Source organism: Pseudomonas sp. ABa2 (genome assembly GCF_056676075.1).
This window is the reverse complement of record NZ_CM155239.1, coordinates 278509-334687: the sequence shown is the minus strand read 5'-3', so window position 1 is coordinate 334687 and position 56179 is coordinate 278509. Positions and strand designations below refer to the sequence as shown.

Here is a 56179-nt window from a genome sequence, read left to right as displayed (position 1 = left end):
CAGCACCAGGCCCTGCTGCTCGATCTGCGCCAGCGGCAACTGCGCATAGAGCCGGTAGATGCTGGCGAGGAAGGCGCTGGAAGGCGCCTCGCCGCTCTCCAGCTCCTGCAGGGTGGTCCACAGCGGCACGCCGAAGCGGCTCTCGACATGGCCGCCGTCGTGGATGCGCTGATCCAGCAGGTAGCAGATGTACAGCACCAGCAGTCCCACCATCAGGCCGGCCGGCAACGCCAGGGCGATCATCAGCAGGCTCTTGGGGAACACCCGCGACGGGTTGAGCGTGGCTTCCTCGATGATCGCGATGTTGCTGATGCTGCTGTCATCCAGCTCGCGGTCGATACGCGCCTTTTCCAGGCTCTCGGCGTACAGCACATAGTTGCGCTCCTCGGCGGCCAGGGCGCGCTGCAGCTGGGCCAGCTGCGGCTCGGTGGCCATGGCCTTGCTGCGCTCCTGCTCGAGGGCGGCCAGCTGGTTTTCCTGGCGCTTGAGCTGGGCCTTGAGGCGGGCGACATCCGCCTGCTGGTCGAGGTAGTTGCTCTGCAGGCGCTCGGCCACCGGATTCGGCGCGCGGTTCTCCGAGCTCTGCACGGTCGGCGGTTCGCTGGCGGCCAGTTGCTCCAGGTAGGCGATGCTCTGATCGATGGTTTTCACCGGCGGCGCCTGCTCGGTGAAGGTGCGCAGCAGATCCTGGCGCTCGGCGCGCTTGTTGTTGAGCAGCTGCAGGACGTGCTGATGCGCCGGGTTGAGCGACATCTCGCGCACCGTGCGGATCTCCGCCGGCAGCGCCTTGATCTGCCGATCCAGGGTGGCCAGGCTGTCCTCGGTGGCGGCGATCAGGCGCTGCGAGTTGAAACGGTCGGTGCGCAGTTGGTCGATCCGCTCGGACAGGTTGCCCAGGCGGTCGGCGATGTTGATCGCATCGATGCTCTCCAGCTTGTCGATGATCTGCTGCTTGAGGCGGTTGATGCTGCTCTCGCTGGTCTTCAGCTGCAGGTCGTAGAACTCGTACAGGCTCTTGCGTCCCAGGGCGCGGGTGCGCTCCTGCAGGTAGATGTCCACCCAGCTCTTGACCACCGCCTGGGCGACCGCGGGATCGTCCCAGACGAAGCTGATCTCCATCACCGCCGAGCCGCCGGCATGGCTGACGCTGAAGCTCTTCTCCAGTTTCTTGGCCAGACGCTCGACCGGGGTCTGCTCCTCGGTCAGGCCGAGCAGTTGCAGGATGCTGCGCAGAAAGTCGATGCAACCGGCCCAGCCCAGGCGCAGCCAGTGCTTGATGGTGGCGAAGAAGCCCTGCGGCGGCGGCGCGTTGGCGATCACCTCGAGGTAATGCTCGGCGACCTGGCGGATGATCGGCCGGCCGGTGAGCAGGCGCTCCTCGTCGACTATGGGGTCGCGTTGGGTCGCCGGCAGCACCAGCGCCTGGCGGTCGGCCACCTCGATCGGCAGGGTATTGCTGTCGCGCCCGGGCTTGACCAGCAGGCGCGCGTTGGACTCGTAGGAGGCCGGCAGGAAGAAGGCGCCGAGCACGATCATCAGCAGGGTGACGCCGACGGCGACCTGGAACTCGCGCTTGAAGATGAAGAACAGGCGCAGCAGGTCGCGGAAGGTGCGAATTTCGATCATGGGACTGTCCCTGTCTGCTCAGTCGTTGTTGTTCAGGTCGTAGTTGAAACCGACGCCCAGCGTTTTCACGAACGGGATCAGCTGGTTCATGTACAGCTCGACGCCCTCCACCCGGTTGCCGATGCCGGACTTGGGCACGAAGACCACGTCGCCGCGCTGCAGCGCCACCGCCATGCGCCCCTCGATGCCGCCGTGCATCAGCTTGGCGTAGTCGATGAAGTAGGTCTTGTACTGCCCCTCCTCGTCCATGCGCAGCAGCGCCACGTTGCTGCTGTCGGCATCGATCATGATGCCGCCGGCACCGATGATCGCCTGCTCCAGGGTCGGCGCCGCGGGGAACGGCAGCGGCTGCGGATTGCGCACCGAACCGCCGACGAACACCGTATTGCCCGGCGACTGGTTGATGTTCACCGTCACCCGCGGCTCCTGGTAGTAGGCGGCCTGGCGCTCGCGGATTTCCTCGGCCAGTTGCGCCGGCGTCTTGCCCACGGCCTTGACGGTGCCGATGAAGGGGTACTGGAAGGTACCGTCGTTCATCACCGTGTACAGCGTCAGCTCGTAGATCGAGTTGGCGGTGAAGGCCGAGATGCTCGGCATCTCGCCGCTGGTGCGGACGATACGCAGGGTGTCGCCGGCGCGAATGCGCTCCTCCGCCGGCGGCAGCTTGGCCAACTGCTCGGCGGCGGACTTGCCGGCGTCGACCCGGTCGTCGTCCGGCAGCGGAATCACCGCGGGCGTGTTGCAGCCGGAGAGCCAAACTAGGCACAAGGCGAGGGTCAGGCGCTTCATGAGTGGCGCTTCCTTTTCACAGACATGAGGGTTACTTCCAGTAAGCGGGGAACATGCTCAGGCGACGCTTGAGCGCGGTCGACAACCAGGATTCGTAGCCACCGAGGCGGTAGCCGGCGTATTTGCACAGGGTACGCAGCAGCACTTCCGGTAACCGGTGCAGGGCACCGGCCTCGCGCAGCGCGGCGATCTCGGCCAGCACGTAACGCCTGCCCTCGCCTCCGGCACTGCCAAATGCGTGCCGAATCCAGCGCTCGCGCCCGTAGAACACGCCGATATCGAAATAGCGGCGAAACTCCTCCAGCAGGCGGTAATCGTGGGAATGCTGCACCTCGGCGTCGGCGGCGTAGCGTACCGCGTAGCCGGCCAGCAGCAGCTTGGCGGCGACGTAGGCGTCCTCGCTGCCGATCACGTCCTCGGGAAAACCGCCGACCGCCTCGAGGGCGTCGCGCCGGTAGGCCGAGCAGGAGTCGGAGCTGAAGCAGGTCTTGATGCCCAATTCGGCGGCATCGCGCAGGCGTTTGCTGCGGCTGTGCGGCGGGTAGTTGAAGCGGCGCGCCTGGGCGGCGAGCAGGCCGGCGTCCGGGTGCGGCAGCTGGCGGCCGTAAGCCACGCCGATATCCGCCTCGCTGTGCAGGTTGGCGACGAGGCGGGCGAAGGTCTCGGGTTCGGCCGGGATGGCGTCCTGGGTCAGGTAGATCAGCACGTCGGCGGCGACCTGCTGGCTGGCCCAGCGCCGCGTGCCGCCGTGGTTGAACTGCGCCGGGTCGATCGCCTCGATGCGTGCACCGGCCTGGCGCAGCCGCGCCACCGTGTCGTCGTGCGAGGCGCTGTCGACCACCAGGAACTCGTCCGGCTGCAGGCTCTGCGCAGCCAGCGCCGGCAGCAGCCGATCCAGGTGGGCGGCGGCGTTGCGCGTGGGAATGATCAGGGCGACGGCCATCAGCTGAGCGGCTCGGCGACCGGCACCCGGCCGTAGATGTCGGTGAAGCGCACGATGTCGTCCTCGCCCAGGTACTCGCCGCTCTGCACCTCGATCATCACCAGGTCGATGACCCCGGGGTTGACCAGGCGGTGGCTGTGGCCGGCGGGAATGAAGGTGGACTGGTTGGTGTCGAGGAGGAAATCGCGTTCGCCGTTGACCACCCGCGCCATGCCGCTGACCACTATCCAGTGCTCGCTGCGGTGGTGATGCATCTGCAGCGACAGCGACTCGCCGGGGCGCACCACGATGCGCTTGATCTTGAAGCGGCGCCCCTCCTCCAGCACCGTGTAGGTGCCCCAGGGCCGGCTGACGGTGCGGTGCAGACGATAGGCCTCGTGGCCGCGCTGCTTGAGTTCCTGAGCGATGAACTTGACGTCCTGGGTGCTGCCGGCGTCGGCGATCAGCAGCGCGTCGGGGGTGTCGACCACCACCAGATCGCGCACGCCGACCGCACCGACCAGGCGGTGCGGCGAGTCGATGTAGCAGTTGCTGACCCGGTGCAGCACCGCCTCGCCGTTGACCTGGTTGCCCGCGGCATCGGCCGGGACCAGCTCGCGCAGCGCCTGCCAGGAACCGATATCGCTCCAGCCGAGGTCGCAGGGCACCACCGCCACCTTGGCCGAGCGCTCCATCAGCGCGTAGTCGATGGAGATGTCCTGCACCTGGGCGAAGCTCTGCCCGTCCAGCTCGCACTGCCAGCCCTGCGCCCCCTGCGCCGGATGGCTGCGCGCCAGGCAGCGCTCGACCGCCTCCAGCAGCTCCGGCGCATGGGCGCGCAGCTCGGCCAGCACGGCATCGGCGCGGAAACAGAACATGCCGGCGTTCCACAGGTGGCGGCCGCCGTCGAGGTAGGCCTGGGCGGTGGCCGCATCGGGCTTCTCGACGAAGCTGGCGACGCGGCTGCCGCCGTCGCTCAGCGCCTCGCCCTGCTGGATGTAGCCGTAGCCGGTCTCGGCATGGCTGGGGCGAATGCCGAAGGTCACCAGCCAGCCCTCGCTGGCCAGCACGCGCGCCTGTTCGATGGCGGCGACGAAGGCGGCCTGGTCGCGGATCAGGTGATCGGCCGGCAGCACCAGCAGCTGCGCCTGCTCGCCGTACTGGCGGGCCACGTGCAGGGCGGCGGCGGCGATGGCCGGTGCGGTGTTGCGCCCCTGCGGCTCGAGCAGGAAATCCAGGGCCAGGCCGCCCGCGTTCAGCGGGCGGTAGTCGTCCAGGGTGCGAAACAGCAGGTCGCGGTTGATCACCGTGAGCAGCTGGCCGACGCCGTCCAGCCCGGCGACCCGCGCGAAGGTCTTCTGCAGCAGGCTGCGCCCATCGGCCAGACGCATGAAGGGTTTCGGCATGGCCTCGCGCGACACCGGCCACAGGCGGGTGCCGGCGCCGCCGGCGACGATGCAGGGGATCAGCGCATTCATCAGTAGGCCTCACGAGTGAAGATGACCGCCGGCAGGGTGCGGAACAGGATGTACAGGTCGAACCATACCGACCAGTTCTCGATGTACTGCAGGTCGTACTCGACGCGTTTCTCGATCTTCTCCAGGGTGTCGGTCTCGCCGCGGTAGCCGTTGATCTGCGCCCAGCCGGTGATGCCGGGCTTGACCCGATGGCGCGCGGTGTATTCCTTGACCGCGTCCTCGAACAGGATGCCGGCCGCCTTGGTCGCCGTGGCGTGCGGGCGCGGACCGACCATCGACATGCTGCCGAGCAGCACGTTGAACAGCTGCGGCAGCTCGTCGAGGCTGGTCTTGCGGATGAAGCGCCCGACCCGGGTGATGCGATCGTCGTCGCGGGTGGTCTGCCGCTCGGCGTTGGCGTCGGCGCGGTCGCAGTACATCGAGCGGAACTTGAACACCTCGATCAGGCGGTTGTTGTAGCCGTAGCGCTTCTGCCGGAACAGCACCGGGCCGGACGAGTCGAGCTTGATCGCCAGGGCTACCAGGACCATCAGCGGCAGCGCCGGGATCAGCGCCAGGCTCGCCAGCAGCAGGTCCTCCAGACGCTTGATCAGCGGCGACCAGCCATCCAGCGGGCGCTCGGATACGTTGAACATGGGCAACCCGCCCACCTCGGTGATGCGGTTGCGCGCATGGCGGAAGGCGAGCATGTCCGGCACCAGCAGCACGTTGACCGGCAGCTTGCGCAGCTCGTGGACGATCTGACCGATGCGGTTTTCCGCCGACCAGGGCAGCGCCACCAGCACCTGGGTCACCCGCTCGCGGCGAATCAGGCGCTCCAGGTCGCGGCTGTTGCCCAGCAGCGGCAGTCCGGCCAGGGTCTCGGGCATGCGGCCGATGCGGTCGTCGATAAAGCCGATCAGGCCGGAACGAATGTCGCAGTGGCGCGCCATGAACTCGGCCAGGCGCACGCCGTTCTCGGTGCCGCCGAGAATCACCGCGCTCTGCAGGAACTGGCCGCTGGCGATCCAGCGACGGAATAATGCCAATAGCAGCAGGCGCTCGACACCGAACGCCAACAAACTGACGGCAAACCAGAGAATCAGGAAGTGCCACTCCATGAAGCTGAACATGGCCAGTGCCTGGTGCATGAACAGCAGCAGGCAGAACGCCGCCGACCAGGCGAAGAACATCATGCGAAAGCGCAGCAGGTTGCTGAAGATCTCTTCCGAGTAGACCCCCAGTGCCTGGAACATCACCACCGTCAGCCCGCCGAAGAACAGCAGCACCGTGGCATAGCTCTGCGTCAGCCCGGACTCGCTCGACAACCAGAACAGCAGCAACAGACCCGGCAGCGCCGCGGTGAAGCCGTGCACCAGGCGCATCACGGCCAGGAAGTATTCGACAAACCCGGGGCGCGCCAGTAGCGAGTTACCGACCGTGAGCTGCCGCATGGATGATTACCCCCGCCACATTTTCCGTTGATGCCCCGCCCACAGGCGTCAGAAAAAAGGCAGTAGAAAATATTCGCACTCGATGGAACGACGGAATGCCGTCGCCCCTAGTTATGGCGCGACTAAACCATTTTTGTGATGGCATTTCAACATCCAGGCGACGCCTCGTCCCAGTTAAATATTGACGCCATAAAAACAGCAGAAACGAGCGTGCCAATTGAGCGCGTATATCCAGGCTCCACGCGGCCTGCGAGCCGATCCGCCACTCGCAAATGCAGTAGCGACTGGTGTACAAATTGCGCCAACGTAACGGCCGAGCCCCAGTTCCCCGAGAGTGGACACGAGAAGAGCGAAAGGTCGTCGCGCAGCCCCCGCCCCGACGCGGTTGCCTTATCATCTGCCCCCCAACAGGCCTGTCCCACCATTCATTCGCCAAGGGCACTTTCCATGCGCATCCTGATCACCGGCGGCGCCGGCTTTATCGGCTCGGCTCTGATCCGTCATCTGCTGCAGCACACCGAGCACCAGGTGCTCAATCTCGACAAGCTGACCTATGCCGGCAACCTGGAGTCGCTCGCCGAAGTGGCCGCCAGCCCGCGCTACCGCTTCGTCCAGGCCGATATCGCCGACAGCGCGCAGGTGGCGCAGACCCTGGCCGAATTCCAGCCGGATGCGATCATGCACCTGGCCGCCGAATCCCACGTCGATCGCTCCATCGACGGCCCCGCCGCCTTTATCCAGACCAATATCGTCGGCACCTACGCCCTGCTGGAAAGCACCCGCGCCTACTGGCTCGGCCTGAGCGAAGAGCGCAAGGCGACCTTCCGTTTCCACCATATCTCCACCGACGAGGTCTACGGCGACCTGCACGGCGTCGACGAGCTGTTCGTCGAAACCACCCCCTACGCGCCCAGCTCGCCCTATTCGGCGAGCAAGGCGGCCTCCGATCACCTGGTGCGCGCCTGGCAGCGCACCTACGGCCTGCCGGTGCTGATCACCAACTGCTCGAACAACTACGGCCCCTACCATTTCCCCGAGAAGCTGATCCCGCTGATGATCCTCAATGCCCTGGCGGGCAAGCCGCTGCCGGTGTACGGCAACGGCCAGCAGGTGCGCGACTGGCTCTATGTCGAAGATCACGCCCGCGCCCTGCTCAAGGTGGTGAGCGAGGGCCAGGTCGGCGAGACCTACAACATCGGCGGCCACAACGAACAGAAGAACCTCGACGTGGTGCAGGCCATCTGCGCCCTGCTGGAAGAGCTGGCCCCCAGCAAGCCGGCCGGCGTGGCACGCTACGCCGACCTGATCACCTATGTGCAGGACCGTCCTGGGCACGATCTGCGCTACGCCATCGACGCCGGCAAGATCCAGCGCGAACTGGGCTGGGTACCGCAGGAAACCTTCGCAAGCGGTCTGCGCAAGACCGTGCAGTGGTACCTGGCCAACCTCGACTGGTGCCGCCGCGTGCAGGATGGCAGCTATCAGGGTCAGCGACTCGGCGCACTCTAAGGAGCTTCAATGAAAGGCATCATCCTCGCCGGCGGTTCCGGCACCCGGCTGCACCCCATCACCCTCGGCGTGTCCAAGCAGCTGCTGCCGATCTACGACAAGCCGATGATCTACTACCCGCTGTCGGTGCTGATGCTCGCCGGCATCCGCGAGATCCTGATCATCTCCACCCCGGAAGACCTGCCCAACTTCCAGAAGATGCTCGGCGACGGCAGCCCGTTCGGCGTCCGCCTGCAGTATGCCGAGCAGCCCTCGCCGGACGGCCTGGCCCAGGCCTTCCTGATCGGCGAATCCTTTATCGGCGACGATTCGGTGTGCCTGATCCTCGGCGACAATATCTTCCACGGCCAGCACTTCACCGAGATGCTGCTGCGCGCCGCCAGCCATGACAGCGGCGCCACGGTGTTCGGCTACTGGGTCAGCGACCCCGAGCGCTTCGGCGTGGTGGAGTTCGACGCCGCCGGCAACGCCCTGTCGATCGAGGAGAAGCCGAGCCAGCCGAAGTCCAGCTACGCGGTCACCGGTCTGTACTTCTACGACAACGACGTGGTGCGCATCGCCAAGGCGGTCAAGCCCTCGCCGCGCGGCGAACTGGAGATCACCGACGTCAACAATGCCTACCTGGCGCGCGGCGACCTGCGCGTGGAGCGCTTCGGCCGCGGCTTCGCCTGGCTCGACACCGGCACCCACGACAGCCTGCTGGACGCCTCGCAGTACGTGCAGACCATCGAGCACCGCCAGGGCCTGAAGGTCGCCTGCCTGGAGGAGATCGCCTACCAGCACCGCTGGATCGACCGCGAGCAGCTGCTGCGGCGCGCCAAGGCCTTCGGCAAGACCGGTTACGGCCAGTACCTGTACAAGCTGGCGGAGGAATGAGCATGCAGGTGATCCAGACCCGTCTGCCCGAGGTGCTGATCCTCGAGCCCCAGGTGTTCGGCGACGAGCGCGGCTTCTTCTACGAGAGTTTCAATGCCCGCCGTTTCGCCGAGGCCACCGGGGTGAGCCGCGACTTCGTCCAGGACAACCATTCGCGCTCGGCCCGCGGCGTGCTGCGCGGCCTGCACTACCAGCTGCAGCAGGCCCAGGGCAAGCTGGTGCGGGTCAGCGCCGGCGAGGTCTACGACGTGGCAGTGGACCTGCGCCGCAGCTCGCCGACCTTCGGCCAGTGGGTCGGTGCTCACCTGTCGGCCGAGAACAAGCGCCAGCTGTGGGTGCCGGAAGGTTTCGCCCACGGTTTCCTGGTGCTCAGCGAGTATGCCGAGTTCCTTTACAAGACCACCGACTACTACGCCCCAGCCCATGAGCGCTGCATCCGCTGGGACGATGCCAGCCTGGCCATCGACTGGCCGCTGGATGGCCTCACCCCGCAACTGTCGGCCAAGGACCAGCAGGGCCTGAGCCTGCAGGACGCCGAGACCTTCCCATGAAGATCCTGATCAGCGGCCACACCGGCCAGGTCGCCCGCGAACTGCAACTGACCCTGCAGGGGCATGAACTGATCAGCCTGGGTCGCCAGGCCTTCGACCTGGCCCGCCCGGCCAGCCTGCGCGAGATCATCCTACGCGAGCGCCCGCAGCTGCTGATCAACGCCGCCGCCCATACCGCGGTGGATCAGGCCGAGCAGGAGCGCGAGCTGGCCTTCGCCATCAACGCCGAGGCCCCCGGCGTCATGGCGCAGGCTTGCGCCGAGCTGGGTATTCCGCTGCTGCACTACTCCACCGACTACGTGTTCGACGGCAGCAAAGACGCGCCCTACGTCGAGAGCGACGCGCCCAATCCGCTGGGCGTGTACGGCGCCAGCAAGCTGGCCGGCGAACGGGCGGTGGCGGCCAGCGGCTGCGACCACCTGATCCTGCGCACCAGCTGGGTCTACTCGCGGCACGGCAAGAACTTCCTGCTGACCATGCAGCGCCTGCTGCAGGAGCGCGACCAGCTCAAGGTGGTGGCCGACCAGATCGGCGCGCCGACCTGGGCCGGCAGCATCGCCGCCGCCACCGCCGAGCTGATCGCGGCCTGGCAGGCGGGCAACCGCCACTGGGGCACCTACCACCTGAGCTGCCAGGGCGAGACCAGCTGGTTCGGCTTCGCCCAGGCCATCGGCGAACGCCTGCGCGCCGCCGGCAGGCCCTGCGCCGAGCTGCTGGCGATCCCTTCCAGCGACTACCCGACGCCGGCGCGTCGGCCGCTCAACTCGCGCCTGGACGGCAGCAAGCTGGCGCGTGACTGGCAGGTGCGCCTGCCCGCCTGGCAGGCGGCGCTGGACGCCTGCCTGCAACGCGCGGACTGAAGGCGCCCGGCGGAATGTGCATAATGCGCCGATCATCCCGGCGCAGTTTTCCATGAGCACGACCCCCGCCTCCCCGCGACGCCCCCGCTGGCGCAGCCTGCTGCTGCTGGCGCTGCTGCTCGCGCCGCTGCTGTGGCCGGTGCACTACCTGGCCGAGCGTTACTACCGCGAGGTGCTGATCGAGCAGAACCGGCAGACCCTCGACCTCTACGTCGCCAACCTGCTCGGCACCCTGCGGCGCTACGAGGTGCTGCCGCAGATCCTCGGCGACCTGCCGGGGCTGCGCGCCGCCCTGCATGCCCCCGACGACCCCGCCGTGCTGGACAGCGCCAATCGCCTGCTGACGCGGGTGCGCGAGCAGACCGGCGCCGACGTGATCTACCTGATGACCCCGCGCGGCGTCACCCTGGCCGCCTCCAACTGGGACAAACCGGACAGCTTCGTCGCCGGCAACTTCGCCTTCCGCCCCTACTTCCGCGAGGCGCTGGCCGGGCGCCTGGGGCGCTTCTTCGGCCTCGGCACCACCTCCGGCAAGCGCGGCTACTACTTCGCCTACGCGGTGCGCGAGAACGAGCAGAACATCGGCGCGCTGGTGGTCAAGGTCGACCTCGACCACACCGAAACCCTGTGGGGCAACACCCCGGAACAGCTGCTGGTGACCGACACCAACGGCGTGGTGATCCTCACCTCGCGCCCGGACTGGCGCTTCCACGCCAGCCGCCCGCTGGATCGCGTCGAGCAGGCCGCCATCGCCGCCAACCAGCCCTACCCGACCCAGGCGCCGCCGGCGCTGAACCTCGACCCCGGCGCCTGGCTGACACAGAGCCGCGCACTGGAGGAAACCGGCTGGACGGTGAGCATCCTCGCCCCGCGCATCCTCCTCGATCGCCCGGTGCGCAGCGCCGTGGCGGTCGGCGCCGCCGCCCTGCTGGCGCTGCTGCTGCTGCTCGGTCTGCTGATGCAGCGTCGTCGCCACTACCTCGAACGCATCGCCCTCGACAGCCGCGCCAAGGCCGAACTGGAGCAGCGCGTGGCCGAACGCACGCATGACCTGGAGCTGCTCAACAGCCGCCTCAAGCAGGAGGTGCTGGAACGCGAACAGGCGCAGCAGGAACTGGTGCGCGCCCAGGACGAGCTGGTTCAGGCCGGCAAGCTGTCGGCCCTCGGCACCATGAGTGCGAGCATCAGCCACGAGCTCAATCAGCCGCTGGCGGCGATCCGCAGCTACGCCGAGAACGCCGCCACCCTGCTCGACCACCAGCGCGGCGAGGACGCCCGCGCCAACCTCAAGCTGATCAGCGAACTGACCGAGCGCATGGCCTCGATCATCGCCCATCTGCGCGCCTTCGCCCGCCGCGACCGCCACGCCCCGGAACGGGTGGCCCTGCAGCCGGCGCTGGACGACGCCCTGGCGCTGCTGGCCAAGCGTCGCCGGGCGATGGACGTGGAGCTGATCCGCGACCTGCCGGATGCCACCCTGTGGGTCCAGGCCGGCGAGACGCGCCTGCGCCAGGTGCTCGGCAACCTGCTCGGCAACGCCCTCGACGCCCTGGTCGCCAAGGCGCCGCCGCGACGCATCTGGATCAGTGCCCGGCAGCAGGACGACCAGCTCGAACTGCTGCTGCGCGACAATGGCCCGGGCTTCTCGACCGAATCCCTGGCCCGCGCCCGCGAACCCTTCTTCACCACCAAGACCAGCGCCCAGGGCCTGGGGCTTGGCCTGGCCATCTGCGACAGCCTGATGCGCGCCCTGGGCGGCGAGCTGCTGCTGGCCAACCACCCGGACGGCGGCGCCCTGATCACCCTGCGCCTGCGCCTCGCCAGCCCCGGCGTCAACCTGCAACCCCCGGAGGACCCCTCGCCATGACCAGCGACAGCGCCATCGACAGCCGCACCCAGGTTCTGCTGATCGACGACGACGCCCACCTGCGCCAGGCACTCAGCCAGACCCTCGACCTGGCCGGACTCAAGGTGCTCAGCCTGGGCGACGCCCAGGGCCTGGCCGCGCGTATTCCGGCCGGCTGGCCGGGGGTGGTGGTCAGCGACATCCGCATGCCCGGCATCGACGGCCTGCAGCTGCTCGCCCAGCTGCGCGAGCGCGACGCCGAACTGCCGGTGCTGCTGATCACCGGCCACGGCGACGTGCCGCTGGCGGTGCAGGCGATGCGCGCCGGCGCCTACGATTTCCTGGAAAAGCCCTTCGCCAACGACGACCTGCTCGACAGCGTGCGCCGCGCCCTCGATCTGCGCCGCCTGGTGCTGGACAACCGCAGCCTGCGCCTGGCGCTGACCGATCGCCAACAGCTGGCCGGGCGCCTGGTCGGCCAGTCGCCGGCGATGCAGCGCCTGCGCGAGCAGATCGGCGCGCTGGCCGGAATCGCCACCGACGTGTTGATCCTCGGCGAGACCGGTGCCGGCAAAGAGGTGGTGGCGCGCGCCCTGCACGACCTGTCCAGCCGCCGCGACGGCCCCTTCGTCGCCATCAACGCCGGCGCCCTGGCCGAGTCGGTGGTGGAAAGCGAGCTGTTCGGCCACGAGGCCGGCGCCTTCACCGGCGCGCAGAAACGCCGCATCGGCAAGTTCGAGTTCGCCAACGGCGGCACCCTGTTCCTCGACGAGATCGAGAGCATGAGCCTGGACGTGCAGGTCAAGCTGCTGCGCCTGCTGCAGGAACGGGTGGTCGAACGCCTCGGCGGCAACCAGCTGATCCCGCTGGACATTCGCGTCATCGCCGCGACCAAGGAAGACCTGCGCCAGGCCGCCGATGCCGGACGCTTCCGCGCCGACCTCTACTACCGGCTGAACGTCGCGCCGCTGTCCATCCCGCCGCTGCGCGAGCGCGGCGAGGACGCCCTGCTGCTGTTCCAGCACTTCGCCGAGGGCGCCACCGCGCGCCACGGCCTGCCGCCCCGCGAACTGCAGCCGGGACAGCGCGCACTGCTGCTGCGCCACCCCTGGCCGGGCAACGTGCGCGAGCTGCAGAACGCCGCCGAGCGCTTCGCCCTCGGCCTGGAGCTGGCGCTGGACAGCAACGCGCCGAACCTGCCGCCGGTCAGCGGCGGCCTCGGTGAACAGGTCGAAGCCTTCGAGCGGGCGCTGATCGCCGCCGAACTCAGCCGCCCGCACGGCTCGCTGCGCAGCCTGGCCGAGGCCCTCGGCCTGCCGCGCAAGACCCTGCACGACAAATTGCGCAAGCACGGCCTGCATTTCTCCGGCGCTGGCGGAAGCTCGCCAGAGGACTTCGACTGACTGGCGAGAAACCGCCAACGCCAGCCTCGCCCACCGCCATTTGCAGCCGCCGGCCGCCGGCGCCGGCCGCTCACGCAACGCCAGACAGGCCCCTGACCACGGGCCCTGGCGCCTTCCCCCCGACTTACCGCGCGATCGCCTAGGGCAGCCTGGCACAAGGGTTGCTCTAGGCAATGCCCAAGCGAACCCACAAGTACAAGTCCAGGCCTCGCTGCCCTCAGCCGGCGTTTTCGCCCAAGCCGCCTAGACTTGCTCTTGTCCGTTCGTCAGCAGCGCCCCTGGCGCCAATGCGATAAACACAACAAGAGGAAGCATCCGCATGTTCAAACTGACTGCCAAGGCGCTGGCTTGCGCCCTGTCCCTGTCCATCGCCGGCATGGCCCAGGCCGCCGACCCCATTGTCATCAAGTTCTCCCACGTGGTTGCCGAGCACACCCCGAAAGGTCAGGGTGCGCTGCTGTTCAAGCAACTGGCCGAAGAGCGCCTGGGCGACAAGGTGCGCGTGGAGGTCTACCCGAACTCCTCGCTGTTCGGCGACGGCAAGGAAATGGAAGCGCTGCTGCTCGGCGACGTGCAGATCATCGCCCCGTCGCTGGCCAAGTTCGAGCACTACACCAAGCAGATCCAGATCTTCGACCTGCCGTTCCTGTTCGACGACATGGCCGCGGTCGACCGCTTCCAGAAGGGCCCGGAAGGCCAGAAGCTGCTGACCTCCATGACCGACAAGGGCATCACCGGCCTGGGCTACTGGCACAACGGCCTCAAGCAGCTGTCGGCCAACAAGGCGCTGCTCGAGCCCAAGGATGCCCGCGGCCTGAAGTTCCGCGTACAGGCTTCCGCGGTGCTGGAAGAGCAGTTCAAGGCGGTGCGCGCCAACCCGCGCAAGATGAGCTTCGCCGAGGTCTACCAGGGCCTGCAGACCGGCGTGGTCAACGGTGCCGAGAACCCCTACTCGAACATCTACAGCCAGAAGATGCACGAGGTGCAGAAGTTCATCACCGAGTCCAACCACGGCCTGCTCGACTACATGGTGATCACCAACACCAAGTTCTGGGACGGTCTGCCGGCGGACGTGCGTGACGAGCTGAGCAAGATCATGGCCGAGGTCACCGTCGAGGTGAACAAGCAGGCCGACGCCCTCAACGAAGGCGACAAGCAGCGCATCCTCGAGGCCGGCACCACCGAAATCCTCACCCTGACCCCGGAGCAGCGTGCCCTGTGGCGCGACGCCATGCAGCCGGTGTGGAAGAAGTTCGAAGGCGAGATCGGTGCCGACCTGATCAAAGCCGCTCAGGCCGCCAACCAGCAGTAAGGCCGGAGAGCCGTAGGGTGGGCGACGCCGCGACTAGCGCCAGCCCACCGCGATGCCCACTGGGCATCGCCACGCTGCAACCGGTGGGTCGGCCGCACATGGCCGCCCCGCCCTACGCCCTTTCCATTCGGGAGAACCGACCATGAACGCCTTGCGGCGCGTCTGGGAGCACTTCGAGGAAGGCTTTATCGCCTTTCTCCTGGCGGCCATGACGCTGATCACCTTCGTCTACGTGATCCTCAACAACCTCTACACCGTTTTCTACTGGCTGGGCGACAGCTTCGGCGGCAACGAGTTTCTGCTCGGCATCGGCGACGCCATCCTCGACATGGCCCAGGCGATGACCTGGAGCAACGCACTGACCAAGGCCCTGTTCGGCTGGCTGATCTTCTTTGGCCTGGCCTACGGCGTGCGCACCGCCGGCCATATCGGCGTCGACGCCCTGGTCAAACTGGCCAGCCGGCCGGTGCAACGCGCCATCGGCATCGTCGCCTGCCTGTGCTGCCTGGGCTACGCCGGGCTGATCGCGGTCGGCAGCTTCGACTGGGTACGCACCCTGTTCATCGCCGGCATCGGTGCCGAAGACCTCGGCCACTACGGCATCCAGCAATGGCATATCGCGATGATCGTGCCCTTCGGCTACGCCATGGTGTTCGTCCGCTTCCTGGAAATCTTCGTGCGCATCCTGCGCAACGAGCAGACCGGCCTGGGCCTGGCCGACGAAGCCGCCGACGCCCTGAAGATCAATGAGCACGAGGAGCCCAAGCAATGACCGTTCTGTTCCTCTTCCTCCTGCTGTTCCTGCTGATGTTCATCGGCGTGCCGATCGCCGCCTCGCTCGGCCTGGCCGGCTCGGTCACCATCATGCTGTTCAGCCCCGACTCGGTGCGTTCGCTGGCGATCAAGCTGTTCGAGACCAGCGAGCACTACACCCTGTTGGCGATTCCGTTCTTCCTCCTGTCCGGCGCCTTCATGACCACCGGCGGCGTGGCCAAGCGCCTGATCGACTTCGCCAACGCCTGTGTCGGCCATATCCGTGGCGGCCTGGCCATCGGCGCGGTGCTGGCGTGCATGCTGTTCGCCGCACTGTCGGGCTCCTCGCCGGCCACCGTGGCCGCGGTCGGCTCGATTGCCATCGCCGGCATGGTGCGCTCGGGCTACCCGCAGGCGTTCGGCGCCGGCATCGTGTGCAACGCCGGTACCCTGGGCATCCTGATTCCGCCGTCGATCGTGATGGTGGTGTACGCCGCTGCTACCGAGCAGTCGGTGGGCAAGCTGTTCATGGCCGGGGTGATCCCCGGGATCATGCTCGGCGTGGCACTGATGGTGGCGATCTACATAGTCGCAAGGGTCAAGAAGCTGCCGGCCCTGCCGCGCGCCAGCCTGCGCGAATGGCTGCGTTCGGCGCGTGAGGCGATCTGGGGCCTGTCGCTGATGGTGATCATCCTCGGCGGTATCTACAGCGGCATGTTCACCCCCACCGAGGCCGCGGCCGTGGCCGCGGTGTACGCCGGCTTCGTCGCCCTGTTCATCTACAAGGACCTGACCTGGCGCGAATGCCCGAAGGTACTGCTGGAGTCCGGCAAGCTGACCATCATGCTGATGTTCATCATCGCCAACGCCATGCTCTTCGCCCACGTGCTGACCACCGAGCAGATCCCGCAGACCATCACCGCCTGGGTGGTCGACCTCGGCCTGCAGCCCTGGCAGTTCCTGCTGGTGGTGAACATCGTGCTGCTGATCGCCGGCGCCTTCATGGAACCCTCGGCGATCATCCTGATCCTCGCGCCGATCCTGTTCCCCATCGCCATGCAGTTGGGCATCGACCCGATCCACCTGGGCATCATCATGGTGGTGAACATGGAGATCGGTTTGATCACCCCACCGGTGGGGCTCAACCTGTTCGTCACCTCGGCGGTGACCGGCATGCCGCTGACCCACGTGATCCGCGCCGCCCTGCCGTGGCTGATGATGCTGATCGGCTTCCTCATGGTGATCACCTACATCCCGGCCGTGTCCCTGGCCCTGCCGAACTGGCTGGGCATGAGCTAGGCCGCATCCACGCTGCTACTTTGGTACTTTGTGTACCCACTCCGCCCGGCCTTAGCGCCGGGCTTTTTTTGTCTTGGCGCAAGGCTGCCCGCGGCCTGGGCGGCCCCGCGACATCCGCCAGCGGGTGCGCTACGCCGCGGTACAGCCCCGTAGGGTGGGCTTCAGCCCACCGACGGTGGTCAGCGTGGGCTAGGGCGGATCGCCGCCCGGCACAGCCTACAAGACCCCCGAGCCTGCCCTGGAGCGCCTGGCCACAGCTAACTCAGACACAGCCATAAAAAACGGGCCCATCGGGCCCGTTTTTTATCGCGCTAGCGGTCGTTTAGCTGCGGCTAGCGGCCGGCTGCCAGACGGTCTCGTCCATGGCCTGCTGCAGGGCCTTCTTGCGCCGCTCCTCGGCGCGCTGGGCGAAGAACCAGGCGAGGAAGGTGGCGAAGGACACCGCCAGCAGGATCAGGCTGGCCACCGCGTTGATCTCAGGCTTCACCCCCAGGCGCACGGCGGAGAAGATCTCCATCGGCAGGGTGGTGGAGCCGGGACCGGAGACGAAGCTGGCCAGCACCAGGTCGTCCAGCGACAGGGCGAAGGACATCATCGCCCCGGCCGCCAGCGACGGCGCGATCATCGGCACGGTGATCAGGAAGAACACCTTCCACGGCTTGGCGCCCAGGTCCATGGCCGCCTCCTCGATGGACAGATCCAGCTCGCGCAGGCGCGCCGACACCACCACCGCCACGTAGGCCGAGCAGAAGGTGGTGTGGGCGATCCAGATGGTGGTCATGCCGCGCTGCGCCGGCCAGCCGATCAGCTGCGCCATCAGCACGAACAGCAGCAGCAGCGACAGACCGGTGATCACCTCGGGCATCACCAGCGGCGCGGTGACCAGGCCGCCGAACAGGGTGCGGCCCTTGAAGTGGGTGACCCGGGTCAGCACGAAGGCCGCCAGGGTGCCCAGCGCCACCGCGGCGATGGCGGTGTAGCAGGCAATCTCCAGCGAGCGCATCACCGAGTTCATCAGCTGGGTGTTGTCGAGCAGGCCGACGTACCACTTCACCGACCAGCCGCCCCACACCGTCACCAGCCGCGAAGCGTTGAACGAGTAGATCACCAGGATGACCATGGGCAGGTAGATGAACAGCAGGCCGGCCCAGAGCATGATGTTGGAGAAACTGAAACGCTTCATGGCCGTCCCTCCAGCTCTTTGGCCCCGACTCTGGTTGGAAAGCCGGTTGAACAGAATGCTGGGCTCAATGTGATTGAACGAATCATGGCCGGCCCTCCAGCTCTTTCGCCTGGTTACGGTTGAACAGAATGATGGGCACGATCAGGATCGCCAGCATCACCACCGCCAGGGCCGAGGCCACCGGCCAGTCGCGGTTGTTGAAGAACTCCTGCCACAGCACCTTGCCGATCATCAGGGTCTCCGGGCCGCCGAGCAGTTCGGGGATGACGAACTCGCCGACCACCGGAATGAACACCAGCATGGAGCCGGCGATGATGCCGTTCTTCGACAGCGGCACGGTGATCTTCCAGAAGTTGTTGAAGTTGCTCGAACCCAGGTCGGAGGCGGCCTCCAGCAGGCTGAGGTCGTGCTTCACCAGGTTGGCGTAGAGCGGCAGGATCATGAACGGCAGGTAGGAGTAGACCACGCCGATATAGACCGCCACGTTGGTGTTGAGGATCTGCAGCGGCGTGTCGATCAGGCCGATGCCCATCAGCAGGCTGTTGAGCAGGCCGTTGTTGCCGAGAATGCCCATCCAGGCATAGACGCGGATCAGGATCGCGGTCCAGGTCGGCATCATGATCAGCAGCAGCAGCACCGTCTGGTGTTCCTTCGGCGCGCGGGCGATGGCGTAGGCCATCGGATAGCCGATCAGCAGGCACAGCAGGGTGCTGAAGAAGGCGACCTGCAGCGAGCCGAGGTAGGCCGACAGGTACAGCGCGTCCTCGGTGAGGAAGATGTAGTTGCCCAGGTTCAGCACGATCTGCAACTGGTTGTTGGCCCAGCTGTAGATCTCGGTGTAGGGCGGAATCGCCACGTCGGCTTCGGCGAAGCTGATCTTCAGCACGATGACGAAGGGCAACAGGAAGAACAGGAACAACCAGAGGAAGGGGATGCCGATCACGGCATGCCGCCCGCTGGGCAGGTAGCGCGAGAGTTTGGCCAGTTTCATGATTGCAGTACCACGCCGCTGTCGTCTTCCCAGTACACCACCACCGGATCGTCCCAGGTCGGGCGCTTGCCGCGGCGCTCGGCGTTGGCGATGAAGCACTGCACGATCTGCCCGGAGGTGAGTTTGACGTGGTACACCGAGTGGCCGCCGAGGTAGGCGATGTCGTGCACGTGGCCGCGGCTCCAGTTGTACTCGGGGTGCTCGTGATCGGCCGGCAGCTCGCTGGCCATCAGCAGTTTTTCCGGGCGCAGGGCGTAGCTGACCTTCTTGTCCTCGGCGCGGGTGGTGACGCCGTGGCCGATGTAGATCGGCTTGTCCAGCTGCGGGCAGTCGATGATCGCGTGGTCGGCCTCGTCGCTGCTGATCTGCCCGTCGAACAGGTTGACGCTGCCGATGAACTCGCACACCAGGCGGCTGGCCGGGGTCTCGTAGATGTCCACCGGGCTGCCGGTCTGGGCGATCCAGCCCAGGTGCATGATGGCGATGCGCTGGGCCATGGTCATGGCCTCTTCCTGGTCGTGGGTGACCATCACGCAGGTCACGCCGACCCGCTCGATGATCTCCACCAGCTCCAGCTGCATCTGCGAACGCAGCTTCTTGTCCAGCGCGCCCATCGGCTCGTCGAGCAGCAGCAGCTTGGGCCGCTTGGCCAGCGAACGGGCCAGGGCCACGCGCTGACGCTGGCCGCCGGACAGCTGGTGCGGCTTGCGCTTGGCGTACTGGCTCATGTGCACCAGCTTGAGCATCTCGGCCACCCGCGCCTCGATCTCGGCCTTGGGCAGGCCGTCCTGCTTGAGGCCGAAGGCGATGTTGTCGGCCACGCTCATGTGCGGGAACAGCGCGTAGGACTGGAACATCATGTTGATCGGCCGCTGGTACGGCGGCATGTCGGTGATGTCGACGCCATCGAGGATGATGCGCCCGGAGGTGGGCCGCTCGAAGCCGGCGAGCATGCGCAGCAGGGTCGACTTGCCCGAGCCGGAACCACCGAGCAGGGCGAAGATTTCGCCCTTGTTGATGGTCAGCGAGACGTCGTCGACCGCCACGGTCTCGTCGAATTTCTTGGTCACCCGATCGATCTTGACCAGCACCTCTTTCGGTGTCTGGTCCCCCTCGAGGGCTTTTTTGTAGGCGCTGGAGGCAACAGCCATTTAGGAAAACTCCCGGAAGTAACGCCCGACCCCTGCGGCCGGGCGGGAAGGGTTACTGACCCGACTTGATCTTGGTCCAGCTACGGGTCATCAGACGCTGCACCTTGACCGGCAATTCGGCCGAGATGAACAGCTTGTCCAGTACCGCCTGCGGCGGGTACACGGACGGGTCGTTGCGCACCTCCTGGTCCATCAGCGCGCCCGCCAGGGTATTGGGGTTGGCGTAGCCGACGTAGTCGCTGACTTCGGCTATCACCTGCGGCTGGAGGAGGAAATCGATAAAGGCATGGGCCTGCTCGACGTTCGCCGCGTCGGCCGGAATGGCCAGCATGTCGAACCACAGGTTGCCGCCTTCCTTGGGAATGCTGTAGGCGATCTCGATGCCCTTGCCGGCTTCCTTGGCGCGATCGGCGGCCTGCAGGATGTCGCCGGAGAAGCCGGCGGCGACGCAGATCTCGCCGTTGGCCAGGTCGCCGATGTACTTGGAGCTGTGGAAGTAGGTGACATGGGGACGCACCGCCAGCAGCTTGGCCTCGGCCTTGGCATAGTCATCCGGATTGGTGCTGTTGGGGTCGAGGCCCAGGTAGTTGAGCACCGAGGGGATCATCTCGTCGGCCGAATCGAGGAAGGCCACGCCGCACTGGCTGAGCTTGGCCATGTTCTCCGGCTCGAAGAGCACCGCCCAGGAGTCGATGCTGTCGACGCCGAGCACCGCCTTGACCTTCTCGACGTTGTAGCCGATGCCGTTGGTGCCCCACAGGTAGGGCACGGCGTACTGGTTGCCGGGGTCGTTGGTTTCCAGCTGCTTGAGCAGCGCCGGGTCGAGGTTGCTCCAGTTCGGCAGCTTGGCCTTGTCCAGCTTCTGGAAGGCGCCGGCCTTGATCTGCTTGCCGAGGAAATGGTTGGAAGGCACCACGATGTCGTAGCCGGAGCGGCCGGCGAGCAGCTTGCCTTCGAGGGTCTCGTTGGAGTCGAACACGTCGTACAGCGGCTTGATGGCGGTGGCCGCCTCGAACTGGGCCAGGGTGTCCTCGCCGATGTAGTCGCTCCAGTTGTAGATGTGTACCGTCCCCGCCGCCTGGGCCAGGGTATTCAGGCCCAGCGCCAGGGCACCGGTGATCAGGGTCTTGCCGCAGGAAATTCGCACACGCAGATCCTCTTTCTATCGGGCCGCCCGCAAAAGGGCCGGCACTTTAGCGGAAATATCCGTCCTGTTCAGCGTTTCGCGCAGGGCGCTATCCCGCGCGGGAAACGACTGCCGGGTCGCAGAGGGACATTCCGATCGGCTCGGCCAGACGGCCCGCCGCAAGGGTCGAACAACGCATACAAGCTTCCTTTTATTGTTAGGGTCTGCGGCGGGCATGCCCACCGCAGACAGGTTGCTGCTGCCGTTAGCGGCCGGACTTGACCTTGGTCCAGCTGCGGGTGATGGCGCGCTGCACCGAGGGGCTCAGCTCGGAGAAGGTGTAGAGCTTCTTCGAGGCTTCCTCGGTCGGGTAGATGCCCGGGTTGTTGCGGATTTCCTCGGCGACCAGCGGGGTGGCCTTGGCGTTGCCGTTGGGGTAGGCGACGTAGTCGGAGATCGGCGCGATCACTTCCGGGGTCAGGATGTAGTTGAGGAAGGTGTGCGCGGCGTCGACGTTCTTGGCATCGGCGGGGATGGCCATCATGTCGAAGAAGGAGGCGGCGCCTTCCTTGGGAATGGCATAGGCCACCGGCACGCCGTTCTTCGCTTCCTCGGCGCGGGCCTGCGCCTGGAACACGTCGCCGGACCAGCCCAGGGCCACGCAGATCTCGCCGTTGGCCAGGTCGGAGATGTACTTGGAGCTGTGGAAGTAGGTGACGTAGGGGCGCACCTTCATCAGCAGCTCTTCGGCCTTGGCCACGTCGTCGGTGCTGGTCGGGTTGGGGTTCAGGCCCTGGTAGTGCAGCGCCGCGGCATAGACTTCGTCCGGGGCGTCGAGCATGGCCACGCCGCAGGACTTCAGCTTCTCCATGTTCTCCGGCTTGAACAGCACGTCCCAGGAGTCGATGGTGTCGACGCCGAGGGCGGCCTTGACCTTCTCCGGGTTGTAGCCGATGCCGGTGGTGCCCCACAGGTAGGGGAAGGCGTACTGGTTGCCCGGGTCGGCGTTTTCCAGCGCCTTCATCAGGTCGGGGTTGAGATTCTGCCAGTTGGGCAGCTTGGACTTGTCCAGCTTCTGGAATACGCCGGCCTTGATCTGCTTGGCGAGGAACTGGTTGGACGGCACCACCACGTCGTAGCCCGAGCCGCCGGAGAGCAGCTTGGCTTCCAGCACTTCGTTGCTGTCGAAGACGTCGTAGACCACCTTGATGCCGGTTTCCTTCTGGAAGTTGTCCAGGGTGTCCTCGGCGATGTAGTCGGACCAGTTGTAGACGTGCAGCACCTTGTCCTCGGCCTGAGCGGTGCCAGCCACGGCGGCGGCCAGGGACAACGCTAGAAGGGTTTTGCCGAATGTTTTCATGCGTACAGCTCCTGTTGTTGTGTCGGTATTCCGGAAGGTGCGCAGGCCCTTCCGGTGAGGCTGGCCAACGCACTGGCGCAGTCTGGCAAGGTCATGGCACCGCTGACAACTTTACGTGGTCGCCGGCCGTTCAGGCCGACAGGTCAAGCAGGGTCAGGTCCAGGCACTTGCGTGCTTTTTCCACCAGTTCGTCGATCTCCGCACGGCTGATCACCAGCGGCGGCGCAATGATCATGGTGTCGCCCACGGCGCGCATGATCAGACCATTAGTAAAGCAGTGTCCGCGGCAGACCATGCCCGCCGCCACCGCATCCGGGTAGCGCGTGCGCGTCGCCTTGTCCCGCACCAACTCGATGGCGCCGAGCATGCCGACGCCGCGCACCTCGCCCACCAGCGGATGCTCGGCCAGCTCGCGCAGACGTTGCTGCAAATAGGGTGCCGTTTCCGTCCTGACCCGCTCGACTATGCCTTCTTCCTTGAGCAGGCGCAGGTTGGCCAGGCCCACCGCCGCCGCCACCGGGTGGCCGGAGTAGGTGAAGCCGTGGTTGAAGTCGCCGTGCGCCTCGATCGCCGCGAACACCTTGTCGCTGACGATCAGCCCGCCCATGGGCACGTAGCCCGAGGTCAGGCCCTTGGCGATGGTCATCAGATCGGGCTTGAGGCCGTAGTAGTCGCTGCCGAACCACTGGCCGGTACGGCCGAAGCCGCAGATCACCTCGTCGGCGACGAACAAAATGTCGTACTTGGCCAGGATTTCCTTGATCCGCGGCCAGTAGCTTTCGGGCGGGATGATCACGCCGCCGGCGCCCTGGATCGGCTCGGCGATAAAGGCCGTGACATTCTCCACGCCCAGCTCGAGAATCTTCGCCTCCAGCTGGTCGGCGGCCCACAGGCCGAACTCGTCCGGGCTCTTGTCGCCCCCTCGCCGAACCAGTAGGGCTGCGGGATATGGGCGATGCCGGGGATCGGCAGGTCGCCCTGCTCGTGCATGCCCTTCATCCCGCCGAGGCTGGCGCCGGCCACGGTGGAGCCGTGGTAGCCGTTCTCGCGGGCGATGATGATCTTCTTGGCAGGCTTGCCCTTGCACGCCCAGTAGTGGCGCACCAGGCGCAGCATGGTGTCGTTGCCTTCCGAGCCGGAACCGGTGAAGAACACGTGGTTCATGCCTTCGGGGGCCAGTTCGGCGATGGCCTGGGCCAGCTCCAGCACCGGCGGGTGGGCGGTCTGGAAGAAGGTGTTGTAGAACGGCAGCTGGCGCATTTGCGTCGCCGCGGCCTCGACCAGTTCCTCGCGACCGTAGCCGACGGCCACGCACCAGAGCCCGGCCATGCCGTCGAGGATCTTGTGACCCTCGCTGTCCCACAGGTAGACGCCCTTGGCCTCGGTGATGATGCGCGGGCCCTTCTCGGCCAGCTGTTTGTAGTCGCTGAACGGCGCCAGGTGATGGGCGCGGCTCATGGCCTGCCACTGGGCGGTTTTCGGGTTGGTCATGACAACACCTTTTATTACGCGGGTCGCCGGCGGCGGCCCGATGAAATCGATGGCAACGGGCGCGGCCAGCCGCGCCCGCCCCGGTCACACCGACAGCAGCAGGAACTCGCGTTCCCAGGAACTGATCACGCGCTTGAAGTTCTCGTGCTCGGCGCGTTTCACCGCGACATAGCCGCGCATGAACTTCTCGCCCAGGTACTTCTCGGCGGCCTTGCACGCCTCCATGCGCTCCAGCGCCGCCTCGATGGTCAGCGGTAGACGCAGGTTGCGCCGCTCGTAGCCGCGGCCCTTGACCGGCGCGCTGGGCTTGATGCCCTCGACCATGCCGATGTAGCCGCACAGCAGGGAGGCGGCCAGCACCAGGTAGGGGTTGGCGTCGGCACCGGCCAGGCGGTTCTCCACCCGGCGGTTCTGCGGCCCGGCTTCCGGCACGCGCAGGCCCACGGTGCGGTTCTCCTCGCCCCACTCGACGTTCACCGGCGCCGAGGTGTCGGGCAGGAAGCGGCGGAACGAGTTGACGTTCGGCGCGAACAGCGGCAGCACCTCGGGGATGTACTTCTGCAGGCCGCCGATGTGGTGCATGAACAGCTCGCTCATGGTGCCGTCGTCGTTGGAGAAGATGTTCTTGCCGGTCTTGATGTCCACCACGCTCTGGTGGATGTGCATGGCGCTACCCGGCTGGTCGGTGATCGGCTTGGCCATGAAGGTCGCCGCCACGTCGTGCTTGAGCGCGGCCTCGCGCATGGTGCGCTTGAACACGGTGATCTGGTCGGCCAGGTGCAGGGCCTCGCCGTGACGGAAGTTGATTTCCATCTGCGCCGGGCCGTCTTCGTGGATCAGCGTATCGAGGTCCAGATCCTGCAGCTCGCACCAGTCGTAGACGTCCTCGAACAGCGGATCGAATTCGTTGGCGGCGTCGATGGAGAACGACTGCCGGCCCACTTCCGGGCGCCCGGAGCGGCCCATCGGCGCCACCAGCGGGAAGTCCGGGTCGCTGTTGCGCTTGGTCAGGTAGAACTCCATCTCCGGCGCGACGATCGGCCGCCAGCCCTTGTCGGCGTAGAGCTTGAGCACGTTCTTGAGGATGTTGCGCGGCGACAGCTCGATCGGGTTGCCCTGCTTGTCGAAGGTGTCGTGGATCACCATCGCGGTCGGCTCGATGGCCCAGGGCACGAGGAACACAGCGTTCTCGTCGGGGCGACAGAACATGTCGATGTCCGCCTCGTCGAGCAGCTCGTAATAGATGTCGTCCTCGACGTAGTCGCCGGTCACGGTCTGCAGCAGCACGCTCTCTGGGAGGCGCATGCCCTTCTCGTCGAGGAACTTGTTGGTCGGCGAGATCTTGCCGCGGGCAATGCCGGTCAGGTCGCTGACCAGGCATTCGACTTCGGTGATTTTGCGTTCTTTCAGCCAGCTCGTGAGCTGGTCTAGCTTGGTACTCATAGAGACCTCAGGGTTGGAGAATCCGACTAGGTATAGTCGGTTCAGCGTTGCCCCGCCCTCTCCCTGCAAGCCTCACCAAAGGCCTGGAAGATGGCGAGATAATTCGGATTGGATGCTACCTGCCACTCGGGGTGCCATTGCACCCCCAGCGCGAAGCTTTTTGCACCTTCGACGGAAAAAGCTTCGACCAACCCGTCGGGCGCCAGAGCTTCTACGCGAAGGCCCGGCGCCAGACGTGCAACGCCCTGGCCATGAATGGAATTGATCTGGAACTCGCGCGGCAAGCCGATGCCGTCGAGCAGCCCGCCGGGCTGCACCTGCAGTGCATGGCGCGGGCCGTACTGCACCTCGACCGGCTGCTCCTTCGGCTCGCGGTGATCCAGCAGCCCTGGGATCTCGTGCACGCGCTGGTGCAAGGTGCCGCCGAAGGCCACGTTGATTTCCTGGAAGCCGCGGCAGATGCCCAGCAGCGGCACGCCGGCGTCGAGCGCCGCGCGGATCAGCGGCAGCGTGGTGGCATCGCGTGCGCTATCGTGCAAGGTACCGGGTGCGCTGGCGGCGCCAGCGTAATGATGAGGTTCGACGTTGGACGGCGAGCCGGTGAACAGCAGGCCGTCGAGCTGTTCGAGTAGCTGCGGCAGCGCCAGCAGCTCGCCGAGTGCCGGCACGATCAGCGGCATGCCACCGGCGCCGACCACCACCGCGCGCAAATACTTGTCGCCGGCAGTGTGATAGAGGTTGTGACCGATCTGCTTGGTGCAGGCACTGACGCCGACTATCGGCAGGCGAGACATGAGACACCCGTTTTATTGCTGTTATGGGTTTGAGCCGAGCTTAGCCTTGTTCATTTTTTTACACAATAGCCCTGTAAAAAATTGAACACACCCGACTGAGCACCCCGGCCGGCCAGGCGTTTCAGCCAAGCGCAATGCCCTGAAACGCCCCAAAACTGGCCGTGCAGCCCTCTTTTAGGGCATCATAGGGCTCTCTTGACAGCCATGGGTGTTTCCGATTGACTCACACCTATGCAGTTGCATGATTGATATTTTTAACAATAAAGGTGTTGCATCATGTCGGTACCCCCGCGTGCCGTTCAGCTTAACGAAGCGAACGCGTTCCTTAAGGAACATCCTGAGGTCCTGTTCGTCGACCTTCTTATTGCAGATATGAACGGCGTGGTGCGCGGCAAGCGCATCGACCGTAACGCCCTGCACAAGGTGTACGAGAAAGGCATCAACCTGCCGGCGTCGCTGTTCGCCCTCGACATCAATGGCGCCACCGTGGAAAGCACCGGCCTGGGCCTGGACATCGGCGATGCCGACCGCATCTGCTTCCCCATTCCCAATACCCTGTGCAACGAACCCTGGCAGAAGCGCCCCACCGCGCAGCTGCTGATGACCATGCACGAACTGGATGGCACCCCCTTCTTCGCCGACCCGCGCGAAGTGCTGCGCCAGGTGGTGCAGAAGTTCGACGACATGGGCCTGAAGATCTGCGCCGCCTTCGAGCTGGAGTTCTACCTGATCGACCAGGAGAACGTGAACGGCCGGCCGCAGCCGCCGCGCTCGCCGATCTCCGGCAAGCGCCCGCATTCGACCCAGGTGTACCTGATCGACGACCTCGACGAATACGTCGACTGCCTGCAGGACATGCTCGAAGCCGCCAAGGAGCAGGGCATCCCGGCCGACGCCATCGTCAAGGAAAGCGCCCCGGCGCAGTTCGAGGTCAACCTGCACCACGTCGAGGACGCCATCAAGGCCTGCGACTACGCGCTGCTGCTCAAGCGCCTGATCAAGAACATCGCCTACGACCACGAGATGGACAGCACCTTTATGGCCAAGCCCTACCCGGGCCAGGCCGGCAACGGCCTGCACGTGCACATCTCGCTGCTGGACAAGAAGACCGGCAAGAACATCTTCGCCTCCGACGACCCGCTGCAGAACCAGCCGCTGCGCCACGCCATCGGCGGCATTCTCGACACCATGGCCGCGAGCATGGCCTTCCTCTGCCCCAACGTGAACTCCTACCGCCGCTTCGGCGCGCAGTTCTACGTGCCCAACGCGCCGAGCTGGGCGCTGGACAACCGCACCGTGGCCGTGCGCGTGCCCACCGGCAGCGCCGACGCCGTGCGCATCGAACACCGGGTGGCCGGCGCCGACGCCAACCCCTACCTGATGCTGGCCTCGATCCTCGCCGGCATCCACCACGGCCTGACCAACCAGATCGACCCAGGCGAGCCGATCGAAGGCAACTCCTACGAGCAGCTCGAGCAGAGCCTGCCGAACAACCTGCGCGACGCGCTGCGCGAGCTGGACGACAGCGAGGTGCTGAACAAGTACATCAGCCCGGACTACATCGACATCTTCGTCGCCTGCAAGGAAGCCGAGCTGCAGGAGTTCGAGACCACCATCTCCGACCTCGAGTACAACTGGTACCTGCATACCGTCTGATGCAATGCCCGACGCCGGCCCTAGTGCCGGCGTTGTTTTGTCTGCCACCCACGCCCTGCCGAACCGCCCGCGCCATGCGCAGCGGCGAAGCCATGCCTCGAGGAGGTCGTCATGTTTCGCGTTCTCGCTCCGCTACTGCTGGCCCTGGCTCCCGGACTGACGGCCGCCGCCGACAGCATCCGTGTCTACAACTGGAACGACTACATCGCCCCGCAGGTGCTGGAGAGTTTCACCCGTGACACCGGCATCGCCGTGGAGTACCGCACCTTCAGCAGCGCCGAGGAACTGGCCAACGCCCTGGCCAGCGGCGAGTCCATCGACGTCGCGGTGCCCTCGCACAACGACCTGCCGGCGCTGATTGCCGCCGGCGGCATCCAGCCGCTGGACCTGCGCCTGCTGCCCAACCGCAAGCACCTGGACAAGCAACTGCTGAGCAAGCTGGCCGCGGTCGACCCGCAGAACCGCCACGCCGTGCCCTACCTGTGGGGCGCGGTGGGCCTGGCGATCAACGTGCCGCAGGCCGAGGCCGCCTACGGCGGGCCGCTGCCGGACAGCTGGAGCCTGCTGTTCGACCCCGCGCAGAGCGCGCGCCTGGCCAGCTGCGGCGTCAGCGTGCTGGACGCCCCGGACGAGACCCTGGCGCTGCTGCTCAACTACCAGGGCCGCAGTCTGGCGCGCAGCGCGCCGAGCCGCATCGAGCGCGCCGGCTACCTGCTCGACGGCCTGCGCCCGCATCTGCGCTACGTCGACAGCGAACGCTATATCGACGACCTCAGCCACGGCCGCCTGTGCCTGGCCATGGCCTGGGTCGGCGACGCCCTGGCCGCCGCCGACGCCGGCCAGCCGGTGCGCTTCCTGGTGCCCGAGGAAGGCTCGGTGCTATTTATCGACAACCTGGTGATCCCTGCCAGCGCGCGGCGCGCCGACCTGGCCCATCGTTTCATCGACTACCTGATGCAGCCGCAGGTGGCCGCGCTGATCACCGCCGAGACCCTCTACCCCAACGGCAACGCCGATTCCGCGCAGTTCCTCGACGCCGCCCTGCTCAACCAGCCCGGGCTCTATCCGGACCAGGACACCAAGCGCCGCCTGCACGCCCTGGAGGTGCTGCCGGAGAAACACGCCGAAGTGCGCGACCGGGTCTGGCAGCGCTTTCGCGCCGGCGGCTGAAGGGCTGACGCTGAAGCCAGGCGCGGCCAAGGCGCATTGCGGCGGCGAACGACTTGCCTCGGCAGCGCCGCCTGGCATCCAATAGCGCCTCCTTGCCCCAGGAGTTCGCCATGTCGCGCCCCGCCAGCCCCCGCAAACCGCGCGCCAGCAGCCAGGCGCGGATCGCCGTGATCCTCCAGGCCGCACGCGCGCTGCTGGCCGAGCAGGGCGTGGCCAACCTGTCGATCTATGCCGTGGCCGAGCGTGCGGCGATTCCGCCGTCCTCGGTCTACCACTTCTTCGCCAGCGTGCCGGCGCTGCTCGAAGGCCTCACCGCCGACGTCCACGCCGCCTTCCGTGCCTGCCTGCAGCAGCCGGTGGAACACGCCGCGCTGCGCAGCTGGCACGACCTGTCGCGCCTCGTCGAGCAGCGCATGCTGGCGATCTACGCCGCCGACGCCGCCGCGCGCCAGCTGATCCTCGCCCAGCACGGCCTGGCCGAGGTGACCCAGGCCGACCGCCAGCACGACGTGGAACTGGGGCGACTGATGCAGGCGCTGTTCGAGCGCCACTTCCCCCTGCCGCAACTGCCGAGCGATATCGAGGTGTTCGCCCTGGCCATGGAGCTGGGCGACCGCGTCTACGCCCGCTCGGTGCAGCTGCACGGCGCCATCACCCCGCGCCTGGCCGAGGAAGGCATGCGCGTGTTCGACGCCTACCTCGGCCTGTACCTGCCCGCCGCCCTGCCGAAACGCCCCGCGCCGCTTACCTAGGGTGTCGCGGGGCCGCCTTGGCCGCACACACCGCTGACACGTTGACCATGGGGCCTGCTGCGCACGGCGCGCCACAGCCCTGCAGGGGCGCATTTGTTCACGCACGACCTTGGCCCGGCGCGCGGCCCTGTTCGCGGATGACTCCGCGTCTCCCCAAGCGGGCTCGGCCAGGAACCAGATTGACGGATACTAATCCGATAAAAATCCGAAATATTTTGCCTTTCCTGTCTTTCCAGCCTTCTAAATTCGATTTTTATCGGATATAAATCGAGCATCTCGCCATGATCGATGTTCTGCCATGGCTTCCCGAGCAGGCCTCCGCGAGCCCGGAGCCGCCTGCCCACAAGTCCAAGAGGTGCTGTATGTCCCGTATCGTCACCGTCGCCGCGACCCAGATGGCCTGTTCCTGGGATGTCGCCGGCAATATCGCCAACGCCGAGAAGCTGGTGCGCCAGGCCGCCGCCCGGGGCGCGCAGATCATCCTGATCCAGGAGCTGTTCGAGACCCCCTACTTCTGCCAGAAGCCCAATGCCGACTACACCCAGCTGGCCACCCCGGCAGAGGAAAACCCGGCGATCCTGCACTTCCAGAAGGTCGCCGCCGAACTGCGAGTGGTGCTGCCGATCAGCTTCTTCGAGCGTGCCGGTCGCGCCCGCTTCAACAGCATCGCGATCATCGACGCCGACGGCAGCAACCTCGGGATTTATCGGAAAAGCCATATCCCGGACGGCCCCGGCTACCACGAGAAGTACTACTTCAACCCGGGCGATAGCGGCTTCAAGGTGTGGGACACCGCCTACGCCAGGATCGGCGTCGGCATCTGCTGGGACCAGTGGTTCCCCGAATGCGCGCGCAGCATGGCGCTGCTGGGCGCGGAGATCCTGTTCTACCCCACCGCCATCGGCAGCGAGCCGCACGACCCCGCCATCAACTCGCGCGAGCACTGGCAGCGCGTGCAGCAGGGCCATGCCGGCGCCAACCTGATGCCGCTGGTGGCCAGCAACCGCATCGGCCGCGAGGAGCAGGACGGCTACGCCATCAGCTTCTACGGCAGCTCCTTTATCGCCAACCAGTTCGGCGAGAAGGTCGAGGAGCTGGATCAGAGCGAGGAAGGCGTGCTGGTGCACAGCTTCGATCTGACCGAGCTGGAGAAGGTGCGCAGCGCCTGGGGCGTATTCCGCGACCGCCGGCCGAACCTATACTGGCCGCTGGCGACCCTCGACGGCGAGAGCCTCTCCGAGTAACCCCCCATACCTTCGCCGGTGCGCACGACGCACCCTACGGATCGAACCATGACCACCCTGAACAGCACTCCTCGCGCCGACGGTTTCCGCATGCCGGCGGAATGGGAACCCCACAGCCAGACCTGGATGGTCTGGCCCGAACGCCCGGACAACTGGCGCCTCGGCGGCAAGCCGGCGCAGGCCGCCTTCGCCGCGGTGGCCCGCGCCATCGCCGAGTTCGAGCCGGTGACCGTCTGCGTGTCCGCCGCGCAGTACGAGAACGCCCGCGCGCGCCTGGACGACGACAACATCCGCCTGGTGGAAATCACCACCGACGACGCCTGGGTGCGCGACACCGGGCCGACCTTCGTCACCAACGCCAGCGGCGAAGTGCGCGGCGTGGACTGGACCTTCAACGCCTGGGGCGGCTTCGACGGCGGCCTGTACTGGCCCTGGCAGCGCGACGACCAGGTGGCGCGCAAGATCCTCGAGATCGAAGGCTGCAAGCGCTATCGCACCGAGGGCTTCGTGCTCGAGGGCGGCTCGATCCACGTCGACGGCGAAGGCACCCTGATCACCACCGAGGAATGCCTGCTCAACCAGAACCGCAACCCGCACCTCTCCCGCGAACAGATCGAGGCGCAGCTAGCGGAGCAGCTGGCCATCGATACGGTGATCTGGCTGCCGGACGGCCTGTACAACGACGAGACCGACGGCCACGTCGACAACTTCTGCTGCTACGTGCGCCCCGGCGAGGTGCTGCTGGCCTGGACCGACGATCAGAACGATCCCAACTACCCGCGCTGCCAGGCCGCCATGCGCGTGCTGGAAAGCGCGCGCGACGCCAAGGGTCGCCAGCTGATCGTGCACAAGATGCCGATCCCCGGGCCGATCCACGCCACTGAGGAAGAGTGCGCCGGCGTCGACGCCGCCGAAGGCAGCCAGGCACGCGATCCGTCGATCCGCCTGGCCGGCTCCTACGTCAACTTCCTCATCGTCAACGGCGGCATCGTCGCGCCGAGCTTCGACGACGCCAAGGACGCCGAGGCCCGCGCCATCCTCGAGCGGGTCTTCCCCGCGCACCGTGTGGTGATGGTGCCCGGCCGCGAGATCCTCCTCGGCGGCGGCAATATCCACTGCATCACCCAGCAGCAGCCGGCGCCGCAAGGGCGCTGAAGCGTCGGGCGGGCCGCGCTCAGCGGCCCGCCTGCAACGCCCGTCTGGTACTCAGCGGGTCCAGCTGGCGCAGCGCCTGGTAGTGGCTGACGAACACCTGGCCGCCGAAACGCTGGAGAAAGTCCGAGCGGCCGAGCTGGTCCATCACCGGCCCCTTGACCTCCGACAGGTGCAGCTGCACCCCGGCGGCGCGCAGGCGCTCGGCGATGGCCTCCAGCGACTCCAGGGCGCTGGCGTCGATCAGGTTGATCCCCGGGCACATCAGCACCAGGTGACGCACCTGCGGCCGCGCGGCGACCAGCGCGGCGACGCGGTCCTCGAGAAAACGCGCATTGGGAAAATACAGGCTCTCGTCGACCCGCAGCGACAGCACGCTGGGGCTCTCGATCACCTGGAAGCGCTCGACGTTGCGAAAGTGCTCGCTGCCCGGCACCTGGCCGACCACGGCGATATGCGGGCGGCTGGTGCGCCAGAGAAACAGCAGCAGCGACAGGCCGACGCCGAGGACGATGCCGGTCTCGACGCCGAGCAGCAGCACCGCGGCCAGGGTCGCCGCCTGCGCCGCGCCGTCCTGCCGCGAATAGCGCCAGGTGCGCGCCAGCCCGCGCAGGTCGATCAGCCCCCACACCGCGACGACGATGATCGCCGCCAGCGCCGCCTGCGGCAGCCGCTGCAGCAGCGGCGCCAGCAGCAGCGCGCCGAGGGCGATGCCGGCGGCGCTGAACACCCCGGCCATGGGCGTCCGCGCGCCGGCCTCGAAGTTGACCTGGGAACGGGCGATGCCGCCGGTCACCGGCAGACCGCCGCTGAAGGCCGCCGCCAGGTTGGCCGCGCTGAGGCCGAGCAGCTCGCTGTCCGGCTCGATACGCTGGCGCCGCCTGGCCGCCAGGGTCTGCGCCACCGCCATCGACTCGACGAAGCCCACCAGGCTGATCAGCAGCGCCGCCGGCAGCAGCTGCCGCGCCAGCTCGAGATCCAGCGGCGGCAGGCTCGGTGCCGGCAGGCCGGCGGCGATGCTGCCGACCACCCGCACGCCGCGCTCATCCAGTTGCCACAGCCAGACCGCGCCGGTGGCCAGGATCATCGCCAGCACCGGCACCGCCCGGCTCAGGTTGCCGGCCCAGGCCTGGTCCAGGCCGCAGCGTCGCAACAGCGGCGGCAAGCCGCGCCGCGCCCAGAACAGCAGCACCAGGCAGCCGACGCCGAGCAGCAGGGTCGGCCCGTGACTGGCCGGCAGGCCCCGCGCCAGCGCCGGCAGCAGTTGGCCCAGGGTCGCGCCGGCGGCGGCGATACCGAGCAGCGGCGCCAGCTGGCCGAGGACGATCAGCAGGGCGGCGCCGCTGATAAAGCCGGAGATCACCGGATGGCTGAGGAAGTTGGCGATAAACCCCAGGCGCAGCAGCGCCATGCCGCAGAGCAGCCCGCCAGACAGCAGCGCCAGCAGCAGGGCGGCGCCGGCGTACTCGGCGCTGCCGGCGGGAAACAGCGGCTGCAGGGCCGCCGCGGTCATCAGCGAGACCACCGCCACCGGGCCCACGGCCAGGGTGCGGCTGCTGCCGAACAGGGCGTAGGCCAGCAACGGCAGCATGCTGGCGTAGAGCCCGGCAGCCGGTGGCAGGCCGGCGAGCATGGCGTAGGCCAGGCTCTGCGGAATCAGCAGCAGGGTGACGATCAGCGCCGCCAGGGCATCGCCGGCCGCGGTCTGCCGATCGTACTGCCGGCCCCACTCCAGCCAGGGCAGCCAACGGCGCAGCGACGAGGCTTTCATAGGCGGTCCAGGGGAATCTTCAGGTAGCGCACGCCGTTGTCCTCGGCCGGCGGCAACTGCCCGGCGCGCATGTTGACCTGCACCGCCGGCAGCATCAGGGTCGGCACCTCCAGCGTGGCATCGCGCGCCTGGCGCATGGCGACGAAGGCGTCCTCGCCGATGCCCTCGTGCACGTGCAGGTTGTGCGCGCGCTGCTCGGCCACCGTGGTCTCGCAGCAGAAATCGGCGCGCCCCGGCGCCTTGTAGTCGTGGCAGAGAAACAGGCGGGTGGCGTCCGGCAGTTCGAACAGGCGGCGGATCGAACGGTACAGGGTGCGTGCATCGCCGCCGGGAAAATCGCAGCGCGCCGTGCCGTAGTCCGGCATGAACAGGGTGTCGCCGACGAAGACGGCGTCGCCGATCACGTAGCTCATGCAGGCCGGCGTGTGCCCCGGGGTGTGCAGGGCGAAGGCCTGGATGGCGCCGATCTGGAAGCGCTCGCCGTCGCGCAACAGGCGGTCGAACTGGGAACCGTCGGTGGCGAACTCGCGGCCGGCGTTGAACAGCTGGCCGAAGGTGCTCTGCACCTGGGTGATGCGCTCGCCGATGGCCAGCCGGCCGCCCAGCTCGCGCTGCAGGTAGGGCGCGGCCGACAGGTGGTCGGCGTGCACATGGGTTTCCAGCAGCCAGTCCACCGTCAGGCCCTGCTCGCGCACATGGGCGACGATGCGGGCGGCGCCGGCATGCGAGGTACGCCCGGCGGCCGGGTCGTAGTCCAGCACCGAATCGACGATGGCGCAGCGGCGGCTGAGCGGGTCGGCGACCACGTAGCTGTAGGTGAAGGTGGCGGGATCGAAGAAGGGGGTGATGACGGGCGACATGCCGGCTCCCGGGCGGACGACGGCGAGTCGCCCGCCCCCTGCGATTCAGGATTTGGATTTACAAGTATTGACGCCTAACAGCGGATAGGCCGGACAGAAGCGGAAGATTCCGCTGGCCAGCGGCAGCAGGCCGATCCAGCCCCACAGGCCGATCACGCCGGACAGGCTGAGGCCGATCAGGATCAGCCCGGCGGCGATGCGCAGGCTGCGGTCGAGGTTCCCTACGTTGCGTTGCATGACGACCTCCTCGGTCAGTGGCCGCGCCGGCGCTCCAGCGCGGCAAAGATCAGCATCCCGGCGAGCAGCGCGGCGACGAACAGCGGCGCCTGCCAGTGCCCGCTGAGCAGAATGACCACGGCCGGCCCCGGGCAAATGCCGGCGATGCCCCAGCCGAGGCCGAACAGCAGGCTGCCGCCGACCAGCCGGGCATCCAGCTCGCGCCGCCTCGGCAACTGCATGGCGCCGCCCAGCAGCGCGCGGGAACGCCGCCCCGCCAGGTGCAGGGGCAGGGCCGCGACGGCGATGGCGCCGACCATCACCAGCGCCAGCGAGGGGTCCCAGGCGCCGGCCAGGTCGAGGAAGGCCAGCACCTTGGCCGGGTTGGCCATGCCGGCCAGCAGCAACCCCAGGCCGAACAGCAGGCCGCAGGCGAATGCACTGAGTCTGGCCATGTTCAGCCCCCCAACAGATGACGCAGGACAAACACCGTGGCGAAACCCGCGGCCATGAAGCACAGGGTCGCCACCAGCGAGCGCGGCGACAGGCGGGCAATCCCGCATACGCCATGGCCGCTGGTGCAACCGCTTGCGTAGCGAGTGCCAATCCCCACCAGCAGGCCGGCGCCGATCAGCCCGAGGGCGCCGCTGTCGAACTCGATCGCCGGCAGGGCGGCGAACAGGCCCCACAGCACGGGCGCGACCAGCAACCCGAGGAGGAACAGCGCCGCTTCGCCACGGCCCTGCGTGCCCGGCTGCAGCAGGCTGCCGAGCAGGCCGCTGATGCCGGCGATGCGGCCGTTGGCCAGGGCGAAGATGGCCGCCGCTAGGCCGATCAGCGCGCCGCCGGCCAGCGCGCTCCAGGGGGTGAAGGCGTTCCAGTCGATGTTCACTGCTCCTGGCCCTCGCAGAACAGCCGGTACAGCGTCTCGATCACCGCCAGCGCCGCCGGGCTGCTGATGCGGTAATGGATCTGCTTGCCGTCGCGGCGGGTTGCCACCAGGCCTTCGCGGCGCAGCACGGCGAGCTGCTGCGACAGGGTCGGCTGCTGGATGCCGAGCAGCGCCTCCAACTCGCTGACGTTGCGCTCGCCCTGGGCCAGCTGGCACAGCAGCAGCAGGCGATCCGGGTTGGCCAGGGCCTTGAGCAGCTGGCCGGCGGCATCGGCATTGGCGCGCAGCTGCTGGATATCGAGGGCGTCGGTCATGGCTACACCTTAGACAAATACAATATGTATTTTTATATATTGTATTTTTGAAGAGTGTTAGCCAAGGCGACCAACGGTCAAGACGCAGCCTGGATGTACCGCCATAAACGCAAAAACCCGCCGAAGCGGGTTCTCTGGGCGTTGCCGCCGATCAGGAATCGGCGTCGGCAGCGGCCTGGTAGGCGGCGGCGTCGAGCAGCTTGTTCAGCTCGCTGGCATCGCTCGGCTTGAGCTTGAAGAACCAGCTGCCGTAGGGGTCGCTGTTGACGCTCTCGGGGCTGTCTGCCAGCGCCTCGTTGATCGCGATCACCTCGCCGCCGATCGGCGCGTAGATGTCGGAGGCGGCCTTGACCGACTCCACCACCCCGGCTTCCTGGCCGGCGTCCAGCTGCTTGCCGAGCTCCGGCAGCTCGATGAACACCACATCACCGAGGGCTTCCTGGGCGTGGTCGGAAATGCCCACGGTCACGCTGCCGTCGGCCTCCAGGCGCGCCCACTCGTGGCTGGCGGCGTAACGCAGATCGGCGGGAATATTGCTCATGTGTCGTTCCTCGTAAGCGATGACGGCAAGCGGGCCGTCAGGACAATTTAGCAGGCCGCGGCGGGAGCGAAAGCCGGCGCCGTGGCCCAAAAAGATTCAGAACCTGTTTACGATCTCGCGAGCTAGAGCCATGCAAGGCAAAACCGGGCGAGGAAGCGGAGTTTACGAGCTGTAAATGAGCATTCCGAGCCTGTTTTTAACGCAGCAGGGCCGACGCGCAGCAGATCGTAGACAGGTTCTTAGATCAGGGTTTTGCCGTTACGTACAAAGCTCGGCTTGACCACCCGCACCGGGTACCACTTGCCACGGATTTCCACTTCGGCGCGCTCGCCGGTGGCCGCCGGCACGCGGGCCAGGGCGATGGACTTGTTCAGCGTCGGCGAGAAGCTGCCGCTGGTGATCTCACCGTCGCCAATGCCCTCGACGCGCACCACCTGATGCGCGCGCAGCACACCACGCTCCTCCAGCACCAGGCCGACCAGCTTGCTCGGGCAACCGGCGGCGCGCTGCGCCTCCAGTGCGGCGCGGCCGATGAAGTCGCGCGCGGCCGGCTCCCAGGCGATGGTCCAGGCCAGGTTGGCAGCCAGCGGCGAGACGCTCTCGTCCATGTCCTGGCCGTAGAGGTTCATTCCCGCCTCCAGGCGCAGGGTGTCGCGCGCGCCGAGGCCGATGGGGGCGATGCCGGCGCCGACCAGTTCGTTGAGGAAGGCGACGACTTCGCTAGCCGGCAGGATGATCTCCAGGCCGTCCTCGCCGGTGTAGCCGGTGCGTGCGATAAACCAGTCGCCCTCGGGCAGGCCCTGGAACGGCTTGAGTTCGTGGATCAGCGCGGCGCGCGCCTGGGTCACCAGCTCGGCGACGCGGGCGCGGGCGCGCGGGCCCTGGATGGCGAGCATGGCCAGATCGCGGCGCTCGCGCAGCTCGACGGCGAAATCGCCGGCCTGGGCGTGCATCCAGGCCAGGTCCTTGTCGCGGGTGCCGGCGTTGACCACCAGGCGATAGCCCTGCTCCTGGGAAGCAGAGCTGGTGAGGTAGACGATCAGGTCGTCGATCACCCCGCCCTGCTCGTTGAGCATGGCGCTGTACAGCGCCTTGCCGACGCCCTCCAGGCGCGCCACGTCGTTGGCCAGCAGGCGCTGCAGATAGGCCTGCGCCTGGCTGCCGGCGACGTCCACCACGCACATGTGCGAGACGTCGAACACGCCGCACTCGCGGCGCACCTGATGATGTTCCTCCACCTGCGAGCCGTAGTGCAGCGGCATGTCCCAGCCGCCGAAATCGACCATCTTGGCGCCCAGCGCCAGATGCAGGTCATAGAGGGGGGTACGCTGTCCCATGGGTTTCTCCTTCCGGGCTTGGCGAAGCGATTCAGGCCCCGAGAAGCTGGCTGCGTTGCCATTGCTGCGTTGCACTGGCCGCCGCGCTTACGCTTCTCGACACACCTGCCGGTTACCCCGGCTCGCGAATGGCGCGCATTGTAGCCGCAAGGTCGGCAGGGGTCATCCTGACCGAAGGTCGCCCTCGGTTAGCCGATCCGCCGCGCCGAACGGCGGATCAGCAGGATCACCGGCAGCAGGCCGACCAGTATCAGGGTCAGCGCCGGCAACGCTGCGCGCGCCCATTCGCCTTCGCTGGTCATCTCGAATACCCGCACCGACAGGGTGTCCCAGCCGAAGGGACGCATCAGCAAGGTGGCCGGCATTTCCTTGAGCACGTCGACGAACACCAGCAGCGCAGCGGACAGGGTGCCCGGCAGCAGCAGCGGCAGATAGACCCGCAAGAACAGGCCGATGCCGCCGACGCCGAGGCTGCGCGAGGCCTCCGGCAGCGACGGGCGGATGCGCGCCAGGCTGGTTTCCAGCGGGCCGAAGGCCACCGCCATGAAGCGGATCAGGTAGGCCACCAGCAGCGCCGCGAGGCTGCCCAGCAGCAGCGGTTTGCCGGCGCCACCCAGGGCCCCGGACAGCGGGATCACCAGTTCGCGGTCGAGGAAGCTGAACGCCAGCATGATCGCCACCGCCAGCACCGAGCCCGGCAGGGCGTAACCGATATTGCCCAGGGCCACGCCGACGCGCACCCCGCGGGTCGGCGCCTGGCGCCGGGCGAAGGCCAGCAGCATGGCCACCGCGACCGTGATCAGCGCCGCCATGCCGCCCAGGTAGAGGCTGTGCAGGATCAGCCCGGCGTAGCGCTCGTCGAGGTCGAAGCGGCCGCGCTGCCAGAACCACACCAGCAGCTGCAGCAGCGGAATGACGAAGGCGCAGGCGAACACCAGGCCGCACCAGGCGCTGGCGGCGAACGCCTGCCAGCCGTGCAGCTGGTACAGCGCCTGGCCGCGCGGGCGTTCGTTGGCCGGCCGTGCGGCGCCACGGGCGCGGCGCTCGCCATAGAGCACCAGGGCCACCGCCAGCAGCAGCAGGCTGGCCAGCTGGGTGGCGCTGGTCAGGCTGTAGAAGCTGTACCAGGTCTTGTAGATGGCGGTGGTGAAGGTGTCGAAGTTGAACACCGACACCGCACCGAAATCGGCCAGGGTCTCCATGATCGCCAGGGCCAGGCCGGCGCCGATGGCCGGCCGCGCCATGGGCAGGGCGACGCGCCAGAAGGCCTGCCAGGGACTCTGCCCGAGCACCCGCGCGGCCTCCATCAGGCCCTTGCCCTGGGCCAGGAAGGCACCGCGGGCGAGCAGGTAGACGTAGGGGTATAACACCAGCACCAGGACGATGATCACCCCGCCGGTGGAGCGCACCCGCGGCAGGCGCAGGCCGCTGCCGAACCACTCGCGCAGCAGGCTCTGCAGCGGGCCGGCGAAATCCAGCAGGCCGACGAAGACGAAGGCCAGCACATAGGCGGGAATGGCGAAGGGCAGCATCAGTGCCCAGTCCAGCCAGCGCCGCCCGGGAAACTCGCAGAGGCTGGTGAGCCAGGCCAGGCTGACGCCGAGCAGGGTCACGCCGATGCCGACGCCGAGTACCAGGGTCAGGGTATTGCCGATCAGCCGCGCCATCTGCGTCTGCCACAGGTGCGCCCAGATCTGTGCGTCCACCTCGTGCCAGCTGAGCAGCAGCACCGACAGCGGCAGCAGCACCAGCAGGGCAACGGCGAAGACGATGGGGTACCAGCGACGCTGGACGGGATGCGGCACGCGGATTCCTCGACGGCGGAAAAGACGACGCCCCGGCTGGGCGGGGCGTCGAAGTATAACGGCAGCGGCGCGGATCACCGAGGGTACGCCGTGACGCACCCGCGGCGCTCTCGCCAGCAGCTTACTGCCAGCCGGCGCGATCCATCAGCATGGTCGCTTCGGCCTGGCGCTTGCCGGCCACTTCGGTGGCGATGGAGTCGGCCTTGAAGCTGCCCCAGGCGGCCACTTCCTCGGACGGCGCAACTGCCGGGTTGGCCGGGAATTCCTGGTTGACGCCGGCGAAGATGCTCTGCGCTTCCGGGGTGGTCATCCACTCCAGCAGCTTGCGGGCCTGCTCCGGGTGCGGCGCGTGCTTGGTCACGCCGGCGCCGGCCAGGTTGACGTGCACGCCACGGTCGTTCTGGTTCGGCCAGAACGGCTTGACCTTCAGATCCGGCTGCTGCTTGTGCAGACGGCCGTAGTAGTAGGTGTTGGTGATGCCGACGTCGCACTGGCCGGCGTCGATGGCCTGCAGCAGCGCGGTGTCGTCGGCGAACACGTCGGTGGCCAGGTTGTTCACCCAGCCCTTGACGATCTGCTCGGTCTTCTCGGCGCCGTGGGTCTCGATCAGGGTGGCGGTCAGCGACTGGTTGTACACCTTCTTGCTGGTGCGCAGGCACAGGCGGCCTTCCCAGTTCTTGTCGGCCAGCGCCTCGTAGGTGGACAGCTCTTCCGGCTTGACCCGCTCGGTGGAGTAGAAGATGGTCCGCGCGCGCAGCGACAGGCCGGTCCAGCTGTCGCTGCTGGAACGGTACTGGGCGGGGATATTGGCGGCGATCAGGTCCGACTTGGTCGGCTGCAGCACGCCTTCCTGCTCGGCCTGCCAGAGGTTGCCGGCGTCGACGGTGATCAGCAGGTCGGCCGGGGTGTTGGCGCCTTCGGCCTTGAGGCGGGCGATCAGCGGGGCTTCCTTGTCGGTGATGAACTTCACCTTGACCCCGGTCTTTTCGGTGTAGAGATCGAATACCGGCTTGATCAGCTCGTCGATACGGGCGGAGTAGACCACCACCTCATCGGCGGCCTGGACGGCGGTTGCCAGGGTGCCGAGGGTGAATGCAGCGAGCAGCGCGTTGCGAGCCTTCATGGGACCAGCCTCTTGTGGATGAAAAAAGTGGCTGAATAGTAGTGAATGTTATTTGCCTTCTCAATGTAAATACGTCAACAAAAGTCAACGAGTGTTACAAGGCGCGCGCCAGCTCCGGCAGGTCGCCGCTCAGCCCCAGCGCCTGACGCACGAACAGCGCCTTGGCCTCGGCCTGGCCATCGACCAGATCGAGGCCGACGTTGCGCAGCAGCCGCACCGGCAAGGGGTCGGCCTGGAACAGGCGCTGGAAGCCCTCCATCGCCGCCATCATCGCCAGGTTGTGCGGCATGCGCCGGCGCTCGAAGCGACTCAGCACGCGCTCTTCACTCAGGTTCTCGCCACGCCCGGCGGCATGCAGCAGCACCTCGGCCAGCACCGCGGCGTCGAGAAAACCCAGGTTGACCCCCTGCCCCGCCAGCGGGTGGATGGTATGCGCGGCGTCGCCGATCAGCGCCAGCCCCGGCTCGACGTAACGCTTGGCATGACGCTGACGCAGCGGGATGCACAGGCGACGGTCGGCATGCAGCACCTGGCCGAGGCGGTGCTCGAAGGCCTTGCCCAGCTCGACACAGAAGCCTTCATCGTCCAGCGCCATGAGCCGCTCGGCTTCGCTCGGCAGGGTCGACCAGACGATCGAGCACCAGTGCTCGCCCGCCGCGCCGGCTAGCGGCAGGAAGGCCAGCGGGCCGTCGTCGGTGAAGCGCTGCCAGGCGGTTGCCTGGTGCGGGCGCTCGACCCGCACGCTGGTGACAATGGCGTGGTGCAGGTAATCCCACTCGCGGCTGGCGCAGCCGGCCAGGCGGCGCACCGCGGAGTTGGCGCCATCGGCGGCCACCAACAGCGGCGCGCGCAGCTGGCGGCCGCCCTCCAGGGTCAGCAGCCAGTCGTCGCCGCTGCGGCGCAACTGCTCCAGGCGCGCGCCGGGCAGCAGGCCGAGCTGGCTGTCGTGCAAACGCTCGAGCAGGGCGTCCTGCACCACGCGGTTCTCGACTATGTGGCCGAGGGTTTCGGCATGCACGCTGGCCGCGGCGAAATGGATGCTGCCGGTGCCGCTGCCGTCCCACACGCGCATCTCGCCATAGGCGCAGGCGCGCCGCGCGGCGATGCCGTCCCAGGCGCCGAGGCGTGCGAGGATGCGCTGGCTGGCCATGGACAGGGCGCTGACCCGCGGCTCGAAGGCGGCAGCCGGGTCGAACGGCGCCAGGCGCAGCGGGCTGCCGTCCACCACCAGGATTTCCAGGCCGCTGTGCTCCAGGGCCAGCGCCAGGGCGCTGCCGACCATACCGGCACCGACGATGATCAGATCCGCGCGCATATCCATTCCTGCGTCAATCGTGAGTAGGGTGTCGCGGGGCCAGTCACAGATTGCGCGTCCCCAGGCCCATGGCCTGGCGAGCGAACCAGCGCTTGGCCGGCGGCAGCAGGTCGAGGCCGAGCAAACCGAGGTTGCGTCCGGCGGTGAGCAGTGGCTGGGCATTGCTGAACAGCCGGGTAACCCGGTCGGAGAAGCCCAGGGTCAGCTGCTGGTCCAGTTGCTGGCGCTGCAGGTAGCCCTGCAGGGTGGCGAAGTCGCCGAGCGGCGCGGTGGCGGCCTGCAGCACCTCGGCCAGCGCCAGGGTATCGCGCAGCGACAGGTTGTAGCCCTGCCCGGCGATGGGGTGCAGGCTGTGCGCCGCGTTGCCCAGCACCACCAGGTGCGGCCGCACCTGCTCCTGCGCCTCGACCAGGCTCAGCGGATAGAGATGGCGTGCGCCGATCTGGCGCAAGGCGCCCAGGCGATAACCGAAGGCCTGCTGCAGCTCGGCGAGAAAGGCCGCGTCGCTCAGCCTGAGCAGGCGCTCGGCATCGGCGCTGGCGCGGGTCCAGACCAGCGCGCAGCGGTTGTCGGTGAGCGGCAGCAGGGCCATCGGCCCCTCGTCGGTGAAGCGCTCGAAGGCCTGGCCGCGATGCGCTTCCAGCGGGGTGACGTTGGCGATCACGGCGCTCTGCCCGTAGGGCCGCTGGCTGACGCCGATGCCCAGTTGCTCGCGCAGGCCGGAACGGCCGCCGTCGGCCAGCACGGCCAGGTCGCAGTCGAGCTGGCGCTCGTCGCTCAGACTCAGGCGGTAGCCGTCGTCCAGGCGCTGCAACCCGGTGACCTCGGCCGGGCAGTACCACTGCACCACCTCGGCGTCGAGCGCCTGCCACAGGCAATGGCCGATCCAGGCGTTCTCCACCACATAGCCGAGCGCCGGCACCCCTTCTTCGATGGCTTGCAGGCGCGCGGCGCCGAAACGGCCGCGGTCGGAGACGTGAATCTGCAGGATCGCCTCGGCGCGCTGGGCGATGGCCTGCCACAGGCCCAGGCGTTCGTAGATCAGCCGGCTGCCGTAGGACAGCGCGGTGGAACGCGCGTCGTAGCTGGGCTGATAGCTGCTGCCGGGGGCGAAGGGTTCGATCAGGGCGATGCGCCAGCCGCGCTGGCGCGCCGTGTCCTGCAGCGCCAGGGCCAGGCTCGCGCCGACCAGGCCGCCGCCGATAATGGCCAGCTGTACCCGCGCCATCAACGCAGTCCCGCCGTCAGGGCCAGGCTGGCACCGAGCCGTCTCCCAACAGCCCCGCCACCGATAATCGCCAACTGCACGCGATTCATCGGCTCAGGCGGCCTGACTGCGCGCGGCGGCCATCAGCGCCTCGATCTCGGCGACGGTCTTGGGCACGCCGTTGGTGAGAATCTCGCAGCCGCTCTTGGTCACCACCACGTCGTCCTCGATGCGCACGCCGATGCCGCGCCACTTCTTGGCGACCTTTTCATTGTCCACGGCGATATAGATGCCCGGCTCCACGGTCATCGCCATGCCCGGCTCGAGCACGCGCCACTCGCCGCCGACCTTGTAGTCGCCGACGTCGTGCACGTCCATACCCAGCCAGTGACCGGCGCGGTGCATGTAGAAGGCCTTGTAGGCCTCGCTGGCGATCAGCGCCTCGACCTCGCCCTCGAGCAGGCCGAGTTCGACCAGCCCGGCGGTGATCACCCGCACGGTGGCCTCGTGCGCCTCGTTCCAATGTTTGCCCGGGGCGATCTCCTTGAAGGCGGCCTCCTGCGCGGCCAGCACCAACTCGTAGATGGCCTTCTGCTCGGCGGAGAACTTGCCGCCGACCGGGAAGGTACGGGTGATGTCGCTGGCGTAGCAGTCGATCTCGCAGCCGGCGTCGATCAGCACCAGATCGCCGTCCTTGAGCGGCGCGTCGTTCTCGCGGTAGTGCAGGATGCAGGCGTTCTTGCCGGCGGCGACGATGCTGCCGTAGGCCGGCATCTTCGCCCCACCCTTGCGGAACTCGTAATCCAGCTCGGCTTCCAGGTGGTACTCGAACAGCCCGGCGCGGCTGGCCTGCATGGCACGCACGTGGGCGCGCGCGCTGATCTCGGCGGCCTCCTTCATCACCTTCACTTCGGCGGCCGACTTGTACAGGCGCATGTCGTGCAGCAGGTGGTCGAGGGCGACGAACTCGTTGGGCGGCGTGGCGCCCTGGCGGGCCTTGGCGCGGATATGGTTGATCCACTCCATCAGCCGGTGATCGAACTCCTGGTTGCAGCCGATGGCGTAGTAGACGCGCTCGCGCCCCTCGATCAGGCCGGGCAGGATGTCGTCGATGTCGCCGATGGGGAAGGCGTCGTCGGCGCCGTAGTTGGCGATCGCCCCGTTCTGGCCGGCGCGCAGGCCGTCCCACAGCTCGCGCTCGGGATCGCGCTCGCGGCAGAACAGCACGTACTCGCCATGCTCGCGCCCGGGGATCAGCGCCATCACCGCTTCCGGCTCGGGGAAGCCGGTGAGGTACTGGAAGTCACTGTCCTGGCGGTAGACGTGCTCGACGTCGCGGTTGCGGATATACACCGGCGCCGCCGGCAGGATGGCGATGCTGTTGGGCTCCATCTGCGCCATCAGCGCCTTGCGCCGGCGGGCATACTCGGACTTGGGGATGCTGATCAAGACGGGCTCCGGAAGAACTCAGTGCAGGGAGGGTTTGGCCGCAGGCGCCGCGGGCTTGGCGCACTCGGCGAACAGCAGCAGCGGCGCCACGCGCAGGTATTCCATGACTTCCATGTAATCGCTCTCGCCGTCCTCGGATTCCTCCAGGGCGCTCTGCACCTGGGCGATGGCGGACAGGTCCTGCAACACTTCCATGGCCTCGCCGCTCAGCGCGCCGTCGCGGGCGGTCAGGCCGAAGCCGCCGAGAAAGCCCTGGCACCACTGGCCGAGGGCGACGGCGCGCTGCGCCAGCGGCGCCTCGTCGTCCGGCAGCAGCAGGACCACGGTGACGTCTTCGCTGCACAGCTCGCCCTTGACCATTTCCTGCAGGCCGATCAGCGCCTGGCGCACGTTGTCCTGCGGCTCGCTGCCGAGCAGCTCGGCGGCGTCGAGCAGCCAGGCCTCGGCCTCGAAGCCAGCGCCGGCGCAACTGCGGCCGAGCAGCAGGCCGTGCAGTTCGGCGGGGGAAACGGAATGCCCGGCGCTGCTCAGCAGGGCGGCGAAGGCGGCGTAGGGGGAGCTGGGAGTCGACATAGATAGCTAGGCGCCAGGCGGCGCAATCTCTAGAATGGAGGCCTCGTATCCTAGCACCGGCAGGCGCGCCAAGACCATCCGAGGCCGCCGGGGCGCCCGCGACGTGTTCGTCACGCCGCAGCCGCCAGGGTTTGACCCGCCGCCGCGACACGCCTATATAGTCCAGCCATTCCCTCCCGAAGCGAGAGCCCATGGAAGACGCCGATCTGCACGTATTGACCGCCAAGCTGGAACTGCTGATCCAGCGCGTCGAGCAGCTCAAGGCTCACAACCGACTCCTGCTGGCGAATGAACAGGCCTGGCGCGAGGAACGCGCCCATCTGATCGAAAAGAACGAATTGGCCCGGCACAAGGTCGAATCGATGATTTCGCGCCTCAAAGCCCTGGAGCAGGACACATGACCCAGTCGAACACCGTGACCGTCCATATCCTGGACAAAGAATATTGCATCGCCTGCCCGCAGGACGAACGCGCCAACCTGGAAAGCGCCGCCCGTTATCTCGATGGCAAGATGCGCGAGATCCGCACCAGCGGCAAGGTGATCGGCGCCGACCGCGTGGCGGTGATGGCCGCGCTGAACATCACCCACGACCTGCTGCACAAACAGCAGCGCCTGGATCAGGACGCCAGTTCGACGCGCCAGCAGGTGCGCGACCTGCTCGATCGCGTCGACCAGGCACTGGCCGACGACCAGGCCTCCTGAACCGCCATGCCTGCCACTTCGTCGCAGGCCGCCCCTCGGCTGCGGGGTTCGGGTATACTGGCCGCCACTTCCTGGGGTGTGCGCCAGTTGGGGATGTCCCTGAGCCGATACGCACAACCACGGGGGTTGCATGTTGGGGCCGGTGTGCATGTCCGCCTGACGGAAAGCCTTAACGCCTCCTGCATCCTCCACCTTGAACTTTCGGGTTCAAGGGCTAAACCGACAGCGGCACGCCGGGAAGTCATCCTTTCAGCCAGCGCCCACCCGGGCCGCCGCGCTCCGCTCCGCAGCCTCCATTCATGACCGCCAGCGCCGCCCCCAGTCGCCCGCAATTGCGCCGCCTGCTGCGTCAGCGCCGCCGCAGCCTCAGCCGCAGCCAGCAACGCCGCGCCGCCCGCGGCCTGTATCGCCAGCTGGCGCAACACCCGCGCTTTCGCCGCGCCCGCGATATCGCCCTGTACCTGCCCACCGACGGCGAGATCGATCCACGGCCGCTGCTGGCCGCGGCGCAGAAGCGCGGCAAGCGCACCTACCTGCCGGTGCTCAGCGCCTGGCCGCGCACCAAGATGGTGTTCCAGCGCGTCACCCGGCACGAGAAACTGGCCGGCAATCGCTTCCGCATCCTCGAGCCGCGCCCGCAGCCGGCGCGCCAGCGCAAGGTCTGGGCGCTGGACCTGGTGCTGCTGCCGCTGGTGGGCTTCGACGCGCGCGGCGGTCGCCTGGGCATGGGCGGCGGTTTCTACGACCGCAGCCTGGCCTACCTGCACAGGCGCAAAAATTGGCACAAGCCGACGCTATTGGGCCTGGCGCACGAATGTCAGCGGGTGGACGAGCTGGCGCTGGCCAGCTGGGACGTGCCCTTGCAGGCGACGGTAACGGACAGGGCTTGGTACTGAAGACGGGGAAGTGGCACCGCGTTCCCTGCGGCGCTGGAAGCTGGCGACCCGAAACTCAGGGCTGCTGCGTTACATTGACCGGGACGTCCTGCTGACGCTCCCAAAGGCTCTGGGTGTAACCCGTGGTAACCACGCCCAGGCTGAACAGTACTACGAGAACCCACAAAAGATCTGGCTTGCGTTTCATCTATTGCCTCCCCCTTCAAGGCAACTGCGCACGTTGATCGCGGCGTTATTGTTTTATGCAATCCGACGTCGCCAAGCGTTAAGCCGGGCATTTTCCGCCAGTGCCGAGCACTGTGCAATTTCCGGCGCCAACCGGCCGTCGGAGATCTCCACTCAAACGAGCGTCCGCGTACGGACCGGTCTGCAGGAGCAAAGTTCATGCCTTATTGGCTGATGAAATCCGAACCCGACGAATTATCCATCCACGACCTGCAGCGCCTGGGCCGTGCGCGCTGGGACGGCGTGCGCAACTACCAGGCGCGCAACTTCCTGCGCGCCATGGCGCCGGGCGAGTTGTTCTTCTTCTACCACTCCAGCTGCCCGCAGCCGGGTATCGCCGGTATCGGCCGCATCGCCGGCCCGGCCTACCCCGACCCCACCGCGCTGGAGCCGCACAGCCACTACTTCGACGCCAAGGCCAGCGCCGAGAAGAATCCCTGGAGCGCACTGGACGTGGAGTTCGTCGAGGCCTTCGCCGAGGTGCTGCCGCTGCCGCAGCTGAAGAACAATCCACTGCTGGCCGAACTGGCGCTGGTGCAGCGCGGCAGCCGGCTGTCGGTGATGCCGGTGGGCGCGGCCGAATGGGCGGCGATTCTCGCCATGCGTTGAGTCGCAGCCGGCACTGTGCTATCACCACGGGGAAGCCTTCGGAGTCCGCCCATGCCGGCACCTTCCGCCTGGCCGGCGCGCCTGGCGCTGGCCCTCCTCCTCGTGGTGCTGAGCAGTGCCAGCGTGCTGCTCTGGCGTCAGCTCGAAGGCGAGCGGCAGCAGCGCCTGGAGGAGCGCCTCGGCTACCAGGCGCGCAGCCTGGCCCGCCAGCTGGAAAGCACCCTGCACCTGGAGGTCGCCAGCCTCGAACGCATCGCCCGTCTGTGGAACAGCCTGGGCCGGCTGCCGCGGGCCAGCTGGGAGGAGGAGGTGGCCCACGCGCTGCGCGGTTTCCCTGCCTATCAATCGATCCAGTGGGTCGGCGAGGACCTGCGCATGCGCTGGCTGCTGCCGCTGGCCGGCAACGAGGCGGCGCTGAACTTTCGTCTCACCGCCGATCACCCCAACTACCCGCTGGCCATGCAGGCGCGCGACAGCGGCGAGCAGCGTTTTTCCAACAGCTTCGAGCTGGTCCAGGGCGGCCGCGGCTTCGTCCTCTACACCCCGCTGTACCGCGACGAGGGCGGCGCGCGGGTGTTCGACGGTTTCCTCCAGGGGGTGTTTCGCGTCGAGCCGCTGATGCAGCAGCTGCTCGGCCAGATCGACCGCGACTCCTTCAACCTGGAGCTGCTGGAAAACGGCCACAGCCTGTTTCGCCACGGCCAGGTCGACGGCGCCCCGGGGCTGAGCCAGCGAGTCGACCTGCAACTGCTCAACAACCGCGGCTTCAGCTTGCGCCTGAGCCCCACCGCGCAACTGCTGGCGCAGCTGAACACGCCGCTGCCCGGCGTGGTGCTCGGCGCCGGCCTGGCGATCAGCCTGCTGCTGGTCGCCGCCCTGGCCCTGGCCCTGGAGAACAGCCGGCGCGCCCACGCCCTACAGGTGGCCAACCGGCGCTTCAAGGTGGAGGCGACGCGCCGCGAGGAAACCGAGCAGCGTCTGTCGGAGAACCGCGAACGCCTGCAGCTGGTGCTCGACCTGACCGACTCCAGCCATGACGGCCTGTTCATCTTCGACAGCGCCAGCCGCGAGCTGCTGCACATGAATCAGGCCACCTACGCCAGCCTCGGCTATCGCCCCGAGCAGTTCGCCCAGCTGCTGCGCGACGACCCGGAAAAACTCCTGCCCGGCTTTCACCGCTGGCTGGAGCAGGCGCGCCAGGCGCAGCGCGACAACCTCTCGCGAATCTTCCAGCGCGAGCTGATCCGCCGCGACGGCAGCCGCCAGCCGGCCGAGATCAACACCCAGCTGGTGCAGTTGCACGGCCGCGAGTACCTGATCGCGGTGTCGCGCGACAACAGCGAGCGCCTGCAACTGGAGGCCCAGCTGCAGCGCCTGTCGCAGCTCGACGGCCTGACCGGGCTGTACAACCGGCGCTACTTCGACCAGCAGCTGCAGGCCGAATGGCGTCGCCTGCGACGGATCGGCGCGCCGCTGGCGCTGCTGATGCTGGATATCGATCACTTCAAGGCCTACAACGACGCGCTCGGCCACCTGGCCGGCGACGACGCCCTGCGCAAGGTCAGCACGGTGTTGCAGGAGAGCCTGCAGCGCGAAGGCGACGTGGCCTGCCGCTACGGCGGCGAGGAGTTCGCCATCATCCTCGCCAACACCGGCCTGGAGGGTGGCGAACACGTCGCCGCGCGCATCCACGCGGCCATCGCCCACCTCGACATCGCCCATCCGGCCAGCCCGCTGGGGCGCCTGAGCCTGAGCATCGGCCTGACCGTGGTCGACCCGGTCAGCGACGAGGCGCCCGGCGAGCTGCTCGCCCAGGGCGACCAGGCGCTGTACCGGGCCAAGCACGAGGGGCGCAACCGCACCTGCCTGTGGCAGCCACCCGGCGCTTGACCTGCATCAAACCGCACACGAGGCGGACGGCAGACAATCTAAGCCTGCTACTGATCCCCCGACCACGGGGCGCGCAGAAGAGACGTCGAGATGAACCAGCCGCAACGCCCTCTGCCCTATCTGATCGCCGCCGGCCTGACCTTGCTGGCGGCCGCCACCTGGTGGCAGCTGCGCCCGCACGAGCTGGGTGAGGGCTTCGCCAGCGGCAACGGGCGCATCGAGGCCACCGAGGTGGATGTCGCCACCAAGCTGGCCGGGCGCATCGCCAGCATCGCGGTCGACGAGGGCGACTTCGTCCAGCCCGGGCAGGTGCTCGCGCGCATGGACACCCAGGCGCTCGAGGCCCAGCTGGCCCAGGCCCGCGCGCAGCTGCGGCAGGCCGAGAACGGCGAAGTCACCGCTGCCAGCCAGATCCGCCTGCGCGAGAGCGAGAAACTCGCCGCCGAGGCCGTGGTACGCCAACGCCGCGCCGAGCTGGAGGCCGCGCGCAAGCGCCACGCACGCAGCGCCACCCTGGTCGAGCGCAACGCCCTGGCCCAGCAGCAGCTGGACGACGACCTGGCGCGCCTGCAGAGCGCCGAGGCGGCGCTGGCCGCGGCGCGCGCCCAAGTCAGCTCGGCCGCCGCCGGCATCGCCGCCGCGCAGTCGCAGGCCATCGAGGCGCAGTCCGCCACCGAGGCCGCCCGCGCCAGCGTCGCGCGCCTGCAGGCGGACATCGACGACAGCCAGCTCAGGGCCCCGCGCGCCGGGCGCGTGCAGTACCGCGTGGCACAGCCCGGCGAAGTGCTCGGCGCCGGCGGCAAGGTACTCAACCTGGTCGACCTCACCGATGTCTACATGATCTTCTTCCTGCCCGAGCGCCAAGCCGGCCGCGTCGCCCTCGGCAGCGAGGTGCGCCTGGTGATCGACGCAGCGCCGCAGTACGTGATCCCGGCCCGGGTCAGCTACGTCGCCAGCGTCGCCCAGTTCACCCCGAAGACGGTGGAGACCGCCAGCGAGCGCGAGAAACTGATGTTCCGGGTCAAGGCGCGCATCGACCCCGAATTGCTGCGCAAGCACCTGGAGCAGGTGAAGACCGGCGTGCCGGGCATGGCCTACCTGCGCCTCGACCCGCAGGCCGCATGGCCGGCACACCTGGCGATCAAGGTTCCGCAATGAACCCGGCGGTCGCCCGCCTGAGCGGCGTCGGCCTGCGCTACGGCCGGACCCGTGCCCTCGACGCGGTCGACCTGGTGCTGCCGGCGCAGTGCATGCTCGGCCTGATCGGCCCGGACGGCGTCGGCAAGTCCAGCCTGCTGGCGCTGATCGCCGGGGCGCGCCGGATTCAGGCCGGCAGCGTCGAGGTACTGGGCGGCGATATGGCCGAGGCCCGCCACCGCCGCCGCGTCTGCCCGCATATCGCCTATATGCCGCAGGGCCTGGGCAAGAATCTCTATCCCACGCTGTCGGTATTCGAGAACCTCGACTTCTTCGGCCGCCTGTTCGGCCAGGGCACCGCCGAGCGCGCGCGGCGCATCGACGACCTGCTGCGCAGCACCGGCCTGGCGCCCTTCCGCGAGCGTCCGGCGGGCAAGCTGTCCGGCGGCATGAAGCAGAAACTGGGGCTGTGCTGCGCGCTGATCCACGACCCCGACCTGCTGATCCTCGACGAACCGACCACCGGCGTCGACCCGCTGTCGCGCAACCAGTTCTGGGAGCTGATCGCCCGCATCCGCGCCCAGCGCCCGCAGATGAGCGTGCTGGTGGCCACCGCCTACATGGAGGAGGCCGAACGCTTCGACCACCTGGTGGCGCTGGATGCCGGCCGCGTGCTGGCCGAGGACAGTCCGGCCGAGCTGCTGCGGCGCACCGGCTGCGCCAGCCTGGAGCAGGCCTTTATCGCCCTGTTGCCGGAAGAACGCCGGCGTGGGCACAAAGAGGTGGTGATACCGGCGCTGGCAGACAGCAGCGAGATCGCCATCGAGGCCAAGGGCCTGACCATGCGCTTCGGCGACTTCGTCGCGGTCAACGCGGTGTCGTTCCGCATCCGCCGCGGCGAGATCTTCGGCTTCCTCGGCTCCAACGGCTGCGGCAAGAGCACCACCATGAAGATGCTCACCGGCCTGCTGCCGGCCAGCTCCGGCGAGGCCCTGCTGTTCGGCCAGGCGGTCGACCCGCGCGACATGGCCACGCGCAAGCGGGTTGGCTACATGTCCCAGGCCTTTTCCCTGTATGGCGAGCTGACGGTACGGCAGAACCTGGTGCTGCACGCCCGGCTGTTCCACGTGCCGACCGCACGGATCGATGCCCGCGTCGCCGAGATGGCCCGCCGCTTCGACCTCGGCACGGTCATGGACATGCTCCCCGAGCGCCTGCCGCTGGGCATCCGCCAGCGCCTGTCGCTGGCCGTGGCGGTGATCCACCAGCCGGAGATCCTGATCCTCGACGAGCCCACCTCGGGGGTCGACCCGGTGGCGCGCGATGGTTTCTGGCAGCTGATGCTCGACCTGTCGCGCCAGGACGGGGTGACCATCTTCATCTCCACCCACTTCATGAACGAAGCGCAGCGCTGCGACCGCATCTCGCTGATGCACGCCGGCCAGGTGCTCGACAGTGACACCCCGGCGGCGCTGATGGCCAAGCGCGGCCTGCCCACGCTGGAGGCGACCTTCATCGCCTACCTGCAGGAGGCGCTCGGCGAACAACCAGTGAACACCGCGCCACCGCTGCAGCAGGCAGCCGCGTCGCAGCGCCAGCGCTTCAGCCTGCGTCGCCTGTTCAGCTATGCCCGGCGCGAGACCCTGGAGCTGCGCCGCGACCCGATCCGCGGCGGCATGGCCCTGCTCGGCACCGTGCTGCTGCTGTTCATCATCGGCTACGGCATCAGCCTGGACGTGGAAGACCTGACCTACGCCGTGCTCGACCGCGACCAGACCACCACCAGCCAGGAGTACCACCTGAACCTGGCCGGCTCGCGCTATTTCGTCGAACAGCCCCCCTTGCGCGACTATGCCGACCTGGAGCGGCGCCTGCGCAATGGCGAGATCAGCCTGGCGGTGGAGATTCCGCCGCACTTCGGCCGCGATCTGAAGCGCGGCGCCAGCCCGCAGATCGCTATGTGGATCGACGGCGCCATGCCGACCCGCGCGGAAACCATCAAGGGCTATGTGCTGGGCCTGCATCAGGACTACCTGCAGGCCCTGGCCCGGCGCGCGCCGCAGGCCCAGGCTGGCAGTGCCGCCGAGCTGGAGGTGCGCTACCGCTACAACCCGGACGTGGAGAGCCGCCAGGCCATGGTGCCGGCGATGATCCCGCTGCTGCTGATGCTCATCCCGGCCATGCTCACCGCCCTCGGCGTGGTGCGCGAGAAGGAGCTGGGCTCGATCATCAACCTGTACGTCACCCCGGTCACCCGCCTGGAGTTCCTGCTCGGCAAGCAGCTGCCCTACATCGGCCTGGGCATGCTCAACTTCGCCCTGCTGGTGCTGCTGGCGATCAGCGTGTTCGACGTCCCGCTCAAGGGCAGCCTGCTCACGCTGCTGATCGGCGGCCTGCTCTATCTGGGCTGCTCCACGGCCCTCGGCCTGCTCATGTCGATCTTTACCCGGAGCCAGATCGCCGCGGTGTTCGGCACCGCCATCGCTACCCTGCTGCCGGCCATCCAGTTCTCCGGGCTGATCTACCCGGTGTCCTCGCTGGAAGGCAGCGGCGCCTTCATCGGCCAGCTGTACCCGACCTCGCATTTCCTGGTGATCTCGCGCGGGGTGTTCTCCAAGGCGCTCGGTTTCGCCGACCTGTGGCCGTACTTCCTGCCCCTGCTGGTCAGCATTCCCATACTGCTGGGGCTGTGCCTGCTGTTCCTGAAAAAGCAGGAGGTCTGAGATGGAGCACCTGGCCAACATCCTGCACCTCGGCGTCAAGGAGCTGCGCAGCCTTCAGCGCGACGTGGCCCTGGTGATCCTGATCGTCTGGGCCTTCAGCCTGGGCATCTACTCGGCCGCGACCAGCATGCCGGAAAGCCTGCACAACGCCTCCATCGCGGTGGTCGACGAAGATCGCTCGCAGCTCTCCGAGCGCCTGATCCAGGCCTTCCAGCCGCCCTACTTCCGCACCCCGGAGCGTATCGACCTGAGTCAGATGGACCGCGGCATGGACGCCGGGCGCTACACCTTCACCCTCAACATCCCACCGGACTTCCAGCGCGACGTGCTGGCCGGGCGCAGCCCGGCGATCCAGCTGAACGTCGATGCCACCCAGGTCAGCCAGGCCTTCACCGGGGCCGGCTATATCCAGACCATCGGCGCCAGCGAGATCGCCGAGTTCGTCCAGCGCTACCACGGCGACACGCGGCAGGCGGCCGAGCTGGCGGTGCGCGTGCAGTTCAATCCGAACCTGACGCGCAGCTGGTTCGGCTCGGTGATGGAGGTGATCAACCAGATCACCATGCTGTCGATCATCCTCACCGGCGCCGCGCTGATCCGCGAACGCGAGCACGGCACCATCGAGCACCTGCTGGTGATGCCGGTGACGCCGCTGCAGATCATGCTGGCCAAGGTCTGGTCGATGGGCCTGGTGGTGCTGGTGGCGACCACGCTGTCGCTGCTGCTGGTGGTGCAGGGCTGGCTGCAGGTACCGCTGCGCGGCTCGCTGGCGCTGTTCCTCGGCGGCGCGGCGCTGCACCTGTTCGCCACCACCTCGATGGGCATCTTCTTCGGCACCGTGGCGCGCTCGATGCCGCAGCTGGGCCTGCTGATCATCATCGTGCTGATCCCGCTGGAGATCCTCTCCGGCGGCACCACGCCGCGCGAGAGCATGCCCAAGCTGGTGCAGCAGATCATGCTGGTGGCGCCGACCACTCACTTCGTCGACCTGGCCCAGGCGATTCTCTATCGCGGAGCCGGGCTGACCATCGTCTGGCCGCAGCTGCTGGCGATCAGCGGGATCGGCGCGCTGTTCTTCAGCGGCGCCATGCTGCGCTTTCGCAAGACCCTGGCGCAGATGGCCTAGGCGAGCCCCAGCCCGGATGCAATCCGGGCTAGGGGGCAAACACCGCTACTGAATGATCAGGTTGTTGAACAGCAGGTCTTCCACCACCGGCTTGCCCTCCTCCGCCTCGAGCGCCTGCTGCACCTGCTTGAGCGCTTCCTGACGCAGCTTCTCGCGGCCGTCGGGGGCGTTGATGGTTTCGCTGGTCTGGGCGGAGAACAGCAGCACCAGTTGATGGCGGATCAGCGGGTCGTGGTGCTTGATCCGCGCCTCGGCCTCGGCGCCGCTGACGCGCAGGGCCACGTCGGCCTTGAAGAACTTCAGCCGCTTGCCGACGTCGCCGAGGTTGCCGATCAGTGCCGGCACCAGGTTGTAATAGAGCGTCTGCGGCGCTTCTTCCTTCTGCTCCTCCTCGGCCAGGGCGGGCAGGCACAACGACAGGCTCAGCAACAGGGCGCTCATCACTTTCACGGGCAATCACTCCATCGGGGTTGCGCCTAGCAGGCCGTTGAAAAACGTAGGCGAGGCAGGCAAGACAAGGCAAAAACAGCCGAGAAAGCGGAGTTTACCTGTTGTAAATGAGCATTTTGAGGCTGTTTTTAACGCAGGATTGCCAACGCAGGTAGTTTTTCAACAGCCTGCGGGCATAGCCATCCGCGCGCAACCCCAAGGCTTATGCCGAGCTATCAGGGCCGGGCATGCTCGTTGACCGCCCCGGGCGCCCTCCTACACTGCAAGCCACCTTTGTGGAGGAAGCCATCCGATGAAAGCCCTGCTGTGCAAAGCCTTCGGCCCCGCCGAAACCCTGGTGCTGGAAGACATCGCCAGCCCCGAGCCGAAAAAGAACGAAGTGCTGATCGAGGTTCACGCCGCCGGGGTCAACTTTCCCGACACCCTGATCATCGAGGGCAAGTACCAGTTCAAGCCGCCCTTCCCCTTCGCCCCGGGCGGCGAGGCGGCCGGCGTGGTCAAAGCGGTGGGCGAGAAGGTCAGCCACCTGCGCGCCGGTGATCGGGTGATGGCGCTGACCGGCTGGGGCGGTTTCGCCGAGGAAGTGGCGGTGCCGGCCTACAACGTGCTGCCGGTGCCCAAGAGCATGGACCTGACCACCGCGGCCGCCTTCGGCATGACCTACGGCACCTCGATGCACGCGCTCAAGCAGCGCGCCAATCTGCAGCCGGGCGAGACCCTGCTGGTGCTCGGCGCCTCCGGCGGCGTCGGCCTGGCGGCGGTGGAAATCGGCAAGGCCATGGGCGCCAAGGTGATCGCCGCGGCCAGCACGGCGGAGAAACTGGAGGTGGCGCGCCAGGCCGGCGCC

Annotated in this window: 50 protein-coding genes, 1 other RNA gene and 1 pseudogene (2 of these 52 running past the window's edge); 24 read left to right on the top strand and 28 right to left on the bottom strand. The window is 67.5% G+C overall.

Annotation, left to right across the window (positions count from 1 at the left end):
• The 5 genes in view from AC1G9C_RS01610 to AC1G9C_RS01590 are tightly spaced (at most 31 nt apart) and all read right to left on the bottom strand, a layout consistent with a single transcriptional unit that may run on beyond the window.
• Nucleotides 1–1626: the 5' portion of an exopolysaccharide transport family protein gene (locus AC1G9C_RS01610; protein ID WP_480409278.1), read on the bottom strand. It extends 366 nt beyond the left edge of the window; only the first 1626 of its 1992 coding nucleotides appear in the window; the start codon lies at nucleotides 1624–1626; its stop codon lies off the left edge, out of view.
• A gap of 18 nt (nucleotides 1627–1644) precedes the next feature.
• The gene (locus tag AC1G9C_RS01605; protein ID WP_480409277.1) at nucleotides 1645–2415 is read right to left on the bottom strand and encodes a polysaccharide biosynthesis/export family protein; all 771 of its coding nucleotides are present in this window, start codon (nucleotides 2413–2415) and stop codon (nucleotides 1645–1647) included.
• A 31-nt stretch (nucleotides 2416–2446) separates the two neighbouring features.
• Nucleotides 2447–3358, bottom strand: coding sequence for a glycosyltransferase family 2 protein (locus AC1G9C_RS01600; RefSeq protein WP_480409276.1), 912 nt, complete (start codon nucleotides 3356–3358; stop codon nucleotides 2447–2449).
• Nucleotides 3358–4815, bottom strand: a complete 1458-nt coding sequence (locus tag AC1G9C_RS01595) for a mannose-1-phosphate guanylyltransferase/mannose-6-phosphate isomerase (RefSeq protein ID WP_480409275.1) — start codon at nucleotides 4813–4815, stop codon at nucleotides 3358–3360. The genes AC1G9C_RS01600 and AC1G9C_RS01595 overlap by 1 nt, the downstream gene beginning before the upstream one ends.
• A complete protein-coding gene (locus AC1G9C_RS01590; RefSeq protein WP_457788251.1) occupies nucleotides 4815–6248 on the bottom strand; it encodes an undecaprenyl-phosphate glucose phosphotransferase in 1434 nt (477 codons plus the stop codon). The genes AC1G9C_RS01595 and AC1G9C_RS01590 overlap by 1 nt, the downstream gene beginning before the upstream one ends.
• A gap of 447 nt (nucleotides 6249–6695) precedes the next feature.
• Here AC1G9C_RS01590 and rfbB point away from each other — a divergent pair, with 447 nt between their 5' ends.
• The 9 genes from rfbB to dctM all read left to right on the top strand — a co-directional run bounded on the left by rfbB (nucleotide 6696) and on the right by dctM (nucleotide 16657).
• Nucleotides 6696–7757 carry a dTDP-glucose 4,6-dehydratase gene (rfbB, locus tag AC1G9C_RS01585; RefSeq protein WP_122109701.1) on the top strand — a complete coding sequence of 354 codons (1062 nt, stop codon included), beginning with the start codon at nucleotides 6696–6698 and terminating at the stop codon, nucleotides 7755–7757.
• Between the two features lie 9 nt (nucleotides 7758–7766).
• Nucleotides 7767–8633, top strand: coding sequence for a glucose-1-phosphate thymidylyltransferase RfbA (gene rfbA, locus AC1G9C_RS01580; protein WP_480409274.1), 867 nt, complete (start codon nucleotides 7767–7769; stop codon nucleotides 8631–8633).
• 2 nt (nucleotides 8634–8635) lie between these two features.
• Nucleotides 8636–9184: a dTDP-4-dehydrorhamnose 3,5-epimerase gene (rfbC, locus tag AC1G9C_RS01575; RefSeq protein ID WP_480409273.1), complete on the top strand. Its 549-nt coding sequence runs from the start codon at nucleotides 8636–8638 to the stop codon at nucleotides 9182–9184.
• On the top strand, nucleotides 9181–10044 hold the full coding sequence (gene rfbD / locus AC1G9C_RS01570; protein ID WP_480409272.1) for a dTDP-4-dehydrorhamnose reductase: 864 nt from the start codon (nucleotides 9181–9183) through the stop codon (nucleotides 10042–10044). Before rfbC ends, rfbD begins: the two co-directional genes overlap by 4 nt.
• A gap of 52 nt (nucleotides 10045–10096) precedes the next feature.
• The gene (locus AC1G9C_RS01565; protein WP_480409271.1) at nucleotides 10097–11911 is read left to right on the top strand and encodes a sensor histidine kinase; all 1815 of its coding nucleotides are present in this window, start codon (nucleotides 10097–10099) and stop codon (nucleotides 11909–11911) included.
• A complete protein-coding gene (locus AC1G9C_RS01560; RefSeq protein ID WP_021442156.1) occupies nucleotides 11908–13293 on the top strand; it encodes a sigma-54-dependent transcriptional regulator in 1386 nt (461 codons plus the stop codon). The genes AC1G9C_RS01565 and AC1G9C_RS01560 overlap by 4 nt, the downstream gene beginning before the upstream one ends.
• A 319-nt stretch (nucleotides 13294–13612) precedes the next feature.
• Nucleotides 13613–14605, top strand: a complete 993-nt coding sequence (gene dctP, locus AC1G9C_RS01555; protein WP_021442155.1) for a C4-dicarboxylate TRAP substrate-binding protein DctP — start codon at nucleotides 13613–13615, stop codon at nucleotides 14603–14605.
• A gap of 142 nt (nucleotides 14606–14747) precedes the next feature.
• Complete coding sequence (locus AC1G9C_RS01550) at nucleotides 14748–15377, top strand: TRAP transporter small permease (protein WP_122109705.1); 630 nt, start codon at nucleotides 14748–14750, stop codon at nucleotides 15375–15377.
• Nucleotides 15374–16657: a C4-dicarboxylate TRAP transporter large permease protein DctM gene (dctM, locus tag AC1G9C_RS01545; protein WP_397497585.1), complete on the top strand. Its 1284-nt coding sequence runs from the start codon at nucleotides 15374–15376 to the stop codon at nucleotides 16655–16657. The genes AC1G9C_RS01550 and dctM overlap by 4 nt, the downstream gene beginning before the upstream one ends.
• Before the next feature lie 322 nt (nucleotides 16658–16979).
• On the opposite strand, the gene AC1G9C_RS01540 is transcribed toward dctM, so the two are convergent.
• The 8 genes and pseudogenes from AC1G9C_RS01540 to AC1G9C_RS01505 form a co-directional block, all read right to left on the bottom strand.
• A complete protein-coding gene (locus AC1G9C_RS01540) occupies nucleotides 16980–17840 on the bottom strand; it encodes an ABC transporter permease subunit (RefSeq protein WP_122109706.1) in 861 nt (286 codons plus the stop codon).
• A gap of 82 nt (nucleotides 17841–17922) precedes the next feature.
• A complete protein-coding gene (locus tag AC1G9C_RS01535) occupies nucleotides 17923–18804 on the bottom strand; it encodes an ABC transporter permease subunit (RefSeq protein WP_177342867.1) in 882 nt (293 codons plus the stop codon).
• A gap of 23 nt (nucleotides 18805–18827) precedes the next feature.
• On the bottom strand, nucleotides 18828–19982 hold the full coding sequence (gene potA / locus AC1G9C_RS01530) for a polyamine ABC transporter ATP-binding protein (RefSeq protein WP_397497584.1): 1155 nt from the start codon (nucleotides 19980–19982) through the stop codon (nucleotides 18828–18830).
• 52 nt (nucleotides 19983–20034) lie between these two features.
• Nucleotides 20035–21129, bottom strand: coding sequence for a polyamine ABC transporter substrate-binding protein (locus tag AC1G9C_RS01525; RefSeq protein WP_480409270.1), 1095 nt, complete (start codon nucleotides 21127–21129; stop codon nucleotides 20035–20037).
• 244 nt (nucleotides 21130–21373) lie between these two features.
• The gene (locus tag AC1G9C_RS01520) at nucleotides 21374–22468 is read right to left on the bottom strand and encodes a polyamine ABC transporter substrate-binding protein (RefSeq protein ID WP_021442148.1); all 1095 of its coding nucleotides are present in this window, start codon (nucleotides 22466–22468) and stop codon (nucleotides 21374–21376) included.
• A 130-nt stretch (nucleotides 22469–22598) separates the two neighbouring features.
• Nucleotides 22599–23959 (bottom strand): annotated as a pseudogene (locus AC1G9C_RS01515) (aspartate aminotransferase family protein).
• Nucleotides 23960–24043: 84 nt separating this feature from the next.
• Nucleotides 24044–25402, bottom strand: coding sequence for a glutamine synthetase family protein (locus AC1G9C_RS01510; protein ID WP_021444035.1), 1359 nt, complete (start codon nucleotides 25400–25402; stop codon nucleotides 24044–24046).
• A gap of 41 nt (nucleotides 25403–25443) precedes the next feature.
• The gene (locus AC1G9C_RS01505) at nucleotides 25444–26196 is read right to left on the bottom strand and encodes a gamma-glutamyl-gamma-aminobutyrate hydrolase family protein (RefSeq protein ID WP_122109392.1); all 753 of its coding nucleotides are present in this window, start codon (nucleotides 26194–26196) and stop codon (nucleotides 25444–25446) included.
• 276 nt (nucleotides 26197–26472) lie between these two features.
• On the opposite strand from AC1G9C_RS01505, the gene AC1G9C_RS01500 reads away from it, so the two are divergent.
• The 5 genes from AC1G9C_RS01500 to aguA all read left to right on the top strand — a co-directional run bounded on the left by AC1G9C_RS01500 (nucleotide 26473) and on the right by aguA (nucleotide 32173).
• Nucleotides 26473–27852: a glutamine synthetase family protein gene (locus tag AC1G9C_RS01500; RefSeq protein ID WP_397497580.1), complete on the top strand. Its 1380-nt coding sequence runs from the start codon at nucleotides 26473–26475 to the stop codon at nucleotides 27850–27852.
• A gap of 111 nt (nucleotides 27853–27963) precedes the next feature.
• Nucleotides 27964–29022: an extracellular solute-binding protein gene (locus tag AC1G9C_RS01495; protein WP_480409269.1), complete on the top strand. Its 1059-nt coding sequence runs from the start codon at nucleotides 27964–27966 to the stop codon at nucleotides 29020–29022.
• A gap of 110 nt (nucleotides 29023–29132) precedes the next feature.
• A complete protein-coding gene (locus AC1G9C_RS01490; RefSeq protein ID WP_122109394.1) occupies nucleotides 29133–29774 on the top strand; it encodes a TetR/AcrR family transcriptional regulator in 642 nt (213 codons plus the stop codon).
• Between the two features lie 362 nt (nucleotides 29775–30136).
• A complete protein-coding gene (gene aguB / locus AC1G9C_RS01485; RefSeq protein WP_021444284.1) occupies nucleotides 30137–31018 on the top strand; it encodes an N-carbamoylputrescine amidase in 882 nt (293 codons plus the stop codon).
• 48 nt (nucleotides 31019–31066) lie between these two features.
• The gene (gene aguA / locus AC1G9C_RS01480; RefSeq protein ID WP_480409268.1) at nucleotides 31067–32173 is read left to right on the top strand and encodes an agmatine deiminase; all 1107 of its coding nucleotides are present in this window, start codon (nucleotides 31067–31069) and stop codon (nucleotides 32171–32173) included.
• A 19-nt stretch (nucleotides 32174–32192) separates the two neighbouring features.
• Here aguA and AC1G9C_RS01475 read toward each other — a convergent pair whose 3' ends face one another.
• From AC1G9C_RS01475 to AC1G9C_RS01410, 14 genes are all read right to left on the bottom strand, one after another.
• A complete protein-coding gene (locus AC1G9C_RS01475; protein ID WP_480409267.1) occupies nucleotides 32193–33941 on the bottom strand; it encodes a SulP family inorganic anion transporter in 1749 nt (582 codons plus the stop codon).
• On the bottom strand, nucleotides 33938–34801 hold the full coding sequence (locus tag AC1G9C_RS01470) for an MBL fold metallo-hydrolase (protein ID WP_480409266.1): 864 nt from the start codon (nucleotides 34799–34801) through the stop codon (nucleotides 33938–33940). The genes AC1G9C_RS01475 and AC1G9C_RS01470 overlap by 4 nt, the downstream gene beginning before the upstream one ends.
• Nucleotides 34802–34846: 45 nt before the next feature.
• Nucleotides 34847–35038: a YgaP family membrane protein gene (locus AC1G9C_RS01465; RefSeq protein WP_021445179.1), complete on the bottom strand. Its 192-nt coding sequence runs from the start codon at nucleotides 35036–35038 to the stop codon at nucleotides 34847–34849.
• A 14-nt stretch (nucleotides 35039–35052) separates the two neighbouring features.
• Nucleotides 35053–35472, bottom strand: coding sequence for a DUF6691 family protein (locus AC1G9C_RS01460; protein WP_457788265.1), 420 nt, complete (start codon nucleotides 35470–35472; stop codon nucleotides 35053–35055).
• A gap of 2 nt (nucleotides 35473–35474) precedes the next feature.
• Complete coding sequence (locus AC1G9C_RS01455) at nucleotides 35475–35909, bottom strand: YeeE/YedE family protein (protein ID WP_480409265.1); 435 nt, start codon at nucleotides 35907–35909, stop codon at nucleotides 35475–35477.
• Complete coding sequence (locus AC1G9C_RS01450; protein WP_021445356.1) at nucleotides 35906–36223, bottom strand: ArsR/SmtB family transcription factor; 318 nt, start codon at nucleotides 36221–36223, stop codon at nucleotides 35906–35908. Before AC1G9C_RS01450 ends, AC1G9C_RS01455 begins: the two co-directional genes overlap by 4 nt.
• 151 nt (nucleotides 36224–36374) lie before the next feature.
• Nucleotides 36375–36764 carry a glycine cleavage system protein GcvH gene (gcvH, locus tag AC1G9C_RS01445; protein ID WP_021445357.1) on the bottom strand — a complete coding sequence of 130 codons (390 nt, stop codon included), beginning with the start codon at nucleotides 36762–36764 and terminating at the stop codon, nucleotides 36375–36377.
• Nucleotides 36765–37003: 239 nt separating this feature from the next.
• Nucleotides 37004–38101 carry a glycine cleavage system aminomethyltransferase GcvT gene (gene gcvT, locus AC1G9C_RS01440; RefSeq protein WP_480409264.1) on the bottom strand — a complete coding sequence of 366 codons (1098 nt, stop codon included), beginning with the start codon at nucleotides 38099–38101 and terminating at the stop codon, nucleotides 37004–37006.
• Between the two features lie 188 nt (nucleotides 38102–38289).
• The gene (locus tag AC1G9C_RS01435; protein WP_480409263.1) at nucleotides 38290–39906 is read right to left on the bottom strand and encodes an ABC transporter permease; all 1617 of its coding nucleotides are present in this window, start codon (nucleotides 39904–39906) and stop codon (nucleotides 38290–38292) included.
• Nucleotides 39907–40027: 121 nt separating this feature from the next.
• Nucleotides 40028–41029, bottom strand: a complete 1002-nt coding sequence (locus tag AC1G9C_RS01430; protein WP_122109404.1) for an extracellular solute-binding protein — start codon at nucleotides 41027–41029, stop codon at nucleotides 40028–40030.
• 94 nt (nucleotides 41030–41123) lie between these two features.
• Complete coding sequence (locus AC1G9C_RS01425) at nucleotides 41124–42344, bottom strand: 2-octaprenyl-3-methyl-6-methoxy-1,4-benzoquinol hydroxylase (protein ID WP_480409262.1); 1221 nt, start codon at nucleotides 42342–42344, stop codon at nucleotides 41124–41126.
• A gap of 43 nt (nucleotides 42345–42387) precedes the next feature.
• Entirely contained in the window at nucleotides 42388–43572 is a 1185-nt protein-coding gene (ubiH, locus tag AC1G9C_RS01420; protein ID WP_480409261.1) for a 2-octaprenyl-6-methoxyphenyl hydroxylase, read from the bottom strand.
• 93 nt (nucleotides 43573–43665) lie between these two features.
• On the bottom strand, nucleotides 43666–45000 hold the full coding sequence (pepP, locus tag AC1G9C_RS01415) for a Xaa-Pro aminopeptidase (protein WP_480409260.1): 1335 nt from the start codon (nucleotides 44998–45000) through the stop codon (nucleotides 43666–43668).
• Nucleotides 45001–45018: 18 nt separating this feature from the next.
• Entirely contained in the window at nucleotides 45019–45573 is a 555-nt protein-coding gene (locus AC1G9C_RS01410; protein WP_021443352.1) for a YecA/YgfB family protein, read from the bottom strand.
• Nucleotides 45574–45764: 191 nt separating this feature from the next.
• On the opposite strand from AC1G9C_RS01410, the gene AC1G9C_RS01405 reads away from it, so the two are divergent.
• The 9 genes from AC1G9C_RS01405 to AC1G9C_RS01365 all read left to right on the top strand — a co-directional run bounded on the left by AC1G9C_RS01405 (nucleotide 45765) and on the right by AC1G9C_RS01365 (nucleotide 54882).
• Nucleotides 45765–45974 carry a TIGR02449 family protein gene (locus AC1G9C_RS01405; protein ID WP_004373292.1) on the top strand — a complete coding sequence of 70 codons (210 nt, stop codon included), beginning with the start codon at nucleotides 45765–45767 and terminating at the stop codon, nucleotides 45972–45974.
• Complete coding sequence (locus AC1G9C_RS01400; protein ID WP_004373294.1) at nucleotides 45971–46276, top strand: cell division protein ZapA; 306 nt, start codon at nucleotides 45971–45973, stop codon at nucleotides 46274–46276. Before AC1G9C_RS01405 ends, AC1G9C_RS01400 begins: the two co-directional genes overlap by 4 nt.
• Nucleotides 46277–46341: 65 nt before the next feature.
• A non-coding RNA gene (gene ssrS / locus AC1G9C_RS01395) (6S RNA) lies at nucleotides 46342–46520 on the top strand.
• Nucleotides 46521–46575: 55 nt separating this feature from the next.
• Nucleotides 46576–47172 (top strand): 5-formyltetrahydrofolate cyclo-ligase, encoded by a 597-nt coding sequence (locus AC1G9C_RS01390; RefSeq protein WP_021443353.1) that lies wholly within the window; start codon nucleotides 46576–46578, stop codon nucleotides 47170–47172.
• Nucleotides 47173–47556: 384 nt separating this feature from the next.
• Entirely contained in the window at nucleotides 47557–48006 is a 450-nt protein-coding gene (locus tag AC1G9C_RS01385; RefSeq protein WP_021443355.1) for an EVE domain-containing protein, read from the top strand.
• Between the two features lie 51 nt (nucleotides 48007–48057).
• Nucleotides 48058–49896, top strand: a complete 1839-nt coding sequence (locus AC1G9C_RS01380; protein ID WP_480409259.1) for a sensor domain-containing diguanylate cyclase — start codon at nucleotides 48058–48060, stop codon at nucleotides 49894–49896.
• Between the two features lie 90 nt (nucleotides 49897–49986).
• Nucleotides 49987–51054, top strand: a complete 1068-nt coding sequence (locus AC1G9C_RS01375; RefSeq protein WP_480409258.1) for an HlyD family secretion protein — start codon at nucleotides 49987–49989, stop codon at nucleotides 51052–51054.
• A complete protein-coding gene (rbbA, locus tag AC1G9C_RS01370; RefSeq protein WP_480409257.1) occupies nucleotides 51051–53756 on the top strand; it encodes a ribosome-associated ATPase/putative transporter RbbA in 2706 nt (901 codons plus the stop codon). The genes AC1G9C_RS01375 and rbbA overlap by 4 nt, the downstream gene beginning before the upstream one ends.
• Before the next feature lies 1 nt (nucleotide 53757).
• On the top strand, nucleotides 53758–54882 hold the full coding sequence (locus AC1G9C_RS01365; RefSeq protein ID WP_480409256.1) for an ABC transporter permease: 1125 nt from the start codon (nucleotides 53758–53760) through the stop codon (nucleotides 54880–54882).
• Nucleotides 54883–54927: 45 nt separating this feature from the next.
• Here AC1G9C_RS01365 and AC1G9C_RS01360 read toward each other — a convergent pair whose 3' ends face one another.
• Nucleotides 54928–55332, bottom strand: a complete 405-nt coding sequence (locus AC1G9C_RS01360) for a flagellar basal body-associated protein FliL (protein WP_480409255.1) — start codon at nucleotides 55330–55332, stop codon at nucleotides 54928–54930.
• Between the two features lie 292 nt (nucleotides 55333–55624).
• On the opposite strand from AC1G9C_RS01360, the gene AC1G9C_RS01355 reads away from it, so the two are divergent.
• Nucleotides 55625–56179 carry the 5' portion of an NADPH:quinone oxidoreductase family protein gene (locus AC1G9C_RS01355; RefSeq protein ID WP_021443358.1) on the top strand. 426 nt of this gene lie beyond the right edge of the window, so the window shows 555 of its 981 coding nt (coding positions 1–555); the start codon lies at nucleotides 55625–55627; its stop codon lies off the right edge, out of view.

Excerpts from the sequence above, each read along its gene's own strand:
- AC1G9C_RS01385 (WP_021443355.1), top strand. The coding sequence starts at position 47,557 with ATGCCTTATTGGCTGATGAAATCCGAACCCGACGAATTATCCATCCAC.
- AC1G9C_RS01450 (WP_021445356.1), bottom strand. The coding sequence starts at position 36,223 with ATGACCGACGCCCTCGATATCCAGCAGCTGCGCGCCAATGCCGATGCC.
- AC1G9C_RS01460 (WP_457788265.1), bottom strand. The coding sequence starts at position 35,472 with ATGGCCAGACTCAGTGCATTCGCCTGCGGCCTGCTGTTCGGCCTGGGG.
- AC1G9C_RS01380 (WP_480409259.1), top strand. The coding sequence starts at position 48,058 with ATGCCGGCACCTTCCGCCTGGCCGGCGCGCCTGGCGCTGGCCCTCCTC.
- AC1G9C_RS01400 (WP_004373294.1), top strand. The coding sequence starts at position 45,971 with ATGACCCAGTCGAACACCGTGACCGTCCATATCCTGGACAAAGAATAT.
- AC1G9C_RS01510 (WP_021444035.1), bottom strand. The coding sequence starts at position 25,402 with ATGAGTACCAAGCTAGACCAGCTCACGAGCTGGCTGAAAGAACGCAAA.
- AC1G9C_RS01540 (WP_122109706.1), bottom strand. The coding sequence starts at position 17,840 with ATGAAGCGTTTCAGTTTCTCCAACATCATGCTCTGGGCCGGCCTGCTG.
- AC1G9C_RS01495 (WP_480409269.1), top strand. The coding sequence starts at position 27,964 with ATGTTTCGCGTTCTCGCTCCGCTACTGCTGGCCCTGGCTCCCGGACTG.
- AC1G9C_RS01375 (WP_480409258.1), top strand. The coding sequence starts at position 49,987 with ATGAACCAGCCGCAACGCCCTCTGCCCTATCTGATCGCCGCCGGCCTG.
- AC1G9C_RS01390 (WP_021443353.1), top strand. The coding sequence starts at position 46,576 with ATGACCGCCAGCGCCGCCCCCAGTCGCCCGCAATTGCGCCGCCTGCTG.
- AC1G9C_RS01560 (WP_021442156.1), top strand. The coding sequence starts at position 11,908 with ATGACCAGCGACAGCGCCATCGACAGCCGCACCCAGGTTCTGCTGATC.
- AC1G9C_RS01550 (WP_122109705.1), top strand. The coding sequence starts at position 14,748 with ATGAACGCCTTGCGGCGCGTCTGGGAGCACTTCGAGGAAGGCTTTATC.
- AC1G9C_RS01500 (WP_397497580.1), top strand. The coding sequence starts at position 26,473 with ATGTCGGTACCCCCGCGTGCCGTTCAGCTTAACGAAGCGAACGCGTTC.
- potA (WP_397497584.1), bottom strand. The coding sequence starts at position 19,982 with ATGGCTGTTGCCTCCAGCGCCTACAAAAAAGCCCTCGAGGGGGACCAG.
- rfbD (WP_480409272.1), top strand. The coding sequence starts at position 9,181 with ATGAAGATCCTGATCAGCGGCCACACCGGCCAGGTCGCCCGCGAACTG.
- AC1G9C_RS01430 (WP_122109404.1), bottom strand. The coding sequence starts at position 41,029 with ATGAAGGCTCGCAACGCGCTGCTCGCTGCATTCACCCTCGGCACCCTG.
- gcvT (WP_480409264.1), bottom strand. The coding sequence starts at position 38,101 with ATGGGACAGCGTACCCCCCTCTATGACCTGCATCTGGCGCTGGGCGCC.
- aguB (WP_021444284.1), top strand. The coding sequence starts at position 30,137 with ATGTCCCGTATCGTCACCGTCGCCGCGACCCAGATGGCCTGTTCCTGG.
- AC1G9C_RS01505 (WP_122109392.1), bottom strand. The coding sequence starts at position 26,196 with ATGTCTCGCCTGCCGATAGTCGGCGTCAGTGCCTGCACCAAGCAGATC.
- AC1G9C_RS01565 (WP_480409271.1), top strand. The coding sequence starts at position 10,097 with ATGAGCACGACCCCCGCCTCCCCGCGACGCCCCCGCTGGCGCAGCCTG.
- AC1G9C_RS01470 (WP_480409266.1), bottom strand. The coding sequence starts at position 34,801 with ATGTCGCCCGTCATCACCCCCTTCTTCGATCCCGCCACCTTCACCTAC.
- AC1G9C_RS01595 (WP_480409275.1), bottom strand. The coding sequence starts at position 4,815 with ATGAATGCGCTGATCCCCTGCATCGTCGCCGGCGGCGCCGGCACCCGC.
- rfbB (WP_122109701.1), top strand. The coding sequence starts at position 6,696 with ATGCGCATCCTGATCACCGGCGGCGCCGGCTTTATCGGCTCGGCTCTG.
- ubiH (WP_480409261.1), bottom strand. The coding sequence starts at position 43,572 with ATGGCGCGGGTACAGCTGGCCATTATCGGCGGCGGCCTGGTCGGCGCG.
- AC1G9C_RS01475 (WP_480409267.1), bottom strand. The coding sequence starts at position 33,941 with ATGAAAGCCTCGTCGCTGCGCCGTTGGCTGCCCTGGCTGGAGTGGGGC.
- rfbC (WP_480409273.1), top strand. The coding sequence starts at position 8,636 with ATGCAGGTGATCCAGACCCGTCTGCCCGAGGTGCTGATCCTCGAGCCC.
- AC1G9C_RS01410 (WP_021443352.1), bottom strand. The coding sequence starts at position 45,573 with ATGTCGACTCCCAGCTCCCCCTACGCCGCCTTCGCCGCCCTGCTGAGC.
- AC1G9C_RS01425 (WP_480409262.1), bottom strand. The coding sequence starts at position 42,344 with ATGCGCGCGGATCTGATCATCGTCGGTGCCGGTATGGTCGGCAGCGCC.
- aguA (WP_480409268.1), top strand. The coding sequence starts at position 31,067 with ATGACCACCCTGAACAGCACTCCTCGCGCCGACGGTTTCCGCATGCCG.
- dctM (WP_397497585.1), top strand. The coding sequence starts at position 15,374 with ATGACCGTTCTGTTCCTCTTCCTCCTGCTGTTCCTGCTGATGTTCATC.
- AC1G9C_RS01605 (WP_480409277.1), bottom strand. The coding sequence starts at position 2,415 with ATGAAGCGCCTGACCCTCGCCTTGTGCCTAGTTTGGCTCTCCGGCTGC.
- AC1G9C_RS01590 (WP_457788251.1), bottom strand. The coding sequence starts at position 6,248 with ATGCGGCAGCTCACGGTCGGTAACTCGCTACTGGCGCGCCCCGGGTTT.
- gcvH (WP_021445357.1), bottom strand. The coding sequence starts at position 36,764 with ATGAGCAATATTCCCGCCGATCTGCGTTACGCCGCCAGCCACGAGTGG.
- AC1G9C_RS01365 (WP_480409256.1), top strand. The coding sequence starts at position 53,758 with ATGGAGCACCTGGCCAACATCCTGCACCTCGGCGTCAAGGAGCTGCGC.
- AC1G9C_RS01600 (WP_480409276.1), bottom strand. The coding sequence starts at position 3,358 with ATGGCCGTCGCCCTGATCATTCCCACGCGCAACGCCGCCGCCCACCTG.
- rfbA (WP_480409274.1), top strand. The coding sequence starts at position 7,767 with ATGAAAGGCATCATCCTCGCCGGCGGTTCCGGCACCCGGCTGCACCCC.
- AC1G9C_RS01490 (WP_122109394.1), top strand. The coding sequence starts at position 29,133 with ATGTCGCGCCCCGCCAGCCCCCGCAAACCGCGCGCCAGCAGCCAGGCG.
- AC1G9C_RS01405 (WP_004373292.1), top strand. The coding sequence starts at position 45,765 with ATGGAAGACGCCGATCTGCACGTATTGACCGCCAAGCTGGAACTGCTG.
- AC1G9C_RS01465 (WP_021445179.1), bottom strand. The coding sequence starts at position 35,038 with ATGCAACGCAACGTAGGGAACCTCGACCGCAGCCTGCGCATCGCCGCC.
- dctP (WP_021442155.1), top strand. The coding sequence starts at position 13,613 with ATGTTCAAACTGACTGCCAAGGCGCTGGCTTGCGCCCTGTCCCTGTCC.
- rbbA (WP_480409257.1), top strand. The coding sequence starts at position 51,051 with ATGAACCCGGCGGTCGCCCGCCTGAGCGGCGTCGGCCTGCGCTACGGC.
- AC1G9C_RS01520 (WP_021442148.1), bottom strand. The coding sequence starts at position 22,468 with ATGAAAACATTCGGCAAAACCCTTCTAGCGTTGTCCCTGGCCGCCGCC.